The sequence below is a fragment of the Blattabacterium sp. (Cryptocercus punctulatus) str. Cpu genome (genome assembly GCF_000236405.1).
GTDB classification, from domain to species: domain Bacteria; phylum Bacteroidota; class Bacteroidia; order Flavobacteriales; family Blattabacteriaceae; genus Blattabacterium; species Blattabacterium punctulatus.
This window is the reverse complement of sequence record NC_016621.1, coordinates 342,672-400,342: the sequence shown is the minus strand read 5'-3', so window position 1 is coordinate 400,342 and position 57,671 is coordinate 342,672. Positions and strand designations below refer to the sequence as shown.

Below are 57,671 nucleotides of genomic sequence, written 5' to 3'. Positions count from 1 at the left end.
ATGAAGTATTTTTTGATTTAGGATCTGGATATTTTGATAGTTTATCTGGATTTTCCTTTTTTTTACTTATTAGTAAAATATTCCAAATTCATACTCATAATAAAATATTTTCTTTTGAAAAAAGTTATAAATCCTTTTATCCTATTTCAATATCAAAAATTAAAAAAAATAATCAAGAAGAAAATATTTTACTTTTTTCCTTAAAAAAAGGAGATCATATTATAATTAGAAATGAAGAAGTTATTCCTGTAGATTCTATATTAATAAAAGGATCTGCATTATTAGATAATAGTTTTCTTACAGGAGAATCTTATTTAATAAGAAAAAAAATAGGAGAACGAATTTATGCTGGATCTAAACAAAAGGGGGAAGCTATTTATTTAAAAGTAATCAAAAATGTAGATCAAAGCTATCTAAGTTTATTATGGAATAATAAAAAATTTCGTAAAAATAAAAAAAATTTTCATTTAAATTCAATAACTAATCAATTTAGTCAATATTTTACTCCTATTGTTTTAATCATTTCTATAATAACTGGAATATATTGGTATTTTATTAATGTATCAAAAATTTTTCAAACTGTTTTTTCCGTATTAATTATTACTTGTCCTTGTGCAGTAGTACTTGCCACTCCATTTATACTTGGAAATTTCATACGAATATTTTCTAAAAAAGGATTTTATGTAAAAGATATTTCAACTATGGAACGAATTTCCAATATAAGTACTTTAATTTTTGATAAAACAGGAACTATTACAGATCAAAATAAAGAAAAAATTTCTTTTATTGGTCCATATCTTAAATGTAAAGAAAAAAAAATGATTTCCTCTTTATTAAGAAATTCAATTCATCCATTAAGTAAAAAAATTTTTTCAGAATTATCTATCAATCAATTTTATCCTATAAAAAATTTTCGAGAAATAATAGGTTATGGTATAGAAGGAATTATAAATAAAGTTCCAGTTAAAATTGGATCTTCTAAATATATAGGTATTACAATAAATAATTCTAAAGGAACTTCAGTTGCTATTTCTATAAATAAAAAATTCATAGGTTATTTTTTATTTAGAAATTATTATAGAAAAGGAATAGAACAAATATTCCAAAATCTAAAAAAAAAATATAAAATAATTATTCTTTCTGGTGATAATAATAAATTAGAAAAAGAATATTTAGAATCAATTTTACCAAAATCTAGTAAAATTATTTTTAATCAAAGTCCAGAAAAAAAACTAGATTATGTAAAAAAAATACAAAAAAATGGAGAAAAAGTAATGATGATTGGAGATGGTATTAATGATTCTTCTGCATTAAATCAAAGTGAAGTCGGCATTTCAATATCAGAAACTCCAAGTAGTTTTTTTCCTAATTGTGATGCTTTTATTCAATCTAATTATTTGAATAAAATTTTTTTATTTCTAAAAATATCCAGGATATCAATCAAATTGATTATTGTAAATTTTATGATTAGTTTATTTTACAATTGTATAGGAATTATATTTGCTATAACCGGTTTTTTAACTCCTTTTATTGCAGCAATTTTAATGCCTTTAAGTTCTTTATCCGTAATTATTTTTTCTCTATTATCTACTTGGATAGTTTCACGAAGATTTTTATCTTAGATAAATAAAAAATTATTTTTTTATGGATGTATTAATTATAATGATATTATCTAGTATTTTTTTAGGAGCAATTTTTCTTATAATTTTTTTAATCAGTCTTTATTATGGTCAATTTGATAATTATGAATCTCATAAAATTAGAATTTTAATAGATAATCATAAAAAAAAATAATAATTCTATATTTTTATGAAAATAGAAACATACTACTACAATAATCGTATTGTAAAAGCCTTTCTATATGCTACAATATTTTGGGCAATTATTGGATTTTTTGCTGGATTAGTTATTTCTCTCTTATTATTTTATCCTGAATTGCCTGATTTTATATTAGGAAGTAAACTGAAAAATTCCCAAGGAATATTTGGATTTGGGCGTTGGAGAATGTTACATACTAGTACAGTAGTATTTGCTTTTGTTGGAAATATTATTTTCACAGGATCTTACTATTCTTTACAACGATTATTAAAAACTAGAATATTTAGTGATTATCTTAGTTGGATTCACTTTTGGGGATGGCAAATTTTTATCATTTCTACTTGGATTACTTTTTTGTTAGGAATAAATACTAGTAAGGAATATTCGGAACATGAATGGCCTATAGATATAGGAATTTTTTTTATTTGGATGATTTATGGAATTAATATGATAGGAAGCATTTTAAAAAGGAAAATTAAACATTTATATGTCAGTATTTGGTTTTTTTTAGGAACCTGGGTTGCCGTAGCTATGTTACACATTTTTAATAATCTTGAATTACCTATTGATCTTTTTACTTTTAAAAGTTATTCTATATATGCTGGAGTTCAAGATGCTTTAATGCAATGGTGGTATGGACATAATGCAGTAGCATTTATTTTAACTACGCCTATACTTGGATTAATGTATTATTTTGTTCCAAAAGCATCTAATCAACCCATTTTTTCTTATAAACTTTCCATTATTCATTTTTGGTCTTTAATATTTATATATATATGGGCGGGACCACATCATCTTATGTATACATCTCTTCCTAATTGGGCTCAAATTTTAGGTACTATTTTTTCTATTATGTTAATTGCTCCTTCTTGGGGAGGTATGTTAAATGGATTATTGACCTTAAGAGGAGATTGGAATAAAGTAAAAAAGGATCCTATTTTAAAATTTTTTACAGTAGGAATTGTTTGTTATGGAATGGCAACTTTTGAAGGACCTATGTTAGCTACTAAAACACTAAATTCAATTGCTCATTTTACAGATTGGGTAATTGCTCATGTTCACTTAGGAACTTTAGGTTGGAATGGATTCATGGCTTTTGGAATAATCTATTGGTTAACAAAAAAATTATGGAATACTAAATTATATTCTACATTATTAGCAAATATTCACTTTTGGTTTGGAATATTTGGGATAATATTTTATATTTTTCCACTTTATTTCGGATCTTTATTACAATCTGAAATGTGGAAAAAATTTAATCCTGATGGGACTCTAGTATACAAAAATTTTTTGGATACAGTTTTATCTATTATTCCTTTTTATAAAATAAGATTTATTGGTGGAATTATTTATTTTTTAGGTTTTATTATAATGATATATAATATTTTTAAAACCATCCAAAAAGGATATTTTATTAATAATGAAGAATTTAAAGTAATTCCATTGCATGAAAATGAAATAGAAAAAAAGGAAAAATTTCATAATTGGTTAGAAAAAAAACCTATACAATTTGCTATTCTTTCTTTTATTGCTGTAGCTATTGGGGGATTAATAGAAATAATTCCTACTTTAGTGATAAAATCTAATGTTCCCACTATTGATAATGTAAAACCTTATAAGGCACTTGAATTAGAAGGTAGGGATTTATTTGTTAGAGAAGGATGTAATTCCTGTCATAGTGCACAAGTTCGTCCTTTTCGAGATGAAGTAGTCCGTTATGGAGAATATTCTAAAGCAGGAGAATTTATATATGACCATCCATTCCTTTGGGGTTCTAAAAGAACAGGTCCTGATTTAGCTAGAGAAGGGGGTAAAAATCCTAGTTCATGGCATTTTAACCATATGCATAATCCTCGTTCAACCTCTCCTAAATCCATTATGCCAAGATATCCTTGGTTAATTTATAATGAATTGGATAGATCTAATACAGAAAAAAAAATAAAAGCTATGGTAAAATTAGGTGTCCCATATACTTTGGAATATATTAAATATATATCTAAGGATATGGATACTCAAGCAAGTAAAATTGTATCTGATATTTATTTAGAATATCCAAGTTTAAAAAAAGAAATAAATAAACAGAGAAAAATAGAAAAAGAAAAATTTATTCCTTTGGAAAAAAGAGAAATAATAGCTCTAATTTCTTATTTACAACGTTTAGGTACGGATATTAAATCTTAATAAAAAAAAAATTGATGATAAATTTTTTGAAACAAAATTTTATAACAGAAAAATATATAGGAATATTTCAATCTATTATGTTAATTTTATTTTTTATCGCTTTTTTATTCATTTTATTTTTAGTTTTTATAAAATCTGGAAAATATTATAAAGAGGTAAGTATAATTCCTTTAGAAGGAAAAAAATAAAAATATTTATGAGATCAAAAATTCCTTCTTTTATTATTATTCCTTTTTTTTTATCCATTATAATATTCATTTTTTATATTTTTTTAGGAATAGATCATCGTTCGTATATATTTGATCCAATAACTATATTTTTTTTTATTATTATAACAATATTGTTGTTTATTTTAGATACTATTAATAATTTAATCTATCGAAGAAAATTAAAATTTCTTAAAGAAGAAGAAAGACGGAAAATTTTTGAAGAAAATGAAGGAAATTATTTTTATAGACTCTATAAATTTTTATTTAATAATTCCAAAAAAATGAATCAAGGGGTAAAAAAAATAGATCATGGATTTGATGGAATTATAGAATTAGACAATAAGTTACCAATGTGGTGGGTTCATCTTTTTTATACTACAATTATTTTTTCATCAATTTATTTTTTTTCTTATTTATTCATGGATTTTTCTAATCCTTATAAAGAGTATGAAATAGCTTATAAAAATCAGTTAAGAGAAATAGATATTTTTGAGAAAAAAACACCACAAATAACTATAGAAAATGCTTTTTTTAATCCAAAATTGATTGATAGTGGAAAAGATCTTTTTGAAGAAAATTGTTCTACTTGTCATCAATCTGATGGTAGTGGAAATATAGGTCCTAATTTAACAGATGATTATTGGATAAATATAATAGAAAAAGATTTATTTAAGAATATATTTTCCATTATTTGGTATGGAAGTAAAAATAATCCTACTATGCGTGCTTTTGGTCAATCAGGGGAAATTAAAGGAAATGATATTCATAAAATATCTAGTTATGTTTATTTTATAAATAAACAATCAAAAAAACCTATAAAATACAAAGCACCTCAAGGGAAAAAAAATATGGATTGGAATAAAATTTAATTGATTCAATTTTTATTTTTTTAGTACACATATACATTAATTATGAGAATAAAATTTAGTTGGGAAACAAGTATTATATTAGCTTTTTCCTTTTTTATCATTTTTATCATTTATATTGCGTTTTTCTTTCCTCATGTAGGTAGTCAACTTATATCCGATAGGTATTATGAAGAAGAACTAAAATATCAAGAAATTATAAATGAGAAAAAAAATGTATTAAAACTTCCTAATAAAATTAAAATATTCATCTTATCTTCTGGAATTAGAATTATCTTTCCAGAAATTTTAGATAATATTCATGGTTTTTTTACTTTATTAAGATTTTCATCTAAATATTTAGATGTGACTCGTTCTTTTAAAATTTTTAGATTTTCAAGTAAAACATTATTTATTCCTAAAAAAAATTTGAAAAAAGGATGTTATAAACTTATAATTAGATGGCAATCTGATAAAAAAAAATATTTTTTTGAGAAAAATTTATTTTGGTTATCCTGATATTTTTTTTATCTGTTTTCAAAACCATATCAATATTTAGTATAATGAGAAAAGACATAAATAATCTTCGTGAAGAATCTTTAAATTATCATAGTAAATTTCCTTCTGGAAAAATACAAATCTCTCCAACAAAAAAATATAATAGTCAAAAATATTTATCTCTAGCATATTCTCCAGGAGTAGCAGAGCCTTGTAAAGAAATAGCACGTTTTTCTAAGGAAGTATATAAATATACATCTAAAGGGAATCTAGTAGCTGTTATTACTAATGGGACTTCTGTTTTAGGTCTTGGAAATATTGGTGCATTGGCATCTAAACCTGTAATGGAAGGAAAAGCAATTTTATTTAAAATATTTTCTGGTATTGATGTATTTGATATTGAAATTGATGAATCTGATCCAGAAAAATTTATAAAGGTTGTAAAAGCGATTTCTCCAACTTTTGGAGGAATCAATTTAGAAGATATCAAATCCCCAGAAGCATTTGAAATAGAACGAAGACTTAAATCTGAATTAAATATCCCAGTAATGCATGATGACCAACATGGAACGGCTATTATTTCAGGAGCAGCTTTACTTAATTCTATCACTTATGTTGGAAAAAAAATACATAATATAAAAATGGTAATTAATGGAGCAGGATCTGCTGCTATTTCTTGTGCAAGAATTTATAAACATCTTGGGGTAAAATCTAAAAATATCCTGATGTTTGATAGTAAAGGGTTATTACATATTTCACGAAAAGATTTAAATAAAGAAAAAAAAGAATTTGCAGTAAATACTTCCTTTATTAAAAATTTAGAAGAAGCTATTAAAGATTCGGATGTTTTTATAGGTTTATCTATAGGTGGAATATTAACTCCAAATATGTTAAAAAATATGGCAAAGGATCCAATTGTATTTGCTATGGCAAATCCAGATCCTGAAATCGATTATAACTTAGCCATAAAAGTTCGACAAGATGTTATTATAGCTACAGGTAGAAGTGATTATCCTAATCAGGTAAATAATGTATTAGGATTCCCTTATATTTTTAGAGGAGCATTAGATGTTCATGCAAGTATTATCAATGATGAAATGAAATTAGCGGCTGTTCATGCTATTGCAGATTTAGCAAAAGAACCTGTTCCAGAACAAGTTAATATTGTTTATAATCAAAAAAATATTTCTTTTGGAAAAGAATATATTATTCCAAAACCTTTTGATAATCGGTTAATTACTCGTGTAGCACCTGCAGTAGCTAAAGCAGCAATGGATTCTGGAGTCGCAAAAAATCCTATTTTAGATTGGAAACAATATCAAGAAAAACTGCTAGATCGAATGGGATATGAAAATAAAATTCTCAGAATGATTAAAAATAGAGCACGTACAAATCCTAAAAAAATTGTTTTTTGTAATGGAGAAGAATATGAAATCCTTAAATCTATTCAAATTCTTAATGAAGATGGAATTGTTTCTATTCCCATTGTTTTAGGAAATAAAAATCGTATAAAACGTTTAATAGATACAAATAATTTAAATGTAAAATTACAAATTATAGATCCTGAAAAAGAAGATAATATCAAAAAAGTAGAAAATTATGCTCAAATACTTTGGAAAAGAAGGAATAGAAAAGGATTAACTTTATATGAAGCAAAAATACGAATGCGAACAAATGATCATTTTGGAGCAATGATGGTAGACCAAGGAGAAGCAGATGCTGTTATTACAGGGTATTCTAGAAATTTTTCATTAAGTTTACGAACTTTATTAGAGGTTATTGGAAGATCAGATACTATTCATAAAATAGCAGGAATGATGATTTTGTTAACTAAACGTGGTCCATTATTTTTAGCAGATACTTCCGTAATTCCAAATCCAACTAGTGAAGAATTAGCAAGAATTGCTCTTATGGCATCTTATGTAGTTAAAGGTTTTGATATTGAACCTCATATAGCAATGTTATCCTTTCAAAATTTTTCATCAAATTCAAAAATTTCTTCTAAAGTATCTCAAGCAGTAGCATTTTTACATAAAAAATATCCTGATTTAATAGTAGATGGAGAATTACAACCTGATTTTGCATTAAATGAATTTTTATTAGCTAGTAAATTTCCTTTTTCTAAACTTATGAAAAAAAAAGCAAATATTTTTATATTTCCAAATCTTGAATCCGGAAATATGACTTATAAGTTTATTAGAGGATTAGGAAATATGCCAATTATTGGACCTTTAATATTAGGAATGCGTAAACCAGCACATATCATGCAAATGCAATCAAGTATAGAAGAAATTGTCAATCTTGCAACTTTATGCGTAATAGATGCACAATTTAGAAAAAATTAAGAATATGTTTTTTAAATAAAATTTTTTCTCCAAAATGAATTCGAACTTGTTCTTTAAAAAATGGAGAAATTGAACTAGATGTATAAAAAATTGTATTATTCCGTTTTTTTGGATAAATGCATAATAAATTATTTTCAAATAATTTTTTTTGTATTTCCTGAACTACAATTTTTTGTATATCTATTAAACGAACTTTACCATGATAAAAATTATCTATTTTTTTTTTCAAAAATAAATAATGAGTACAAGCTAATAATAGCGTATCTATTGATTTTAGATTATTCAAATAATATTTTATGATAGAATTAATCTTTATTTTTTCCAATCCATTTTCAATTATTGTAGCTAATAAAGGTGTAGATATTTGGGAAATCTCTAAATGAGGAAAACATTTTTTAATTTTTTTATGATAAAAATTGGAATTTATGGTAGCAGGAGTGGCCATTATTCCTATTCTTTTAGAAGAAAGAAATATTTTATTTTTTACTATAGGATCTATAACATTAAATATTAATATTTTTTTATAAAAATTTTTTTTAATCAAATCTAAAGCATTAGAAGTTATAGAATTACAAGCTATTACTATGGCTTTACATTTTTTTTTATAAAGGAAAGAAACAATTTTTATAGAATTATTTCTAATAAAGTCTTTAGACTTATTTCCATAAGGCATATTTTTAGTATCTCCAAAATAAATAATACATTCATTAGGCATATAGGTTTTAATTTCTTTAGCTATAAGAATTCCTCCGATACCAGAATCAAATATTCCTATCGGAGAATAGGGGCTAATTCTCATTTTATTGATTTTGAAGAAAAAATTATACTTTTTCCAAAAAAAATAATAATTATATAAACCTATAAAAATAAATTACCATCATTATTTATGATTTATTTAGGATCAGTTATTGATTAATAATTTTTTTATTAATTTATTTTTTAATCTTGCTGCTTTATTCATATGTATGATATTTTTTTTAGATAATTTATCTATCATAGAAAAAACCTTAGAATACTCTTCCTTTTTTTTTTCGCCTTTTATTAATTTTTTAATAGTAGTTCTTGTACTTTTAAATACATATTTATTACGCAAACGTCTAGTATTATTTTGTCTAATTCTTTTTAATGCCGATGAGTGATTTGCCATAAGAATGATCCAGTATTTTTTGATAGCCCATAGGGGAATCGAACCCCTCTTTCCAGGATGAAAACCTGACGTCCTAACCAATAGACGAATGGGCCAGAATACAAATTTAATTTTTTTAAATTTAATACAAGTATTTTACTTACATTTGAGACTCTATTAATAATAATTTATTGTAATTTTTTTTGAATAATGGAAAAAAATAAAATTATTCCTATTATAAATTCTAAAATTTTTTTATTTTTTGTATTCTATTCTCAGTTTTTTTCTATTCCGTTATTATATGGAGATATGGTATATAAAAAAAAGTATGAAAAAAATTTTTTTCAGAAAAATAAAGATAATCCATATTATAATAAAAAAAACTATTTTCAAATTATTAAAAATAAATTTTTATTAAAAAATAAAATGGATTTTCTTATTGAAGAAGCTAAAAATTATAGGTATACTCCATATAGATATGGTGGAAATACTAAAGATGGAATAGATTGTTCAGCTTTCATAAAAAATATTTTTGCGTCTTATAAAATTTCATTACCACGTAGATCTTACAATCAAGCTAAAAAAGGATTTTTAGTTCATCAAAAATATATAGAAAAAGGAGATCTATTATTTTTTGCTACAGGAAAATCTAGAAAAAAAATTAATCATGTAGGAATGGTGATCCATGTAAATCATAATAATATCTTCTTTATTCACGCATCTACGTCAGGGGTGCTTATTTCTAGATTGTATCAAAAATATTGGAAAAATAAATTTATTACAGCAAGGAGAATTCTTTATCCTTCATAATAATTAATTAAAAAACCTAAATATTGTAAGTCCATCCAAAAATTTGGATATGATTTCTCTACAACTTTTGGTTCCTCTATTTGCAAAGAATAAAATAATCCAAATGAAGAAAAAGCCATAGCCATTCTGTGATCTTGATAAGTTTTTATTCTTATAGAAGAATCCATTTTTTTTGGAAAAAAATCTATTATTTCTAAACAAGAACTTGTAATTTTTATTTTTACACCCAATTTTAATAATTCATTTTTTAAAGCTTTCAAACGATCTGTTTCTTTAATTTTTAAAGTTTCTAACCCTTTTAAATAACACTTTATACCAAGAGAAGAACAAGTTACAACAATAGTTTGTGCAAGATCTGGAGTTTTATTTAAATCTAGATTAATGAATCTAGGTAGAGTAAAATTTAATTTTTTATTTAAAATTATTTTATTTTTTTCAAAAATAGTGTATACTCCAAAATATTTCTCATAGATGGAAGTAATTTCTCTATCTCCTTGTAAACTTTTATTTTGATAATAACTTAAAGTTAGATTACTTGTTTTTACAATACTAGCCATTGAATAATAATAAGAAGCTGAACTCCAATCTGATTCTATAGAAAAATATTTTTTACCTGTTTTTTTACCTGGATAAATATGAATGATTTTTTCTTTCCATGATATTTTTATTCCTGCTCTAGTTAATAAATCAAAAGTCATTTTTATATATGGAATTGATGTAATATCTTCTTTTAAATATATTTTTAATCCAATCTTAAATTTGCTAGCTATTAACATTAAAGAACTAATATACTGGCTACTAATTCTAGCATTAATATCTATTTTTCCTCCTATAATTTTCTTACCAATAATTTTTATTGGTGGATATCCAATTTTTTCTAAATAAATAATTTCCGATCCTAATTTTTTTAAAGCATCTACAAGAATAGATATAGGTCTTTCTTTCATTCTATTGGAACCTGTTAATATGAATTTTTTTCCTTCTTGTATAGATAAATAGGAAGTTAAAAAACGCATAGCAGTTCCTGCATGATGAATGTTTAATATGTTAGAAGTACTATATAAACTTTTTTCTAAAACTTTTGTATCCTCACAGTTAGAAATATTTTCAATATAAATATCATCTTTATAAATAGCTTTTAAAATTAAAAGACGGTTAGATATACTTTTAGATCCTGTTATAGATATAGAACCATATAAACTTTTCCACTTTTTGTTAATTTTAATATAAGAAGGCATATTTTTTATTTTAATTTTTCATTGTTATGATGTCTTTCACCATCTCTTATTTTTTTTTTTTTTAATTTTTTATGAAAAGATTCTTCTAAATCAATTCCAGTTTGATTAGCTAAACAAATTAATACAAACAAAACATCGGATAATTCTTCTCCAAGATTTTCTTTTTCTTTACAATCTTTTTTTAAGGATTGTTCTCCGTAATTTCTAGCAATAATTCTAGAAACTTCACCTACTTCTTCAGATAAAAGTATGGTATTAGTTAATATATTAAAATAACGTATTCCATAATTGATAATCCAATTATGAACTAGTTTTTGTATATTTTTAATTTCCAAATTTTTTTTATTGATTCTTTTTTTTTTCTAGTAAAATTTTGACATGATTTATAATAGAATCACGATCAATTTTATATTTTTTTAATAACTCCATCGGCTTACCACTTTCACCAAAAGTATCATTAACAGCAACTAAACTTTGAAGTATAGAAAGTCTTTTAGTAGTAATTACTCTAGCTATACTCTCTCCTAATCCCCCAAAATAATTATGTTCTTCTGCTGTTACAATACATTTTGTTTTATCAATGGAATTTAATATTAGTTTTTCATCTAATGGTTTTATTGTATGAACATTAATAACTTCACAAGTTATTCCCTCTTTTTCGTATAATATTCTAGATGCTTCTAAAGATTCCCATACTAAATGCCCAGTACTTACAATAGTAATATCTTTACCTTCGGTTAGAATAAGGGCTTTTCCAATTTCAAATATTTGATTTTCATCTGTAAAATTAGCTACAGCAGGCCTTCCAAATCGGAAGTATACTGGACCTAAATAGTTGGCTATAGATAAAGTTGCTGCATAAGTTTGGTTATAATCGCAAGTATTAATTACTGTCATACCAGGAAGCATTTTCATCATTCCAATATCTTCTAAACTTTGATGTGTGGCACCATCTTCACCAAGTGTTAATCCGGAATGAGAAGCACATATTTTCACATTTTTATAAGAATAAGCAATGGATTGACGTATCTGATCATATACACGAGATGTTGCAAAATTTGCAAATGTTCCAGCAAAAGGAATATATTTTCCAATACTTAGTCCCGCAGCTATTCCAATCATATTAGCCTCTGCAATTCCAATTTGAAAAAATCGTTCAGGAAATTCTTTAGAAAAACGAGTCATAAATAAAGAACCGGTAAGATCTGCACATAATGCAACTACTTGATGATTTTTTCGACCTAATAAAGTCAAAGCCTTTCCAAATCCTTCTCTAGTTTCTTTGAATCCTTTATTTTTATATATTTTTATCATAATTTTTTTATATTTTTGGAAAATCCCCTAAAGTTTCAGGAAGTTGGAATAGTGCTTTTTTTAATTCCTCTTCGTTAGGAGATTTTCCATGCCATACATTATTTCCTACCATAAAATCTACACCGTATCCCATTTCGGTGTAGAGAATAATTATGACAGGGCTACCTTTTCCAGTCTCATTTTTTGCTTTTTTTAAAATATTAATAACCTTTTGAATATTATTTCCTTTTAATTCTTCTAAAACTTTCCAATCAAAAGATTCAAATTTTTTTTTTAGATTTCCAAGAGGAAGTACTTCATCGGTATTTCCATCTATTTGTTGTCTATTGTAATCTACAGTAGCTATATAATTATCTATACCTTTAGATCCTGCATATAAAACAGATTCCCATATCTGTCCTTCATTCAATTCTCCATCTCCATGTAAACTATAAATAAGACTATTATTATCTTTACTAAGTTTTTTAGATATAGCTACACCAATTGATACCGACATCCCTTGCCCCAAAGATCCTGAAGAAATTCGTATTCCTGGAAGATTACCATGTACAGAAGGATGTCCTTGTAAACGAGAGTTTAATTTTCTAAAAGAAGATAATTCTTTTATAGAAAAAAAACCAGAACGAGCTAATACACTATAATAAACAGGAGATATATGTCCATTTGATAAAAAAAAATGGTCTTCTGCTTTTCCCTCCATAGAAAATTTTTTTGGATCATAATGCATTATTTCTTGATATAAAGCAACAAAAAATTCAGTACATCCTAAGGACCCACCAGGATGTCCAGAATTTGCGTTATTTACCATACGTAATATATCTCTTCTAACTTGAGTACATAAATTTTTTAAATAACGTATACGTACATTTACATTCATAATTTTAAAAAAATTTATAGAATTTTATTTTTTCACAAAAATAATAATTAATTATGAGTATTCTAAACAGAAAAGCAAGATTTCAATATAATTTTATAGAAGAATATACAGCTGGAATTCAATTATTTGGTACTGAAGTTAAATCTATAAGACAAAATAAAGCTAATATAACGGAAAGTTTTTGTCAGATAAAAAATGGAGAATTATATTCTATTAATATGTACATTTCTGAATATAAATTTGGAACTACTTGGAATCATTCAAGTAGAAGAGAAAGAAAATTATTATTAACTAAAAAAGAACTAATAAAAATAGAAAAAAAGTTAAAAGTACCTGGATTAACTATTATTCCTAATAAATTATTTTTTAGTAAAACAGGATATGTTAAAATCCAAATCTTTTTGGCTAAGGGTAAAAAAATATATGATAAACGTAAATCTATCAAAAATAGAGATATGATTCGTGAAATAAAAAGAATATTTTAAAAGATAATTTTTAAAATCATATATATAATTTATATTTGTTTAAGGTTCAAATTCAAAGAAATTATAGTTCTATGAAAAAAAAATTTAATTTTTTTATTATTACTTTTTTTGTTTTACTTTCATCTGTATTCTCTCAATATTCTCAGAAAAAATGGTCTATTCGAATAGGAGCAAATGATATTAATTATTATCCAAGGAGTTATCCTATTAAATTTTTTTTACACAAAAAAAATAATAGCATCAATCCTATTTTTTCTAATGTAGAATTGGTACATCATATCAATAATAATCTGGGGGTATATTTAGAGGGGGCATTAGGAATGGTTGACAATAATAGATGGAGAATAATAGATGGATTTTTCTTAAAATTTGGTCCTGGAATTAATTTCTATTTGTTACCTAAATATTGGTTTGATCCTTATTTTAGATTAGGAGGTGGGTATCATCAATTTAATTATCAAAATAGAACATTAAGGATTTCAGGATCAAAAACTTATAAATTGAATAAGAAAAATTTTTTTCTATTAGATGGAGGATTAGGTATCAATTTTTGGATTGTATCTAATTTTGGGATTAATATTCAAAGTACCTATAATCATGTATTTGCAAATCATTCAAGAGATTATTTAAATTTTTGTAAACATTCTCTTGGATTTGTATTCCGTTTTGGAGGAGAAAATGAAAATTATTCTGATGATTATGATAATAAAAAACCAAAAAAAATAATAGAAATAAATAAAGAAGATTCTTATTTACCTTCTATAATAGAAAAAAAAGAGGATAAAAATATTATAGAAAATTCGGAATATGAAAATAAAATTTGTTTCGAAAAAGAGGATTTAGATAACGATGGTATTTTAGATAAAGAAGATTTATGTCCTGATCAATTTGGATTAAAAAAATTTAAAGGATGTCCGGATACAGATTCTGATAATATTCCAGATATTGAAGATATTTGTCCCAATAAATATGGAATAAAAGAAAATAAAGGATGTCCAAATAAAATAATTTTTAAACCTATTTTATTTAATCTTGGAAAATATAAATTATCTTCTAATTCATTAAAAATTATTAATCAAATTTCTGAAATTATGATCAAAAAACTTCCTAATTCTAAATTTTATATAAATGGATATACAGATTCTTATGGAAAATATTCTTATAATAAAATATTATCCTTAAAAAGAGCAAATTCTGTATTTGAAGCTTTAGTTACCAAAGGTATAGATCCTTCTAGGATGGAAGTTAAAGGATTAATAAAATCTGCAAAAAAGAAAAGTAAAGGAAGATATGTTGAAATAACAATCAAAAAATAATCATAAAAAACCTCTTAATTTTTAAGGGGTTTTTTATTTTCTTTTAGAAAAAGAAAATGAAATATAGAGACTTAATTGATAAAGAATCAATAGAGGAATTAAAACGATTATCGTACTTAAAATATCTCCAGGAGTAATTGCAGAAGCAATAATTAATATTATCAAAAAAGCATGTTTTCTATATTTTTTCAAAAATGTATAAGTTATTAATTCTATTTTAGTAAGAAAATAGATAAAAATTGGGAATAAAAAAGTTATACCCATAGAAAGTATAGAATGCATCATCAAAGATATATAATCCGATAAATCAAATATATTTTTTGGAATAGAACTAATCCTAAAAGTATAACCAAAATGAATTAAAAATGGACATAATATAAAATATCCAAAAAGAATTCCAAATATAAATAGAAATGTAACTGTTATAATGATTCCCCGAGAATATTTTCTTTCTTCATCAGTAAGAGCAGGTTTTATAAATTTCCAAAATTCATAAAATATATAAGGAAAAGATAAAATAAATCCACCGAGAAAACAAGTCCATATATACATATTAAATTGGCCAAATATTTGTCTATTTTGTATTTCCAAATTTTTTGTAAAAAAAAAAATAGGATTATGATTCATCCCAAAAAAAAGAAATTCTAATTTAGAAAATATTCGGTAAGTAATAAAATCTGTTTTTGCGGGACCGAAAAGAATATAATCAAATATAACATATTTATTATTCATCAAAATAATAGTTGAAATTATAATTGCACATAAACTATGAATCATATGTTTTCTTAAATCTTCAATGTGTTCCCAAAACGGCATTTTCTTTTTTTTCATTTTTCATAATAATATATATAGAAATACGATAAAATACTTCTTTTTTATTTACAATAAATTGTAAATTTCACAGAAAAATATTTTTATCATCAATGAAATGTGGAATTATTGGGTTACCAAATATAGGAAAATCAACATTATTTAATCTTATTTCTAATTCTAAAGCTTTATCAAAAAATTTCCCTTTTTGTACCATAGAACCAAATTATGGAATAACAAAAATTCCAGATAAAAGATTATGTGAATTAAAAACCTTGATTAATCCCAATAAAATAGTTCCATCAAAAATAAAAATAGTAGATATTGCTGGATTAATTAAAGGTTCACATAAAGGAGAAGGATTAGGTAATAAATTTCTATCCCATATTCGTGAAACAAATGTAATAATCCATATGATTCGTTGTTTCAACGATATTAGAGTACTTCATGTAGAAGGGGAAATAAACCCAATTAGGGATAAAGAAATTATTGATATAGAATTACAGTTCAAAGATCTAGAAACGATAGAAAAAAGACTAGAAAAAACTTATAAAAATAAAAAATCTATAAGTACTATATTATTACAAAAAGTTTTTTCTTTTCTAAAAGAAGGAAAAAATATTAGAATATTTCCATTTAAAAATAATGAAAAAAAATACATAGAGGATTTACAGTTACTAACTATTAAACCAGTCCTTTATGTATGTAATATAGATGATAAAAATGATTTTAATATAAAAAAGATAAAAGAAATGGTAAAAAAGGAAAAATCAACTTTAGTCATTTTATCGTTAAAAAAAAAATCATATGATCAGAAAAAAAATTACATTTCCGGAATTAATAAGATTATTAAGGAATCATATAAGTTATTAAACTTACAAAGTTTTTTTACAATAGGAAAAGAAGAAATACGTGCTTGGTCAATTCCAAATCATTATACTGCTTACCAAGCTTCTTCGGTAATACATACAGATTTAAAAAAAGGATTTATTTGTGCAGAAATTATTCATTACAAAGATTTTATCAAATATGGTTCGAAAGAAAAAGCTAAAAAAGCAGGAAAAACATTTTTAGTAGGAAAAAATTATCTTATTAAAGATGGAGATATTATCCATTTTCGATTCAATCAATGAAAAATTTTTTTTTGGAATAGTTAATTCCTTTTAAGGTTTCAAAAATTAACTGTATTGTTTTTTCCACATCTTTTTTATGGACCATTTCTACTGTAGTATGCATATATTTAAGAGGTATGGAAATTAAAGAAGAGAGAACACCCTTATTATAATATGCAAAAGCATCCGTATCGGTCCCCGTATATCTAGATGAAACTAAACGTTGAAAAGAAATTTTTTTATTTTTAGACGTATCAATAATAAATTCTCTAATTTTTTTATGTATTGAAGGAGCATATCCAATCACAGGTCCTAAACCACATTTAATATCCCCCTGTATTTTTTTATCAATCATCGGGGTATAAGTATCATGTGTTACATCAGTAACAATAGCTATATGAGGTTTTATTGCATGAGAAATCATTTTAGCTCCTCTCAATCCTACTTCTTCTTGAACCGAATTCACCACATATAAGCCAAATTGTAAATCAATTCCATGTTCTATTATCATTTTTGCTACTTCTGCAATGATAAATCCTCCTATTTTATTATCCAATGACCTACAAACAAAATAATTATGATTCATAATAAAAAATTCATCAGGATAAGTGATAAAACATCCTACATGAACACCCATTTCTTCTACTTCTTTTTTATCAAAAGCCCCAATATCTATGAAAATATTATCTAAATTAGGTTTTTTTTCTTCTAAAGATTTTCTTGTATGGATAGCTGGCCAACCAAATACCCCATTTACTAATCCTTTTTTTGTATGTATAACTACTTTTTTTGATGGAGCTATTTGATGATCCGATCCTCCATTTCTGGAAACATATATTAATCCATCTTTTGTAATATAATTTACATACCAAGATATTTCATCTGCATGAGCTTCAATTATTAATTTGTAAGGAGAATTATTTGGATTAATAATTCCTACTACGGTTCCATACAAATCAGTTACTATTTTTTCTACATAAGAATTAATATAATCTTTCCATATTTTTTGACCTTCACTTTCGTATCCAGTTGGGGAAAAACTATTTAAATATTTATTAAGAAATCTTATAGATTGATCACTTATTGAATAACGGTTTTTATTATCCATAATTTTTTATCATTAAATATTAATATATCCTTCAAAAATAAATTTTACCGATCCTGTTAAATTTATTTCTTTATAATATTTATCATGTATTTTTTTAAATGAAATCCATAATTTTCCTCCTAAAGTATAGGCTAATACCTTTCCATAAACATTATTATAATAATATGCAAAAACCCCTTTTTCATAAGCTGCAATAGAAGAAGCTGTAACTCCTGTTCCACAGGATAAAGTTTCTTTTTCCACTCCTCTTTCGTAAGTCCGTACTTTTATCATATTATTTCCAATAACTTCTACAAAGTTAACATTGATACCATCTTCTTCATAAGGTTTTTGAAATCTAATTTTTCTACCTTCTTTATTAACATCTATTTTTTGAATATTTTCTACAAAAAGAATATAATGTGGAGATCCAGTATTTAAAATAGTATAATTTGGATAAATTTGGATCATATTTATTTCTATGTCCATGAGATTTATGCATATCAAATTTTTATCCTTTATTATACCATAGTGAATTCCATCTATAGCTCTAAAATAGATTTTATTTTTTTTTTTTATTCCTAATTTTTTCGAAAATAAAATTGCACAACGTGCTCCATTACCACACATTGTACTTTCTTTTCCATCAGAATTATAATATTTCATATAAAAATTGCTTTGAGAATCATTTTTAATTAAAATAATTCCATCAGCTCCAATTCCAAAATTCCTATTACATAATTTTGTAAACAAAGCAGGGAGACATACCGGAATTTTTTTTTTTCTAATATCTAGTATTATAAAATCATTTCCCGTTCCTTGGTATTTAAAAAAATTTAATTTCATAAATAAATATTAAGAAAAAGTTAACATTATTTTTTGAATAAAGTTTACTTTATAAGTATCATATTTATATATTTGTGTAATAAGGATAGTTATCTTATAATAAGAAGAAATAAAAATGAAAAAAATAGTTGTTTATATTGTGATTAGTAGTATCATGAGCTCAGTAATGACTATTGCAGTATACAAAAAATATACTAAAGAAGATTCCCAATTATTTCCATATGGATCTTCGTTGGAAAGAACGATACCCTCAAACTCATCTTCATTAATTAGTTCTGCTGGATTACCTGATTTTACAAGAGTAGTAGAAAAAACAATACATGCGGTAGTAAATGTAAAAAATTATTCTAAAAAATATAGTAATCGATTGAATTTTGATCCATTTGACTTTTTTTTTGGATTTCCTGATGATTTTGGAGGAAGAGGAAAAATACCTCAAAGAAATGAGATACCTGGACTTCATGGATCTGGAGTCATAATATCTCCTGATGGATATATTGTTACAAATAATCATGTCATAAAAGATGCAGATAAAATAGAAATTACTCTTAGTGATCAAAGAACTTATAGAGCAAAATTGATTGGTACAGATACAAGTACGGATATAGCTTTATTAAAAATTAATGAAAAAAAATTACCTTTTATTTATTTTTCGGATTCTAATAAAGTACAAGTAGGAGAATGGGTTTTAGCAATAGGAAATCCTTTTGATTTGAATTCTACTGTTACTGCAGGTATCATAAGTGCTAAAAATAGAAATTTAGGAATATTAAGAGGAGAGACTCAAACAGCTATAGAATCTTTCTTTCAAACAGATGCAGCTGTTAATCCTGGTAATAGTGGAGGAGCATTAGTAAATACTAATGGGGAACTAATTGGAATTAATACGGCAATTTCTTCTAATTCAGGAAATTTTATAGGATATAGTTTTTCCGCTCCTTCAAATTTAGTTGGAAAAGTAATACAGGATATAAAGAAATACGGAACGGTACAACGTGCATATTTAGGAGTTAGAGGAATGGATCTTTCTAAAGCAGAATATTTAAAATCTTATAATAATGAAACACATCAAAATATAAAACCACAACAAGGATTTTTAATTGGAGAAGTATTTGACAAAAGTGGTGCCTATGAAGCAGGTCTTCAAAAAGGAGATATTATAAAAAATATAGACGGAAAACCGATTCAAAATGTAGCAGATTTATCTTTTATAGTTGGAACTAAACATCCAGGAGATAAGGTAAAAGTTAATATTTTACGTAACAAAGAAAAAAAAACTTTTAACGTTACTTTAAAAGATTCACAAGGGAGAACAAAAATTAGAAAAAGAGAAGAAATAACACCATCGGAATTACTAGGTGCTACTTTTGAAATTCTTGGAAAAGATTCCAAAAAAGATTTTGGAATTAATTATGGTATTAGAATTACAGAAATAAGAACCGGTCGTTTAAGTTCTATAGGTTTAGAAGAAGGAGATATTATTTTATCTATTAATGGAGAAAAAATAAGAAAACCTAATGATGTAGATCGTATCTTAAAAAGATACAAAGGAGATGTAACTATAAAATCTATTAAACAAAATGGTCAAGTATATATCGTAGGATTTGAAATGAATTAATTTTTATTTCTATTCCAATAAATGAATAATGTGATTACTCCCATAATTATATTTGGAAGCCAAATAGATAAATAAGAAGGGAAATACTCTTTGGTAGAGTATACTTTTGATATTTCTATAAAAAAAATATAAAAAAAAGCTAATATTAATCCAATAATGAGATTTACTCCTATTCCTCCCTTTTTCATTTTTGATGATATCGATAATCCTAAAATAGTAAATATAAAAGTAGAAAAAGGTAAACTTGTTCTTTGATAATACTCATTCAAATGCCTATTTATGTTATGGCTTCTTTTTTTTTTTTCTATATTAATAAATTTTTTAAGTTCTGAAATGGTCATAGTTTCTGCTATATACTCTTCCGGTAAAAGTTCTTCCGGAGTCATAGAAAAATTTTTTTTTATATAAATTCCTTTGAATAATATATCTTTATTCTTTTTTATATAAGTTTCTATATAATCATGTAGAATATATATACGATATTTTTTGGACCAAAAAATATTTTTAGCTTTTAAAATATATACTAATTTATTCCCATTAAGTTTTTGATAGGTAAATCCATGTCCTATATTTTTTTTTTTTGAAAAATTTCTAATGAATAGATATTCATTATTGGAAATTTGAGTACTTATTGCTTTACTATTTTCGTATTTACTTTTTTGGCTTAAACTTAATAAATATTGATAATGAAATTTATTTTTTATTTTGTTAGCCATGGGTAAAAAAGAATAATTCATGATTAAAGAAAATCCTCCGATTAAAAATGCTGAAATTAAATAAGGAATAGTAATTCTTTTTAAACTAATTCCACTACTTAGAATAGCGGTCATTTCTGAATTTTTAGTTAATCTAGATGTAAAAAAAATAATAGATAAAAAAACGGAAATAGGGGAAAAAGTATTGGCTAACCATATAGACCAAAATGGGTAATAATGAATTAAAGCCTGTTTGATTGATCCTTGATTGTTTTCCAACCTATGCATACGTTGAGAAATATCTATAACTATAGATAGTATCTGTAAAAAAAAAGTAATAAATATATAAGTAATAAGAACATTATAAATAATATAACGATCTATTTTTTTCATTTTATGAATGTTCTTTTCATGAATAAATTATAGATTATTTTCAATAAAAAAAAAGTAATTTTTAAAAAAATTATTTTTAGTTTTTTTTATTAAATTAAAATAATAATAAATAAAGGTTATATAAGGATACATTCATTATCTACCTCCATCATCATATATTCCAACCTATTATAATAAAATAAAATATTTTAACATTATACTTTATTTAATAATTTTATTAAATTTTTTGATAAAATAAATTTTAAAATCTACATTATTTTTTTAAGTATAGATTTTTTTTATAAAAAATCTTATATCCAACATCATATAGTTCATTAGTTTGGAATAGATTTAACACTTTATTTTAAATTTACTAGAATAAAAATAGAAGTTTCTATTTTTACATGATTTTTTTATCTATTATAGAGGATGTTTTTATAATATTTATTAAATTAAATTTTTAATAAAAATTTTACCAAATTATATGTGAAAAATATAAGGATAAAGCATAATTTCGTTTTCAATAGAAAATAAATACCTATTCAAAGAGTAAAAAATGAAATTTCAACATGATTATTACCATAAACCAGTTCTACTCAAAGAAAGTATAGATAATTTAGTTACAGATAAAAATGGAATTTATATAGATGTTACATTTGGTGGAGGAGGACATTCTTATGAAATTTTAAAAAAATTAGATCGAAAAGCTATTTTAATTGCTTTGGATCAAGATGAAGAATCTATAAAAAATAATTTCATCAAGGATAAACGTTTTCATTTATTCCAAAAAAATTTTATACATATAAAAAATGTATTGAAAAAACTTCATATTAAAAAAGTATCAGGATTATTAGCTGATTTAGGGATATCTTCTTTTCAAATGGATAATCCTATAAGAGGATTTTCTCATCAATTAAACTGTCCTTTAGATATGAGAATGAATCAGAATATAAATTCTTATTCTGCTTTACATGTGATCAATAAATATTCAAAAAATGAATTATTTAATATATTTTACAAATATGGAGATTTCAAAAATGCAGTAAAAATTACTGAAAAAATATTAAAAAGACGTTTAAAAAAACCTATTACAACTACCTTAGATTTAAAAAATATTTTTTTTCTTAAAAAATCTTCTTTTAATAAAAGAAAAAAATTTTTTTCTAGACTTTTTCAGTCTATACGAATAGAAGTTAATAATGAAATAAATATTTTAAAAAATTTTTTACTAGAATCTTCGGAAGTTATCCTACCAGGAGGTAGAATTTCCGTGATTTCTTATCATTCAATAGAAGATAGAATTACAAAATATTTTTTTAAAACAGGATTATTTAAACCAAAAAATAGTAGTCAGATCGATATAATTCCATTTAAAATGATTCATAAAAAAGTCATTAAACCTAGTATTCAAGAAATTATTGACAATCCAAGATCTAGAAGTGCTAAGTTAAGAATTGCGGAAAAACTATAAATCAATAATAATTAATGAAGACTAATTTCAAAGATATACTGAAAGGAAAATTTTTAGTGAAGGAAGATGCATATCGTAGTTGGAATTTTATTGTTTTTATTACTATTTTATCTTTAATAAGCATTACTAGTTCTCATATAATGGATCGTAAAATTAGAAAAATTACGAATATAAATGAAGAAATAAAAGAACTTCAATCTGAGTATGCAGATATTCATAGTAAATTTTTGAAAATGAAACTATCTTCCGTTTTAAATAAACTAGTAAAGATTAATGGTTTAAAATATTTAGAGGAGCCACCATACGAATTAATTTTAGTAGATAACAAAGATATGGATCTAAAAAGAAAATGATGAAACAAAAAAGGTATATGTTATTGTATAAATCCTACTTCATTGGTTTTTTATTTCTTTTTATTGCTTCCCTGATTATTTTTAATTTATTCTACATTCAGAATTGTTCATATAAATATAAAAATTCTTTTATAGAAAAAACAATTAGAACTAATTTAATTAAGGCAAAAAGGGGAAATATTTATGCATTAGATAGCAGTATTTTAGCAATGTCTATCATAAAATATGATATTCATATTGATTTTAGATCAATATCAGAAAAATTATTTAAAGAAAATATTTTTTTTTTGTGTAATTCTTTAGAATCTTTATTTAAAAAACCAAGAAATTTTTTTTATAAAAAATTTCAATACGAAAAAAAAAAAGGAAATAGATATTTTTTATTAGTAAAAAATTTAGATTATCCACACTTTAAAAAATTACGAAATTTTCCAATTTTTAATAAAGGAAAAATACGAGGAGGTTTTATTGTAGAAAAAAAAAATTTCAGAGTCCATACATTAGAAAGTATAGGAAAAAGAACTTTAGGATACGATGATCATAGGGGAAAAGTTGGTCTAGAAGGAGCTTTTAGTAAGTATCTTAAAGGAAAAAATGGACAACGATTAGAACAGAGGATTAGTTCTAATATATGGAAACCCTTAAATTCAGGGAATGAAATTGATCCCGAAGATGGAAAAGATGTCTATTCTACTATAGATATATCTTTACAAGATATTGCTTATAATGCTTTACTTCATGAACTAACTATTTCTCATGCAGATCATGGATGTGTTATTCTTATGAAGGTAAAAAGTGGTGAAATTAGTGCTATGATTAATTTAGAAAAAACAAAAAAAAATATTTATGAAGATTTAAGAAATTTTTCTGTATGGGAATGTAGTGAACCTGGATCTACTTTCAAAACTATGGCAATTCTAGCAGCTTTAGAAGATAAAAAAATAGAAATGGACATGATGGTGAATACTAAAGATGGGATTATGAAATTAAGAGGAAAAAAAATCCGAGATAGTCATTACAGTGGATATAGAAAAATGAATTTAAAACAAATTTTGGAACATTCTTCAAATGTAGGAATAGCAAAAATTATTTATAAAAATTACAAAGAAAATCCGAAAAAATTCATAGAACATTTTATAAAATGGAAATTAGATAAAAAAATTGGAATAGATATTCCAGGTGAAAGTTCCCCTTTTATTCCAAAACCTGGTGGAGATAATTGGAGTAGTATTACATTACCATGGATGACTTTCGGATATAATTTGAAACTAACTCCTTTACAAATTCTAACTTTTTATAATTCTATTGCTAATAAAGGAATCATGATCAAACCTATTTTTATTAGAGATATTAAATTTTATGGAAAAAGTATTAAAAAATATCCAATACCTATTGTAATGAATCCTTCTATTGCATCAAAAAAATCTATAAAAAAAATTCAAAATATGCTAGAAGGAGTGGTAAAAAATGGAACAGCTAAAAAATATTATCATCCAGAATATCCTTATGCAGGAAAAACTGGTACAACCCAATTAGATTATTGGATAAAAGGTAAACCTTTGTCTTACAATAGTTCTTTTGTAGGATATTTTCCTGCAAAAAATCCAAAATATTCTTGTATTGTAGTTATTTCAAAACCAGAAAAAGGATATTACGGAATAGAAATTGCTGTACCAGTATTTGATAAAATAGCTAGATCAATTTATCCAAAAATTGGAAAAAAGTATCTTAACAAAAATAATAAAGTAGATATTAATTTTATAAAAAAAATTAAAGAATCAAAAAATTCTTCGTTAATCCATTATTTTGATCAAGGGATTATGCCTAATATAATTTCTTTTCCAGGAAAAGAAATTATACCTCTATTAGAAAATAGAGGTATAAAAATACAATATAAAGGGATAGGAAAAGTTTATTTTCAGTCTATAAAGCCAGGAAATAAATTGAAAAAAAATAAAGTTATTTTTCTGAAATTAGAAGAATGAAAAAACTACTAATGGATATTTTAATAAAAGTGAATATATTAAAAATCATAGGATATTCTAAAAAATGGATAGAAGGGATTTCTATACATTCTAAAATGGTAAAAAAAAATATAATTTTTATAGCTAATCAAGGAATAAATACAGATGGTCATTTGTTTATTATAGAGGCTATCCAAAATGGAGCAAATATCATAGTTTGCGAAAAAAAACCTTCTTTAATACAAAAATCTATAACCTATGTCCTCGTAAAAGATTCAATAGAAGCTTTAGGAACTATTTCTTCTAATTTTTATGATAATCCTACCAAAAAAATAAAATTGGTCGGCATTACGGGTACAAATGGAAAAACATCCATAGCTACAATACTTCACTATTTATTTTATAAAATGGGAGAAAAAAATATACTTATTTCTACTATGGGTATTAAAATTATGTCGAAAAAAATTACTACTTTACATACAACTCCAAATATTATTGAAATAAATAAATATTTAAATATATCGATCCAAAAAGGATGTAAATATGCATTTATGGAAGTAAGTTCACATGGAATTCATCAAAAAAGAATTACAGGATTGTTATTTACAGGAGGAATATTTACTAATATCACACATGATCATTTAGATTACCATAAATCTTTTGATAATTATCTATCAACTAAAAGATTTTTTTTTGAAAATTTTTTACATAAAAATACTTTTGCATTAATTAATGTTGATGACAAAAATTCACATAAAATAATAAAAAATGTTTTGGCTAAAATTTATTTTTACGGAATAAAAAAAAAAGCAGATTTTAAAATTAAAATTTTAAAAGAAAATATCAATGGTAATGAATTAATAATGGATAAAAATAAATTTTTTATCGGTTTAATTGGAAAATTTAATATTTATAATCTATTGGCAAGTTACGCTACAGCTATATTATTGGGTAAAAAAAAATATGAAATATTAAAAAAAATAAAGACTATAAAACCTATAAAAGGGCGTTTTGAACAATTTATATCCTATTCTGGAATTCGTATAATTGTTGATTATGCTCATAATCCAAATGGATTAAAAACGGTTTTAAATACTATTAAAAAAATAAAAAAAAAAGAGGAAAAGTTAATTTGCGTAATAGGTTGTGGAGGAAATAGAGATAAAAAAAAACGTTCATTAATGGGAAAAATTGTTTATGATTTATGTGATAGATCAATTTTTACATCAGATAATCCTAGGGAAGAGGACCCCAAAAAAATATTAATTGATATGAAAAAGTTTAGATCATATTTAAAAAAAAAGGATATTTTGACAATTGTTAATCGAAAAGAAGCTATTAAAAAAGCTATTCAATTAGCAAAAAAGAAAGATATTATTGTTCTAGCAGGAAAAGGACACGAAAATTATCAAGAAATTAAAGGAATACGTTACCCTTTTAACGATATGAAAATTGCTAAAACGTTATTAAAAAATTATAATAGATAAGGATTGATATGTATGATCATTTTTCCTATTTTTAAGTATTTAATTTCAAATTCTATAATCATAAATTCTGTTTTTTATAGATCTGTAATAGCATTTATTTTATCTATTTGTATATCCTTTTTTACCAATAAAAAAATTATTTTATGGAATAAAAAAAAAAGTATAGGAGAACGAGTACGAAATTTGGGTCTAAAGGAACAAAAAGAAAAAGAAGGGACTCCTACAATGGGAGGATTAATTATTATAATTTCTGCATTAATTCCTACCATGGTCTTTTCAAGATTAAATAATTTATATATCCTAATTTTGATAATTACTACATTATGGATGGGAGTACTTGGTTTTATAGATGATTATATAAAAATAAAATATCATAAAAATGGACTTAGTTTCATGGGAAAAATATTAGGTCAAATAATCCTAGGTATTTTTATCGGAGTTTTTATGTCTTTTAATAAAAAAATCACTACTTTTAATCAAAAAATAGATTATTGTTCTAAAAAATATCCATCTTTATTAGTATCTGAAGAACATAATTTTAAAACAAATATTCCTATTTTTTCCCATATAAATGAATTTGACTACGCCAATATTTTTAAAAAAAAATGGAAAAAATATACATGGATTATTTTCGTACCTATCGTTATTATAATTATTACATTTATATCTAATGGGGCTAATATAACCGATGGGATTGATGGATTAACTGCTGGGGTATCTTCGATTATATTTGCAACATTATCCTTATTTTCTTTAATTTCCAGTAGTAAAATTTACTCCTATTTTTTTCATTTTTTGTATATTCCTAATATAGGAGAAATCACAATATTCTCATTTTCTTTTTTAGGATCTTTAATTGGATTTCTTTGGTATAATGCCTATCCAGCACAAATTTTTATGGGAGATTGTGGAAGTTTAACTATAGGAGGTGTCATTGCAGCAATATCCATATTAATTAGAAAAGAATTAATACTTCCTATTTTATGTGGAATTTTTTTTATTGAAAATTTTTCTGTAATAATACAAGTGTTGTATTTTAAATTTTATAAAATAAAATATGGAATAGGAAAAAGAATTTTTCTGATGGCTCCTTTACATCATCATTTTCAAAAACTAGGTTATCATGAAAGTAAAATAGTCTATCGTTTTTTAATCATACAAATGATGCTTTCTATGATAGTAGTTATTTTATTAATAACATAAAAAAAATAATACAATGAAAAAAAAATTCATTGTTGTATTGGGAGGAGGAGAGAGTGGAATTGGGGCAGCTTTATTAGCTAAAAAAAATGGTTTAAAAATATTTTTATCTGATTCTGGAATTATTCTAAATAAATATAAAAAAATTTTAGTAGAAAATCAAATTCCTTTTGAAGAAAAAGGACATACAGAAAATATGATTCTTAAAGCTATCAAAGTGATCAAAAGTCCGGGTATTTCTAGAGAAAATATTTTGATAAAAAAAATTAATTTTTTAGGAATTCCCATTATTTCCGAGTTAGAATTTGGAAAAAGTTATCTTAATTCTTCTTATATTATTAGTATTACAGGAAGTAATGGAAAAACTACAACAAGTTCTATTGTGTACCAAATTCTTAAAAAAGATGGATTTCATGTAGGAATTGCAGGAAATATTGGAAATAGTTTTTCCAAAGAAGTACTAAAAAAAAAAGAATTTTATGTATTAGAAGTGAGTAGTTTTCAACTGGATGATTGTTTTAATTTTCGTTCAAATATTGCAGTATTATTAAATATAACAAGGGATCATTTGAATATATATAAGAATTTTCAAGGATATATATCTTCTAAATTTAGAATTGTTACTAATCAAAATAAGGAAGATATTTTTATTTATAATTATGATGACCCTATTATAAAAAAGGAATTAAAAAAATATAAAATTTTATCTCATTGTATCCCTTTTTCTATAAAAGAAGAATTGAAGGTAGGGGCTTATATCAAATGGAATAATATTTTTTTTCGTAAAAAAAAAAATAAAAAAGAAATATGTCTTCTAAATATAGAAAAAATATCTTTAAAGGGCGATCATAATTTATATAATATATTAGCATCAGTTATTATTTCTAAAATATTGAATGTTAAAAAGAAATCTATTATCCATTCTTTATTGGACTTTTCTCCTATAGAACATAGGATGGAAAAAGTATTAAATATTAATGGAGTACAATTTATTAATGATTCTAAAGCTACTAATGTAAATGCAGTTTTTTATGCATTAAAAAGTATGAATTCTCCTACAATATGGATTGTAGGAGGAAAAGATAAAGGAAATGATTATAGTGAATTATTACCATTGGTTAAAAAAAAAGTAAAATTTATAATTTTTTTAGGAAAAAAAAATAAAAAATTTATAAATTTTTTTCAAGATTTTATTGATATTATTATAATAACAGAATGCCTTAAAAATGCGGTTCGAATAGCTTACATATTATCTATGCCTGGAGATAATATATTATTATCTCCTGCATGTTCTAGTTTGGATATTTTTAAAGATTATAAGGAAAGAGGTCATAAATTTAAACAAGAAGTAAAAAAAATTTTCTATGAAAAAAATAGATATTTTTTTTAATAAATATATAAAAGGAGATAGATATTTATGGGCATTTATTACCTTATTAGCTATATTTTCCTTTTTACCAGTATACTCAGCAAGCACAAATTTGGTTACTATATATGGAGTAGAGTCGAATACTGTATTCCGTTATTTATTAAGACATACCATTTTTTTGTTAGTGGGGTTTGGAATTCTTTTTTTTACTCAATTTATAGACTATAAATATTTTTATCGTTTTTCTATACTTACAATTCCTATAATTTTAATTTTACTTATTTTTACAATTAACCAAGGGAAAGAATTAGATGGGGTAAATGCATCTCGTTGGTTGCATATACCCATTATTAATATATCTTTTCAAACTTCCAATATTGCTGGATTAGTTATTTTTATTTACTGTGCTAGATATTTAGCAAGAAAAAATAAAGAAAAAATTTATTTTATTAATTCCTTTTTTTACTTAATTTTTCCTATTTTTTTTATTCTTGGATTGATATTTCCCGCTAATGGTTCTACTGCTGTAATTGTTTTTATTTCAGTTTTGATTATTCTTTTTATAGGAGGATATCCTTTTACAGGAATTATAGGGATTTTATTTATGGGAATAATCTCAGCAGGAATCTATATTTTTTATGTAATAAAATGGGGGGAAAAAAAACCTATAAATAGAGTTTATACATGGAAAAATCGTATAGAAAATTTTCTTAATAATGAATCTGAAGAAAATTATCAAATAAAACAATCTAAAACAGCCATTATTTTAGGAAATAAATTTGGTCGTGGCCCTGGAAAAAGTGTTTTGAAGGCTTTTCTTCCCCAATCTTCTTCAGATTTTATTTATGCTATTATTATAGAAGAATATGGATCTTTTGGAGGAATTATTCTTCTGTTTATTTATATTCTTATTTTGCTTAGAATTATGGTGATTGCTACGAAAGTACAAAATTATTTTTGTACTTTATTGGTTCTTTCTGTAGGGGTCCCTATTATAAATCAAGCACTCATTAATATGGGAATCTCTGTAGGGTTATTCCCTGTGACAGGACAAACTTTACCACTTATTAGTGCTGGAGGTACTTCTATGTGGATTACCTTTTTTAGTTTTGGTATAATATTGAGTGTAAGTAGAATTATATATGATGATTCTTATTATAAGAACATAGAAAAAAGGAAAAAAAATCATAATGAAAAATACTTTTCCACCTAGAATAATTATTGGAAGTGGAGGAACAGGTGGACATATTTATCCAGGAATAGCTATAGCAGATGAGCTTAAAAAACAGATTCCAGAAGTCAATATTTTATTTATTGGATCTAAGAATAACATGGAAATGCAAGAAATACCTAAATTTGGATATCAAATTGAAGGTATTTGTATTTCAGGTGGGAAAGATAAATTTTTTTCTATATCAGGATTTTTTATTCAATCAATAAAATTAGTGTATAGTTACTTTTTAGCAAAAAAAATTTTAAAAAAATTTTCTCCAGATATAGTTATTGGAACTGGTGGTTACGTTAGTTTTCCAACTTTATATGCTGCAAAAAAAAAGAAAATTCCCATTATTATTCAAGAACAAAATTCATTTCCTGGATTTACCAATAAAATATTTTCTCGTTATGCTCAAAAAGTATGTATTGCTTTTGAAGAATCAAGAAAATATTTCCCTAAGGGAAAAACTATAATTACGGGTAATCCAGTACGATCTGAAATATTGAAAAAATTTTCTAGTAGAAATAAAGCTTGTCATTATTTAGGATTAAAAAAAAATCGACCTATTATTCTATCTATGGGAGGAAGTCAAGGGTCCAATAGTATCAACAATGCTTGGATGAATGGATTAAAAAAACTGATCCATTTTGATATACAACTTATTTTGCAAGTTGGAAAATCTAATATTCATAGAATAAAAAAAAATAATCCTCTTTCTAATCATAAAAATTTTATTGTAATAGAGTTTATTGAAAATATTCCGATATGTTATGCAGCAGCAGATATTATTATATCTAGAGCAGGAGCTTTAACCATATCAGAAATATGTTTAATAGGGAAACCTTATATATTAATTCCTTTTCCATGGTCTTCAGATGATCATCAAAATAAAAATGCTAAAATATTGGAGGAAAAAGAGGCTGCTATAATAATTAAAAATGAAGAAATAGAGAAAAAATTAGTGGATTCAACAATACAAATACTTAACGATTCTGATAAAAAAAAAAAAATGAGTAAAAATATTTTACAATTAGGGAAACCTAAAGCAACAAACGATATTGTTAACGAAATTTTACATATCCTTTTAGGATAAATTTATGAATATAAATCAAATTGATGCTTTTTATTTTTTAGGAATTGGTGGGATAGGAATGAGTTCCTTAGCAAGATATTTTCATTATATGGGTAAAAAAGTTTATGGTTATGATAGATATAAAACCTTTTTAACCAAAAAATTAGAAAAAGAAGGGATATTTATCAATTATCAGGATAATATAGAAATGGTACCTGAATGGATTCATTCTCAACGATGTCTAATTGTATATACACCTGCCATCCCATCTACTCATAAACAATGGATTTTTATAAAAAAATACGGAAAAAATATCAAAAAACGTTCTCAAGTATTAGCTTTAATTACAGAAAATAAAATTTGCATAGCTATAGGAGGAACACATGGAAAAACTACTACTAGTGCTTTACTAGGACATATTTTATATAATTCAGGTAAAAAAGTTACGGCTTTTTTAGGAGGAATTTCTGAAAATTATCAATCTAATCTTATTTTAAATGGAACGGAGATTTTCTTGGTAGAAGCCGACGAATTTGATCACTCTTTTTTATATTTATCTCCTAATATTGCATGTATTACTTCTTTAGATCAAGATCATATAGATACTTATCCTAAAAAAGAATCCTTGATAAAGGCATATATAAAATTTTCCAATAAATTAAAAAATCCATATAAAAAACTCTTTCTTTGTAAAGAAGAATATTTTCCATATTCTAATAAAAATGCTATATATTATTCTGTAGGGGAAATAGGTAATTATTATTCAAATTGTATTTCTATTAAAGGGGATAAATGGTATTTTGATTTTCATACTCCAAAAGAAACCTGGAAATCTCTTTTATTACCTATTCCAGGATTACATAATTTAAAAAATGTAACTGCTGCATTAGCTATATCTGATTATTTGAAAATAGATAGTGAAAATATTAGAAAATCCTTATTTTTATTCAAAGGAATTAAAAGAAGATATTCCATACATTATCAATCTAGAAAAAAAATATATATAGATGATTATGCACATCATCCTACAGAAATTAATGCTTTGATTAGTACTATAAGAAAGTGTTTTCCTCGTAAAAAAATATTAGGAATTTTTCAACCCCATTTATTTAGTAGAACTAAATTTTTTGAAAAAAATTTTGCAAAAAGTTTAGAAAAACTTGACTTTTTAATTTTATTGGATATTTATCCAGCAAGAGAATTCCCCATTAAAGGGATTAGTTCTAATAGTTTATTAGAAAAAATAAAAATGAACTCTAAAAATAAAGAAGTTACTAGCTTATCTAGAGTTTTAGACAAAATTGAAAAAAAAAATTTTGATGTTATACTTACAATAGGTGCTGGTAATATAGATACCTTGATTTTTCCAATAAAAAAATGGTTGTATAACAAATATGGATAGATAAATTAATAATAAATGAGAAAAAATAAAAAAAATTTTATTCCTACTGTATTGTTTTTATATATAATTTTTATGACATTTTTTTTTTACTTTTCTCAAAAAATACATAAAAATAGAAATTTAAAAAAAATAAATATTATTATGGAACCATTATCCAAAAATCATTTTGTGAATGAAAAAATTATTAAAAATTTTTTATTCTCTACAACAGAAAAAATTGAAAAAAAAAATTGGTCAATTATGTATATTAAAAATGGAAAAAAATTAAATAATTACCCTTTTATAAAAAAATCTGAAGTATTTCTTAGTGCAGATGGTACCCTAAATATTAAAATTTGGCAAAAAGAACCCATTTTAAGAATAAAAAATGGTAATAAAGAATATTATCTTACTAAAGAATTGGAAAATTTAGGACTTTCTTCTTTTTATTCTTCAAAAGTTATTTTAGCAAAAGGATCCTTTTCGAAGGAAGAAAAAAAATACTTATCGGATTTAGTAAAAACCATCAATTCTGATGAATTATTGAAAAACCAAATTATTAGTATAAAGAAAACTGTTTCTAACTTATTTATTTTAATTCCAAAAATAGGTAATCATCATATTATATTAGGAAATTTAAAGGATTTTAAAAGTAAATTGAATAAATTAAAAGCTTTTTACAAGCAGTATTTAAATAAAATAGATATTAATCAATATAAAAGCATTGATTTACAATATAAGGACCAAGTAGTAGCAAAAAAAAGATAAGTCTATGGAATATCAAGATATAGCTATAGGTCTTGATGTGGGAACCACAAAGATTGTAGCTATGGTAGGAAGGATAAATGAATATAATAAAATTGAGATTTTAGGCATAGGTAGATCTAAAAGTACAGGAGTACATAGAGGTGTTGTTAATAATATCACTCAAACAATTGAAGCTATTCGTGAAGCTGTAAATGAAGCAGAACATAGTTCTGGATTAAAAATAAAAGAAGTTATTGTTGGTATTGCAGGACAGCATATCAGAAGTTTACAACATAATGATTATATTACAAGATTAGATTTTGAAAATGTTATCAATCAAAAAGATATACAAAAATTAATTAACCAAGTCCATAAACTAGTTATGCTTCCAGGAGAAGAAATAATTCATGTTCTTCCACAAGAATATAAAGTCGATAGTCAATCAGAAATTGGAGAACCTATAGGAATGTATGGAAGTCGTTTAGAGGCTAATTTTCATGTAGTGGTAGGACAAATTTCTTCAATTAGAAATATTGGAAGATGTGTAAAAGCAGCAGGATTAAATTTATCTGGTATGACTTTAGAGCCATTAGCTTCTGCAGAAGCTGTTTTAAATATAGAAGAAAGAGAAGCTGGAGTAGCATTAGTGGATATAGGAGGAGGGACTACGGATGTTGCAATATTTAAAGATAATATTATTCGTCATACTGCCGTCATTCCTTTTGGAGGAAATGTAATTACTGAAAATATTAAAACAGATTGTTTAATTATTGAACGACAAGCAGAATTATTAAAAATAAAATTTGGATCCGCATGGCCTGGAGAAAATAAAGAAACCGAAATTGTTTGCATTCCTGGATTAAGAGGTCGTGATCCTAAGGAAATTACATTAAAACTTCTTTCTCAAATTATTCATACAAGAGTTTGTGAAATTTTAGAGCAAGTTAATATAGAAATAAAAAATTATGGAAATGAAGAGCAGAAAAAAAGACTTATAGCTGGAATAGTGATGACAGGGGGGGGATCTCAACTAAAACATATTAGACCCTTAACAGAATATATTACTGGAATGGATGTACGTATCGGTTATTCTAATGAACATATTTCAGGAGGAGAAAATGGAATGATAAGTGATCCAGAATATGCTACATCGATAGGTTTAGTGATAAAGGGAATTGAAGATAAAAAAAAATATATTTGCACAGAAATGGAGTCTAGATATTATGATGAAACTTCAGAATTTTTTTCTTCAAAATTATATGATAAAAACCGTAGATTCAATAATAAACAGGACACAGAGAATAAAAAAAATAAGAAAAAATCTAAATCTTTTCTTGAAATTTGGGCTGATAAGTTCCGTCAAATACTGAATGATACAGAATAAATAATGAAAAAAGAAAATTTTATACAAAAAAAAGAAAACGTCCCATTTGGATTTTCTAAAAATCGTTCAGCTTCTATTAAAGTTATTGGTGTAGGAGGTGGGGGAAGTAATGCTTTAAGTTATATGTTTGAACAAGGTATTACTGGTGTAGATTTTATAGCATGTAATACGGATGCACAAGCGTTAAATAATAATCCAGTTCCATTAAAAATTCAATTAGGGGCTTCTATTACAGAAGGATTAGGAGCTGGTGCCGATCCAGAAGTAGGAGAAAAAGCGGCCTTAGAAAGTCTAGAAGAAATCAAAAGTATTTTAGATTCTAATACAAAAATGACTTTTATTACAGCAGGAATGGGAGGAGGTACTGGAACTGGGGCTGCTCCAATTATTGCCGGTATTTCTAAAGAAAAAGGAATTCTTACTGTAGGTATTGTAACAATTCCATTTCATTTTGAAGGAAAAATGAGATTACAACAAGCTCAAAAAGGAATAGAAACATTAAGAAAGAATGTTGATTCTCTAATTGTTATTAATAACGATAAATTAAGAGAATTATATGGAAATCTTGGATTTAAAGCAGGATTTTCAAAAGCAGATGAAGTTCTTACTACTGCAGCTAAGGGAATAGCCGAAGTTATAACCCACCATTATAAACAAAACATAGATTTAAGAGATACTAGAACGGTACTTAAAGAAAGTGGGACGGCGGTTATGGGATCATCTATTTCTGTCGGTGAAAATAGAGCAAAAGAAGCCGTTGTACAAGCATTAGATTCTCCATTATTGAATGATAATAAGATAACTGGAGCAAAAAATGTTCTTTTACTTATTGTTTCAGGAAAAATTGAAATTACTATAGATGAAATTGGAATCATTAGTGATTATATACAGGCAGAAGCCGGAAATAATGCTAATATTATTATGGGAATCGGAGAAGACGAAAATTTAGAAGAAAGTATTTCAGTTACTATAGTAGCTACTGGTTTTCCAACAGAAGTACAAAGGGTTATTAATCACGAAGAAAAAAAAATATTTCATAGGTTAGAAGAACCTTATAAACAAAGATTAACAAAAATAGAAGAAATTCCTTCTTATTATAATTCTCAACGAATAGAATCTATTACTTCAAAAAAAGACATTTATAATAAAAGGGATTCATCGATAAATTATAAGGGGGAATTTTCCTTAAATTTAAATCAAAAAAAAAATATGATTAATCATCCTTCCAGTTCTTTAGTAGAAAAAAAATATAAAAGATATATGCTAGAAGATAATTTTAATATTCCTATTTCCTACGAAGAAAAAAATAAAATATTGAAAAATAATAAAATGAAACTTACTAATAAAATTATAATAAAAAAAGAAAATAATAAACATGAATAGATAAAAAATTTTTAGATGAACTATTATATATATCTTTTTTTTGATGGAAAATCCTAGTATTCCAAAAGGAACAAGAGATTTTTCATCTATAGAGATGAATAGAAGAAACTATTTAATTCAAATTATTCGAAATAAATTTGAACTTTTTGGGTACTATCCTATAGAAACTCCTTCTTTTGAAAATATTTCTACTCTTATTGGAAAATATGGACAAGAAGGGGATACCCTTATGTTTAGATTACTTCATTCAGGAAATTTTTTAAAAAAAGGAATTTCAGATTTTTTGATGAAAAATAAAGAAATTAAAGTTGATATTATTAAAAAATTATTGACCGAATATATATCTAATAAAGCACTTAGGTATGATTTAACGGTACCTTTTGTACGTTATGTAGTGATGCATAGAAATGAAATTTTTTTTCCTTTTAAAAGATATCAAATACAACCTGTATGGCGAGCAGATAAACCACAAAAAGGAAGATTTAGAGAGTTTTACCAATGTGATGCCGATTTTATAGGAATCGAATCCTTATCTTTATGGTCAGAAATTGAACTTATTAAACTTTGTGACGAAATTTTTACTAAATTAAATTTTCCTATAATAATTCATATTAATCATAGAGATATCTTAGGAGGATTAGTAGAAATTTCTGGAATAAACAATAATTTATGGAAAGATTTTACTATTTCTTTGGATAAATGGAATAAAATGGGAAAGAATATAGTAAAAAAAGAAATGTTACGTAAAGGTATTTCTTCCGAATCTTTTGAAAAGATCGCATATTTTTTTGATATGAAAGAAAATTTTTACAAAAAAATAGAATCTTTAACTTTTGCTTTAAAAAACTCTAAAAAAGGAAAAAAAGGTATAAAAGATCTTAGCTTTATCTTTAGAAAAATAAAAAATATTTCTTTAAAAAATACAAAATTGGAATGGAATATTTCTTTAGCTAGAGGAATGAATTATTATACAGGAACTATATTTGAAATATTTCCAAAGTATCATCATAAGGAATCTAGTCATTTAAATTCTATTGGAGGAGGAGGAAGATATGATCAATTATCTAGTTTTTTTGGAATGAAACATTTTTCTGGAGTAGGGGTATCTTTAGGTTTAGATAGAATTTATTTATCTATGATAAAAGAAAATTTATTCCAGAATATTTCTAGTGCTCCTTCAAAAATATTGTTTATTAATTTTGGGGATGAAGAGGTTTTATATGCATATAATATGATAAATTTTTTGAGAAAAAAAGGAATATCCACTCAATTATATCCAAATGCTGTTAAAATAAATAAACAATTTAGATATGCGAACGATAATAATATTCCATTTACTATTAGTATAGGAAAAAATGAAATAGAAAAAAATAAAATACGAGTAAAAAATATAAAAAAAAGAGTAGAAATAGAATATGATAATATCAATGATTTTTTTCATCAATTAAGTAAAGATTCCTTTTAAATTAACATATAATAAAATATAAAAATAAACTTTTATTTATTGATTAATAGGCTTTTTTATTCCAAAGTACATAACCTATTATAGATAGTACTGCAAGAAAAATAAATAAAAAACCTGTTAATATAAGACCTTTAAAAAAATAAATGGGGATAGATATTAAATTTCCAACCAGCCAAAATATCCAATTTTCTACTTTTTTCATAGCCATTTGATACATTCCAGAAAAAAAAATACCAGTTGTCAATACATCCATCCAATCGGAATAATTTTTAAGTTTTCCATTAAAAAAATAAACCGTTATACTGAGAATACAAGTTGATAAAAGAAATAAAGCTGTATAGAAGTAATCTTTTAAATTGGAATAAGTTATAGGTATTTTTTGGTTTTTTTTATCCTTTTTGTAGGTCCATAAATACCATCCATAAAAACCCATTCCTGTATAATATATATTGATAATAAAATCTCCATAAAGAGAGAATATAAAAGTTAAATAACTGTATATAACGGTACTAAATATTCCTATTGGATATAACCATATATTATTTTTTTGTGCAAAAATTACACTAAATATACTAAGTATTACAGCTATTAATTCTAAAATGATATTACCCCAACTTTTATTATGATAAGGCGATAAAAATATATTTATCCATTCATTCATCCTAAATTCTATTTTTATTTATCATCTATAATATAAACTAGATAATGGTTATCTATTTTTCTATAAAAAGCAGAGAATCTTTTACTATAGGAATTTTTTATAATCCAACAGGATATGCAAGAATCTTTTTTTATAAAAAAAGGAGAAACTTTATAGTGATTTAAAAAATTGGAGGATTGTCCTCCTTCTAACTTATATAAACTTTCTTTAATACCCCATATAATATGAAGATAATCTTCTTCGTAATTAGGATGAATAAAAACTGATTCATCATTTCTAACAAATTTTTTTTTTATTTTTATTATCTTTTGATCTTTTCTTAATTTTTCTATATCTATACCTATCGGATAGGAACTAATTGCTATAGCAATTAGTTCAAAAGAATGACTTAAAGAAATATACTTTCCTTTAGTAGGAAAAAAAAAAGGCTTTCTTTTTTCATTATACAAAAGATTCATGTTTATACCTATATATCTAAGGGCATAACGGACTCCTAAAAATTCTTTTTTACGTTTTTCTGATAAAGACAAAAAAAACTTTCTTTCTTTATCAGAAAAAATAAATTTTTCTAAAAACATAGTTTTTATATTTTTACATCTAAAAACTATAATTTTAGTGTGAATATGGTTAAATTTATTAAAAATAAACATAGAAACAGAGATACATACTTTTTCTATTAAAAAAAATTATTAAAATTCAGTCTAGCCATTTTTTTTGTACTATTGTTAAAAATATCCATATATGGATTATAATTTTTTTTTGTATGAAAAAAAAAATTTCTAAAGCATTAAAAAATGTTTTTATCCTTGAAAATAAAAAAAATATTATTGAGTCTGGAATAGTAAAAAAAATAGATGTATTTAAAGATGAAATAAGAATACATATAAGTTTATACAATCCGACTATGCATATCAAAAAAAAATTAAAAAAAGATATTTTACAATCTATAAAATATCAAAATTTAGATAAAAAAAAAATTTTTTTAAAAATAGAAATTCAATTAAAAAATACTGATAAAAAAAGATATGGTATAAAAAATATACTAGCAGTAGCTTCTGGAAAAGGAGGAGTTGGAAAATCTACTATTGCAACAAATTTAGCGGTCTCTCTAGTAAAAATGGGATTTCATGTTGGGTTATTAGATGCGGATATTTATGGTCCTTCCATTCCATTAATGTTTAACATAGAAGAAAATAAGATCCAATCTTCTATTATAAAAAAGAAAAATAATTCTTATGTAATGAATCCTATCACTAGTTATGGAGTTAAAATTATATCTTTAGGTTTTTTTTCAAAATCTGGAGAAGCTGTTGTTTGGAGGGGCCCAATGGCTACTAAGGTTTTAAGACAATTTATTCATGATACAGATTGGGGGGACTTAGATTTTTTAATTGTAGATTTACCACCAGGAACAGGAGATATTCATTTATCAATTTTACAAGATATTCCATTAAAAGGAATTATTATCGTTAGTACACCTCAAAAAATTTCTTTATCGGATGTACATAGGTCTGTAGCGATGTTTCGTATTAAATCTATTCAAGTTCCAATACTTGGAATAATAGAAAATATGTCTTTTTTTATTGAAAATAAAACCAAAACAAAACAATATTTTTTTGGTAAAAATGGAGTAAAAAATTTTTCAAAAAAAATGAATATATTTTTTCTAGGAGAGATTCCTATGTTACAAGAAATCAGAGAATATTCTGATTTAGGAGTACCAGTAGTTTTAGAAAATGATCAAATAAGAAAAATTTTTGAAAAAATTACAAAAAATATAATAAATAAATTATCTCAATAATAATTTTTTAAATTAACTAGGAACAAAGTTTGATAAAATCTTTAAAAATTAATATTAGAATAGGTATAGATTTTTCAGTTTCGTAAATAAATGGAGTCATAAAATTTATAGAATTGGAATAAGAATCTTTATTTTCATATAATCCAACTATCATGGATATAAAAAAAACTCGTAGATTCATACATCTAGCTGTTATTATATATGAAATGGTATTCATTCCAATACTATCTCCTCCCATAGATCGTATCATTGCATGTTCTGCATAGGTTTTATAATTTGGATATGGAAATGTTACATATATACCTTTTTGTATAATTATATTATGATTCATTGCAATATTTTCTGCTATTTCAAGCATCTTTTGATCATATAACTCGTTAATACAAAAATACTTATTATTTTTTTCTATAAATTTTATTATTTTAGTATTTTCTGGTAAAAAATTGATATGATCTTTTACCAGCATCAAATCTCCTATTTTATAATTTGGATTTATTCCTCCAGAAATATTAATCAATATTAATTTATCTACTCCGAGATTTTTAAAAATTATAATAGAAAAAGGAATTTTTTCATTTTCATAAAATGGTTCTATTGAAAAAATGACTTTTTTATTTTCTATTTCTCCGAAAATAAATTTTCCATATAAATTTTTTTTATTAAAATTTGGAATTTCTTCGTAAGAAATATATATAGGATTTTTTATTTTTTCTACTAATTTATTAAACTGATTTTCCAATAATATTATTCCAAAATCAGGTTTTTTTTGGATTTTTTTTTGTATATATTTTTTGATTTTTCTTCTAAAATTATTGACATAGATTAAATTTTTTCTCAATTTCTATATTATTTAAATAAAATAGAATTTTTATAATATAAAAAATGATATTCTTGATAGAATATTATTTTTTTTTATTAATAAACTTTATCTATAAAATTTTTTTAATTATTTTTACTGTATAATATTTACTTCTTTTGTTAACACGATACCTAACTTTTTTTTAATTTTTTTAGTTATTTTTTCTGAAAAATAATAAATATCCATACCACTAGCTTTTCCATAATTTACTAAAACTATAGGTTGTTTTTCATAAACCCCAACATCTCCTATTTTTTTTCCTTTCCATCCTATTGTTTCTATCAAGGAACTAGCAGATATTTTTACTTTATCTTTAGAAAAATAATATCCAATAATAGTTGAATATTCATATTGTAATTTTTTTAAATCCAATATTTTTACTATAGGATTTATAAAAAAACTACCAGCATTTCCAATTTTTTTTGGATTAGGGAGTTTTCTATTCCTAATATTAAATATCACCTTTCTTAAATCGTAAGGAGTTGGTTTTTTTACATTCATGTATTTTAATTCTTTTTTAATTTCAATGGAATAAATATTTAATTTTTTATATTTTTTACTTAATAAAAAAGAAACAGATAAAATTAAAAATTTATTTTTAACATGTGGATACTTAAAAAAAGAATTTCGATATTCTAGTTTACATTCTTCTCGGGTAAACTTTCGTATTATACCACTATAGATATCATATACTTGAACTTCTAATAAAGTATCCTTTACTTCTGATCCATATGCTCCAATATTTTGAATTGGGGAAGCTCCAACCGTACCAGGAATAAATGATAAATTTTCTAAACCATTAAATCCTTTTTTTATAGTCCAATCTACAAATTCATTCCAATTTTCTCCAGCAAAAGCTTTAACAATTACTTTAGAATTATTTTCCTTTATTATTTTTTTCCCTTTTATTCCCATTTTTATTACTAATCCTTGATAATAATTTTTTAAAAAAAGAATATTACTTCCATTTCCCAAAAAAAAAATTGGAATATATGGATATCTATCCAAAGTTTTTTGTAGATCTTCTATATTTTTCACATTTATAAAATAACGTGCATAAACATTAATTCCAAATGTATTAAAATTTTTTAGAGAAAAATTTTTTTTAATATCTAACATATAGAAAAATAATTTCATAAATTAATAAATATCATTTTTTACGTAAATATTGTAAATTTATCTATAAATCTAAAATTGTTTTTTTATGAAAAAAGGAGGAAATTTTTTTTTAGGATTGATTCTTGGAACTATCGCAGGGTTAGTAATAGGAATTATTTTATCTACAAAAAAAGAAAATAAAATGAGAAATATACTAGAAAAAAAAACTGAAGAATTAAGAAATAATTTACAAAAAATAGGTAAAAAAATTGGAAAAAAAGTAAATAGAATTAAATCTGACATTGAAGAAAAATGGAAAAAAAATAAAATAGATAAAATTGATAAAGTAGAAGAAGAATTGGGAACTTAATAATTCTTTTTTTTAATGTTCACATTTATCAAAAATTTAATCAATAAAAAATTGAACTTTTTTAAAAATGAAGCAACTAAAATTATAGTATCCATCATGACAGAAATTTTTCTGAATTTTTGTTTACTTATATTTTTTATAATGATTCTTTTTTTAGGAAGTTTTTCTTTATCTTTTTTTCTATCCTATTATTTTGGAAATTATATTTTAGGATTTGGAATTATTACTATTTTATATATTTTTCTTTTATTTTTTATCTTTTTTTTCTGTAAAAATTTTATACGATTTTTTATAAAATATTCATTTTTTAAAATTTTTGATAAAAAAAAATAAAAGGATTATGAGTAAATTAAAAGTTATTTATGGAATACATCCATTAATAGAAGCCATAAAATCCAAAATAACTATTAGAAAGCTATTTTTTCAAATAGGATGGGAAAAAGGAGCTAATATTTATAAAAAAAAATTAATAAATCTTTCCAAAAAAAATAATATCCAAATTCATTCCGTTTCAAAAAAAAAATTTGATCAATGGAAAAATAAAAATCATCAAGGAGTTTTTGCTATTCTTTCACCAATAAAAACTTATCATATAGAAGATTTGCTACCTATTTTTTATGAAAAAAAAAAAAATCCACTTTTGCTCATTTTAGATCGTATTACAGATGTTAGAAATTTTGGATCTATCATTCGTACTGCGGTATGTGCAGGTGTAGATTCTATAATAATTCCTCAAAAAAATATGGCTATGATTGGATCTGATTCAATAAAAACTTCTTCAGGTGCTTTATTTAAAGTTCCGATATGTAAAGAAAAAAATATTGTAAAAACTATTGAATATTTGATAAAATCTGGATTAAAAATCGTTTCAGCTACAGAAAAATCTAATAAATATTGGTATGATATCGATTTTTCATTTCCTACCGCTTTAATACTAGGAAATGAGGAAAATGGAATTTCCCGTAAATATTTAGAACTTTCCTATGAAAAGGCAAAAATACCATTAATAAAAGGAATATCATCTTTAAATGTTTCTGTAGCATGTGGAATCATTTTATATGAAATAGTACGACAAAGAAAAAATATAATAAAATAAATTATTTAAAAATCACTTTTAAATTGTCTTAGAAACCGAATATCATTATCAAAAAAAAGTCGAATATCATTAATTTTATAAATCAATATAGCAATTCTTTCTATGCCGACTCCAAAAGCAAATCCGGAATAAATTTCTGAATCAATATTTACGTTTTTTAATACTTTGGGATCTATCATACCACAGCCCATTATCTCTAACCATCCTCTATTATTCTTATTTTTAAAATAAATATCCACTTCAGCACTAGGTTCTGTAAATGGAAAATAGGAAGGACGAAATCGAATTTTTACTTCTCCAAAAAGAGATTTTATTAAATATTGAATAGTTTTTTTTAGATCTGAAAAAGAGACTTTTCTATCTATAGAAAAACATTCTGCTTGGTGAAACATAAAATGGGATCGGGAAGAAATTGTTTCATTTCGATATACTTTTCCTATAGATAAAATCCGAAAAGGAGGACAATGTTTTTTCATATATCGTATTTGTACAGAAGAAGTATGTGTACGTAATAAAATATCGGGATTCCTATGTAGAAAAAATGTATCCTGCATATCTCTTGATGGATGATCTATAGGAAAATTTAAAGCCGTAAAATTATGCCAATCATTTTCAATTTCAGGTCCCTCTACATAAGAAAACCCTATTTTTCTAAAAATATTGATAATTCTATTCTTTAGAATAGATATAGGATGTATAGATCCTATATCTATAGATTTTCCTGGAACTGTAGAGTCAAAATTTAAGGTATTTTCCTTTTTAATGAAATTTTTGGAATTATTTATTTGAATTTTTTTTTGAACCTTTTTTTTTAAATCATTGATGATTGTACCATATAATTTTCTTTTATAAATAGGTATTGTTTTTAATTCTTTAAATAAAATCGTTAAAATACCTTTTTTTTTACCCAAAAATTTAATTCTAAATTTTTCTAAATCTTCATATTTTTGAGCCTTAAAAATTTTTATTTCTTCTTTAATTTCATCCATTTTTTTATCCATAAAATATGATTATTGATTTTTCTAAATATCATCAAGAATATTTTCTTCAATCATATAACGAATGATTGCTTTTTTAATTAAAAAATATTTTTCTTCTTTTTTTAAAAAGGAGTAATTTTTTTTTAGTAAATAATGTGGCCATCCTTCTCGATCCCTACCAATAAATACATAATAACCAAAAGGTTCTAAAATTCTACATATTGCAATATGCAAAATATTTATTTTATCTTCTTTTTTTAAAAATTTATTTTGACCTTTTCCTAGAACTTGAATTCCTATTAGGTAAATAATTCCAATAGGATTAATTTGTCCTCTTATGTAAAAATTATTTCGTATATATAAAATTACTTTATTCCAATTCAGATGAAATTCTCGTATAAATTTTTTTTTCATGTTATTTTATTAGCTTATTATTAATATTTATAGAAAAAAATAAGAATATTTATGATGATGATCACAGATTTAATTATTCTGATTATAGTTTTATATGGTGGATATCATGGTTATAAAAAAGGGTTATTGTCACAGTTATTTGTATTCATGATATTTTTTATATTGATATATAAAGGGATCGATATATTTTACTTAGTTTCAGAAATATTACCAAAAAAAGTAAATAGTAGGAATAAAGATCCTTTTGCTACTAGTTATTCTATAATAATTTCATTTTTTTTGATAATTGTAATAGCTTTTTTAATTAAAAAAATTCTAGAATTTTTTTTTATAATTACATGGATAAAACCTATTGAAAAATGGTTAGGTGGTATTTTAGGATTAATAAAATATTTTTTTTATTTATCAATATGTATTCTTTTATTTAAAGAAATAAATGAAAAAATAAATTTAATTCCTTATAATTTCTTTCAAAATTCTTTTGAAAAAGAATTTCAATATATCTTTTCGATATATAGGAAAGCACCTCTATTTTTTTTAAAGAAATTGGAAGAATTATATTTACAAATTTCATTAAATATACTTTAAAAATATTATTATCATGGATATAGTCTTAATAAAAAAAAATGGGTTTGTGTAAAAAAAATATTTACTTAAAATATAAAATTACATAATTTTTTTATAAAAAAAATATAAAAAAAATGGTATATTTATATAAGTTATTCTTGGAATGATACGAAACGAAATCTATAAAATAGATCTATTAGATTTAAAAAAATAAATTAATTTATTAAATAGATTATTGATTTATCCAATTATTTTTTACTGAATTATTGGAATAAATAAAGAGAATTTTGAATTTTTAGTTAATAATGGATTTATCAGATATTCGATTATGATCTTCTAAATTTTTATATTTTTTAAAACTAAAATAGAAGAATCTCTATTTGAATAAAAATGGGATAAACAATTTGTATATAATAGGATAAAATCTTCTATATTTTCTGTAATTTTTTTTGATTGTATAAGAATTTCTAACATTAATAATGTATTTTTTGTACTATATTTTTTATGAATAATTCCCTTAACCTGTTGATTGATTTGTTCCTCAATATTTTTTATAATATTAATTTTTATTTTTTTGCTTACATATTTACAATTTCTATTCATAATTATTTTTTTTATAATACTGAAATATTCCATCATAAAATGTTCAAGTGTAAGTAAATTATTTTTTTGATTGTATTTTAAAGGGTTATGGCAATTAATTACATGAAATAAAGTGCAATTGGTAATAATATCTTCGGATTCCAATATTTCTTTAATTTTATTGTATATACGTATATAAATTATTCCAAAAATTGGATCACTATTCTTTGTTTTTTTTATCACTCTAATTAAAGAGTTCTGTATATAATTAAAATTTTCTTTTACTTTTAAAAAGTTTTTTCTACTATCTTTAAGTGGTTTTAAATTTTCTTTAGTAATTCCTTCTATACTATTTTTATAAATAAGTTCTATAGATTTGAGCATTGGCTCTAAAATATCTGAACTTTCGGAAGTTTTGTTTAATGTTATCCATCCTATTATCCCAAATATAGTTTTTTCCTCTTCCACTTTTTGATATTGGATTTTTTGATAATTTTTATAACTTTTATAAAAAACCAATATCATTAAAAAAATAAAAAATATAAGTGCCCATACCTTTATAAAATACAAAAAATAGGCTATAAATCCGGCCATAGTAAAGGCTATAAAACCGGTTAAAAACCATCCCCTTATAACTTTCAAAACTCCTGATATTCGATAAACAGCACTTTCTCTATTCCAAGCTCTATCTGAAAGAGATGTTCCCATAGAAACCATAAAAGTGACAAAAGTAGTAGATAGTGGAATATTTTTAACGGTAGCTATAGAGATCAATATACTAGATATAGTTAAATTAGCAGAAGCTCTAACTAGATCAAAAGCAATATTTTCCTCTTTTTTAATTTTTTGCTTAAAATTTTTTTCTATTTTAACCAGAATTCGTTTCGGAAATAAATTAAAAAATTTATTTCCGAAAAATAAAAAAAATCGAACAATTATTCTTGCAAAAGAATTGGATAAAAATTTTTCATTCCCTTCATTTTGTCGACTTAAATTAATTTCCGTTTTGGTAATTGTTTTTGTTTTTTTAGAAACCCAAAGTGTTAATATCATAATTATACCTGCCAATATCAAAACAAAAGACGGTACCTGGACCCTCCCAGATAAATTTTTCATATTAAATTCTTCTGCTGGAGGACTTCCTGCTTCTTTCCATATGTTATATGATTGTAGACTAGCTATAGGAACTCCTATAAAATTTACTAAATCATTTCCTGAAAAAGCCATAGCTAAAGAAAATGTTCCATATAATACGACAAATTTTAATATATTATATCCTAAAAAAACAAATACCTTCGCTATAAAGATCCAAGTTGTAAATAATAAAATCAAAAAGAAAAAAAAATTATGATGAATCCATTTTATAAAATATTGAATAAATAGAGATAATCCTGATAAATTATCATATATATATCCTTTCTGTAAAAAATTACTGTGAAGGCCTCTTACAATCAAAAAATAGGTCATACTACTCAATGAAATAGCTGCCCATATAACTCCGGCATATTTTAATCTATTTTTATATTCAAAACTTAATAAAATCCGTATAAAATAGTGAATAAAGGCCCCAGAAAAAAAAGAAATTATAATAGATAAAAAAATTCCTATACCAATTGTCAATGTTTTTTCTGCTTTAATGTATTGACTTAAATGATGAAATGGTTCATTACTTAATGGAGAAGCAATTTTTATCATGGAAATACTGAACGCTCCTCCTAATAAACAAAAAACCATTGATACTGTAGTTGAGGTGGGTAATCCTAAAGTATTAAAAATATCCAATAAAATAATATCGGATATCATAACTGCTAAAAAAATAAAAATAATATCAGAAAAATAAAAATAAGAAGGATCAAAAATTCCTTTTCTTGCTATTTCCATCATTCTACTAGATAAAAAAGATCCCAATAGAATACCTAAACTAGCAAAAATCATAATAGTCTTACGAGAAGCGACTTTAGATCCGATAGCGGAATTAAGAAAATTTACGGAATCATTAATAACCCCTACAATAAGATCAAAAATAGATAATATAAAAAGAATAACTATAATTGATGGATAAAAAATTTTCATAATAAAGAGGTAAATATTAATTAATCAATTTCACGAAAAAAACAGAAATATATTATTTTTAGGGTTTGTTTTTTTTTCATCAATTAGAAATTGTAAATAATTATTTACGATATTATAACTTTTTTATAGATTCTTTTATTAAATTTTCTACAGTAAATCTTGGATTTTTTTCTAAAATATCTTCTAAAACTTTTTTAGATTCTTTAGTAGAAAAACCCAATACAATCAAAGCACTTAAAGCTTCTTTTTTTATAATGGATGGTGTATTTTTATCGAATAATGTAACGTTTTTTTCTTTTTTAGAAAAAATTCCTATTTTATCTTTAAGTTCTATTATAATTCTATGAGCCGTTTTTATACCAATCCCCTTTACCCTTTTAAATACTTCTATCTCTTCATTAAAGATAGATTGTTCTATTTCATATGGAGTTAATGAAGATAATAATGTTATAGCAGAATTTGGTCCTATTCCATTTACAGATATCAAATCAGAAAATATTTTTCTTTCTATTCTATCAAAAAAACCATATAAAACATGTTGATGTTCCTTTATAAATAGATAAGTATATATATAGATTTCCTCTCCTTCTTTTTTAGTAGAAAAAGAAGAATAAGTGGACAAGGATATATGAATATAATATCCGATTCCGTTACAATCTATGATTAAATAGGATTGATTTTTTTCGATCAATTTTCCTCTTAAATGTGTTATCACTTTTTTATAAAAACAACTAATAAGTAAGTATATAGATGAATTATGAAAAAATTATTTTTTTCTGAAAAAAATTTGTATAGGAACTCCTATAAAATCGAAATGATAACGAATTTTATTTTCAATAAATCTTTTGTAAGATTCTTTTATATACTGAGGATAATTAGAAAAAAAAATAAATTTGGGTGTATATGTAGGCAATTGAGTACAATATTTTATTGTAATCAATTTTTTATTGATAGAAGGAGGAGGATTTTTTTTAAAAATTGGGAACATAACTCTATTTAATAAATTGGTTTTTAATCTTTTTTTTCTTTTTCTAAAAATATGATAAGCTATGGGTATAATATTATATAGACCATCCTTATTTTTAGCCGATATAAAAAGGATAGGTACATTATCAAATGGAGCAATATTTTTTTTAATAAAAATTTCAAAATTTTTCTTTATAGAACAATTTTTATTATTATGTAATAAATCCCATTTATTAATAAGAATGATTACACCTTTTTGATTTTTTTCAATCAATCTAAAAATATTTCTATCCTGCGATTCCCATCCTCGAACTGCATCCACCATCAAAAAACAAATATCTGTATATTTAATCGTTCTAACCGTTTTCATAGTGGAATAAAATTCAATATTTTCACTTATTTTTGATTTTTTTCTAACTCCAGGTGTATCAAATAAAATACATTTATATCCAAACTTTTTGTAAAAAACATCTATACTATCTCTTGTTGTTCCAGAAATATTCGTGACAATATGACGGTATTTATCTAAAAAAGAGTTAATTAATGTAGATTTTCCTACGTTGGGCCTACCAATTACCGAAAACCGTGGAATATCACCTATTTCCTCTACTTTTTTTTCTACTAATTCTTTCAATATTTCTATTAATCTATCCAACATTTCCCCAGTCCCACTTCCATTTATAGCAGATATACAATAATAATTATTGAATCCTAAACGGAAAAAATCTGTATCATGATATAGATTTTTTCCATTATCTACTTTATTAACTACTAATAATATTGATTTTTTACATTTTCTAAGTATTTTAGATATTTCGATATCTACATCGAGTAGACCTATTTCCATATCCACTAAAAACAAAATTACATCAGATTCTTTTAAAGCTATTAAAATTTGTTTTCTAATTTCTGTATCGATTATATCTATATTATTATTTGGAGGATTATAACCTCCTGTATCTACTATAGAAAACTGGATTCCATTCCATTCAGAATTTCCATATATCCTATCTCTAGTAACCCCACTTTTAACATGAACTATAGCTTTTTTTTTTCCTATGATACGGTTAAATAAAGTTGATTTTCCTACATTAGGACGTCCGACTATAGAAACTAAATAACTCATTATAAAAAATTATTCACAAAGGTAGAATTTTTTCACTATTTTCATTCAGATATTCTTATTCAAAGTGTATATTACTAAAAAAAATGCGTATAGATATTGTTAGCGTAATTCCGGAAATACTAAAAAGCCCATTTTCTAATTCTATGATTCAAAGAGCTATAAATAAAAAAATCCTAGAAATTTATATTCATGATTTACGAAAATATGGTTTAGGAAAACGGAACAAAGTAGATGATTATCCTTATGGAGGAGAATCTGGGATGGTGATTCGAATAGAACCTGTATATCGATGTTTTCAGAAACTTTTTTCAAAAAGAGATTACGATGAAAAAATTTTTATGACTCCTGATGGAAATATTTTTTCACAAAAATATGCTTATGAATTTTCTTGTAAGAAAAATATTATTATTTTGTGTGGTCGTTACAAAGGTATTGATCAAAGAATCAGAGATCACTTAATTTCCAAAGAAATATCAATTGGTCCTTATGTTTTATCTGGAGGAGAATTAGCAGCAGCGGTAGTAGTAGAGGCTGTAACTAGATTATTACCTGGAGTTCTAAATAATCCAGATTCTATGATTACAGATTCATTTCAAATAAAATCTATAAATTCTCCCCCTCTTTACACTCGTCCAATCCTTTATAAAGGATTATCTGTCCCAAAAATACTTGTATCTGGGCATCATAAAAAAATAAAAGATTGGTTATATAAAAAATCTATACTGAAAAAAAAAATTGAATTATTAAATTATAATTTTAACATTCTATAAATATTTTAATTTTTTTTTTATAGATAAAAACAATACTTTATAGCATATTATTTACATGATCTATCATTCCAATGATATAATCATAATATCATATTGAGTTAAAAATAGATTCCATTTTCAATATTTATATGAGATAAAATTTTCTATTTATCTATTATTTTTTTTTCCAAATTTTTATATGATAACATTTTTTATATTTTTTCTATCTTTATTAAATAGATCAATCAAATATAAAACTATAAATTTTTTAGAAAAAATTTCTAATAAAATTCATATTATGAGTAAAAAAATAGATTATACTGCAGATAGTATACAATCTTTAGAAGGAATTGAACATATCAGAATGAGACCTTCCATGTATATTGGAGACGTAGGTATTAGAGGATTACATCATTTGGTATACGAAGTTATAGATAATTCTGTAGATGAAGCCTTAGCAGGTTTTTGTAATAGGATATTCGTTACAATTCATAAAAATGGATTTATTACAGTTATTGATAATGGTCGTGGAATTCCAATAGAAATTCATAAAAAAGAAGGAAAATCAGCTCTTGAAGTGGTAATGACTAAAATTGGAGCAGGTGGAAAATTTGACAAAAATTCCTATAAAGTTTCTGGAGGATTACATGGTGTAGGAATATCCTGTGTAAATGCTTTATCTAGGACACTTATTGTTACAATTTATCGTAACGGAAAAATTTACCAACAAGAATATTTTAAAGGAAAAACTCTTTATAATGTAAAGTGTTTAGGAAAAACTAATAGAAAAGGGACTAAAATTTATTATCTTGCTGATCAGTCCATTTTTAGTTCTATCACATATGATTATAACATATTAGTAAAACGTTTACAAGAATTATCTTTTCTAAATAAAGGACTACATTTATTTTTAAAAGACGAAAGAACTAACATAGAAAACCAAAAAAAAGAATACTTCTTCTCAAAAAATGGATTAAATGAATATCTTACTATTCTAGATAAAAATAAAGAATCCTTAACAAAAAATATTATTTTTTTCGAAGGGGAAAAAGACAGTACCATTATAGAATTAGCTATGCAATATAATACTTCTTTCAAAGAAGAAATTTATTCTTATGTTAATAATATTCATACTTCTGATGGAGGAACTCATCTTACTGGATTTCGAAGAGCCTTAACTCGAACGTTAAAAAAATACACTGATGGATATATCTTTTCATCCAATAAAGATAAAATAGAATTTACGGGAGATGATTTTCGAGAAGGAATTACAGCTATTCTTTCTATAAGAGTGATGGACCCAAAATTTGAAGGACAAACTAAAACAAAATTAAGCAATCATGAAGTAGGAGGAATTGTAGAAAAATTTGTTGGGGAAAGGTTAAATAGTTATTTAGAAGAAAACCCTAATGATAGAAAAAAAATTATTGATAAAGTAATTTTAGCTGCTAAAGCTCGTCAAGCATCTAAAAAAGCGCGAGAATTGATACAAAAAAAAAATCCAATTTACAATAATATTTTACCAGGAAAATTAGCAGACTGCTCATTTAATGATCCAGAAAATTGCGAAATTTATTTGGTAGAAGGAGATTCTGCAGGTGGTACCGCTAAACAAGGTAGAGATAGAAAATTTCAAGCTATATTACCTTTACGAGGAAAAATCCTAAATGTAGAAAAAGCAATGGAATATAAAATATTTGAAAATGAGGAAATAATAAATATATTTACCTCTTTAGGAGTTTCTATTGATGATAAAGAAGAAAATACAAAAAATTTAAATATTCAAAAACTTAGATATAATAAAATTATTATTATGACAGATGCGGATATAGATGGAAGTCATATTTCTACTTTAATTTTAACCTTATTTTTTCGTTATATGAAACCATTAATAGAAAAAGGACATATTTATATTGCTACGCCTCCACTTTATTTAATACGAAAAGGTAATCGTTCTCAATATGCTTGGAGTGATCAAGAAAGAGAAAGTATTATTCATCAATTAGGAGGAAGGAAAAATAATATAAATATACAACGTTACAAAGGATTAGGAGAAATGAATGCTGAACAACTTTGGGAAACTACTATGAATCCAAAAAAAAGAACCTTACGAAAAATTAATATAGAAAATATTTTTGAAGCAGATAAAATATTCTCTATCCTTATGGGTGATGAAGTTCCACCACGTAGAAATTTTATAGAAAAAAATGCGATACATGCAAAAATTGATGTTTAGTTATATATAAATAATAGAATAGACTATATAATCATATTTTTTTATTATATATAAATTAATTAATTTATGATATGAATTATATCCAATCAATCCTATTAGGAATTATTGAAGGAATTACAGAGTTTTTTCCTATTTCTTCTACAGGACATATGATACTTTTAGCTTCCTTAATGGGTATTTTAGAGAAAAAAATAACAAAATTATTTTTAATATCTGTTCAACTTGGAGCTGTTTTTTCATTAGTTTTTTTATACAGAAAAAAATTTTTTTTTCAAAAATTTGATTTTTATTTAAAAATTTTTATAGCTAGTTTACCCATATTAATTGTTGGTTTTTTATTAAAAAATAAAATAAATTTTTTTTTTAGTAAAAATCCACTTATGGTAGCTATTTTTCTTTTTATAGGAGGAATAATTATTTTGATAGTGGAAAATTTATATGAAAAAAAAAATTATAAAAATAAAGACTATAGAATAACTTATTTTAAAGCATTTATTATTGGATTAGGACAATGTTTTTCAATTATTCCAGGAGTATCTAGAAGCGCTACTACTATAGTATCCGGTATGTTACAAAATATTGAAAGAAGAAAGGCAATTGAATTTTCTTTTTTTTTATCTTTTCCTGTTATTTTTATTGCTACATGTAAAAAATTATTTGATCATTACTTTCAATTCCAGTATTTTATTTTTTCATTGAATGTTCGTAGATTTTTTATTTTTCCAATAATAGATAAAAAATTTTTTTTACAAGAAAATATAAAATTATTATTAGTTGGAAATATAGTTTCTTTTATTACAGGAATTTTATCTATAAAATGTTTTATGTCCTATCTAAAAAAAAATAATTTTAAAATATTTGGATATTATAGAATTATTTTTGGAATTATATTCATTATTATACATTATTTTATTAAACCAATTGAAAATTTTTGATAAAAAATTGTTCAGAATTTGAAAAAGGGAAGCTATTATTAATAGATAAACCGTGGGGGTGGACTTCATTTGAAGTGGTGAAAAGGATTAAACAAAAAATAATTTGTTTTTCTAAAAGAATAAAAATAGGACATGCTGGAACCCTAGATCCTCTTGCAACAGGACTTTTAATAATTCTTACAGGAAAATATACGAAAAAAGTAGATTCTATTCAAAATTATAAAAAAACTTATACAGGTATTATAAAAATGGGATGTGTAACTCCATCTTTTGATTCAGAAACTAAAGAATATAATTTTTCTTCTACCTCCCACATAACTCCTGAACTTATTCAAAAAATATCTAAAAAATTTATTGGTGAAATAAATCAATACCCCCCCTGTTTTTCGGCATTAAAAATAGAAGGCAAGCGATTTTATGAATATGCTAGAAAAGGGAAAAAAATAAAAAATATGAAACCTAGACGAGTAAGAATTTATCAATTTCATATTCTAAAAATTGGAATACCTTATATAAAATTTTTGATAGAATGTGGAAAAGGAACTTATATTCGATCTATAGCCCAAGATTTCGGAATAAAGATAAAAAGTGGTGCCTATCTTCTTTCTTTAAGAAGAGAACGTATAGGCCCATTTTCTATAAAAAATTCTTCTAAGGAGTTATAACTATTTTATACATGTTTACTTTCCCTACATGTTTACTTTCCCTACTATATGCTCTATGATAAATTTTTATTTTTCCAAAAATTAAATTTTTTCTGAACTTCTTCATCACTTAATCCTCCTCTTTTAACTCCTTCTAATAAATGTTTTTTTAATAATACTCCATTTTTAGAAAAAATAGATCTTACAGTATCAGTAGGTTGTGCTCCTTTTATTAACCATGATACAGCAATATTCATTTTTAATACTGTTGAAGGTGGATTCGTATTAGGATTATAACTTCCTATTTTTTCAATAAATTTTCCATTTCGTGGGGAACGAGAATCGGCTACAACTATATGATAAATAGGCTTATGTTTTTTTCCAATTCTTTTTAAACGTATTTTTACAGACATAATTTGATGAATTTTGGTAATGATAAAAAAAAATTTTTTTTATCTATTCAACATCTCGTTTTTTTCTTTCTAATATACTAATTAATTTTTTTTCCTATTTCATATGGGGTACTATTCGGACAATTTTCTATTGTAGATCGATCCTATCATCTAAAAAATATCCTTATCCATAATTGTAATGTTTTTGAAAAAAAATGGTATATATTTACATTTTTTATAGACCCGTTGTGTAACGGTAGCACAGCAGATTTTGGTTCTGTTAGTTGGGGTTCGAGTCCCTACGGGTCTGTTAACGATTATCCTTTTATAAATGTTGAATTTCACAAAATGAGTATTGGAATGAAAGTAAAAAAAGAAAAAATTTTACTAATAGCATTTTTAAGTTTTTTCGCATATGTGTTTATTCACTTATCAAAAAATTTTTTTGGATTAGATAAATTTCCTCTTTTACTGTTTAGATATTTCGTTATCTCTATTTTCATTTTTTATGCTTTTTTGAAAAAAAACCTAACTACTTGGATCTTATTATCCATAATCATAGGAATAGAATTCGGTATAGATCATCCTAAAATTGCTGTAGAACTTAGATTTTTATCTCAAATATTTTTAAGGCTTATAAAAACTATTATAGCTCCAATATTATTTTCCACTTTAGTAGTTGGTATAGCAAGTCATTCTAATATTAAACAATTAGGGAATATGGGATGGAAATCCTTATTATATTTCGAAATAGTTACTACTTTAGCATTGTTCATTGGTCTTATTGCTATTAATATTTCTCAAGCTGGAGTAGGAATTGTTATGCCTTCAGGAATAACGGTGCATCAATTGCCAAAAGTAGAAAGTAAAACTTGGCAAGAGACTATCATTCATGTATTTCCAGAAAATTTCATTAAATCTATATATCATGGAGATGTATTACCTATTGTTGTATTTTCCGTCATTTTCGGGATATCTATGGTTTTTTTAGATGAAAAAAAACGTAGTCCTATATTATCATTTACAGAGAGTATTTCAGAGATTATGTTTAAATTTACTAAGATTATCATGTATTTTGCTCCTATAGGAGTAGGTTCAGCTATAGCTTATACAGTAGGACATATGGGGTTAGATATATTATATAATCTTTTTCAGTTATTATTGACGCTTTATATTGCTTTATTTATATTTTTGATAATGGTGTTATTTCCTATTATTTTATGGATTAAAGTTCCTTTAAGAGGATTTATAAAAGCTTTAATGGAACCTGTCTCATTAGCGTTTGCAACTACAAGTTCCGAATCTGCTTTACCTCTACTTATGGAGAATTTAGAAAAATTAGGTGTTCCAAGAAAAATTATTGCTTTTGTGATTCCTACAGGTTATAGCTTTAACTTAGATGGAACTACTCTTTACTTATCTTTAGCTACTGTTTTTGTAGCGCAAGCTTCTGGAATTCCTCTAAGTTTTAGTAAGCAAATATTTATAGGTTTAACTTTAATTTTAACTAGTAAAGGTGTAGCTGGAGTACCTAGAGCCTCTTTAGTCATTCTTTTAGCTACTGTTTCTTCTTTTGGTCTACCAAATTGGCCTATATTAGCGATTATCGGAATAGATGAATTAATGGATATGGCTCGTACTACCGTAAATGTTATAGGTAATGGATTAGCTAGTTGCGTTATTGCTCGTTCCGAAGGAGAATTAGATGATGAAAAAATGTTAGATTATATAAAAAAAAAACGTGATAACGGTTGATAAATTTAATCGTATTTTTTTACAGAACTTTTGAAAAGTAATTGTTTCTTTTATAAGAAAAAAAACTATTCTATAGTTTCAAATGGAGTAGTTACCAAAAAGAGCTATTCTAATATAGCTCTAATAAAATATTGGGGAAAACGAAAGAATAAAATTCAAATACCGATGAATTCTTCTATTAGTTATTCCTTAGAAAAGGTTTATACGGTAACAAAACTAATTTATTATCTTAGAGATAGAAAAAAAAAAAGATCTATAAAAATTTTTTTTTCT

At 24.2% G+C, this 57,671-nt stretch carries 54 protein-coding genes, 2 tRNA genes and 1 pseudogene (2 of these 57 cut by a window edge); 36 read left to right on the top strand and 21 right to left on the bottom strand.

Annotated features, from left to right (window positions below; all coding sequences use genetic code 11):
- The 7 genes in view from BLBCPU_RS01960 to BLBCPU_RS01930 are tightly spaced (at most 44 nt apart) and all read left to right on the top strand, a layout consistent with a single transcriptional unit that may run on beyond the window.
- Positions 1-1,622, top strand: partial view of a cation-translocating P-type ATPase gene (locus BLBCPU_RS01960; protein ID WP_014246324.1) — the 3' portion only. Its footprint begins 604 nt before the window's first position; 1,622 of the gene's 2,226 nt are visible here — the last part of the coding sequence; its start codon lies beyond the left edge, outside the window; its stop codon occupies positions 1,620-1,622.
- Positions 1,623-1,644: 22 nt separating this feature from the next.
- The gene (gene ccoS / locus BLBCPU_RS01955) at positions 1,645-1,794 is read left to right on the top strand and encodes a cbb3-type cytochrome oxidase assembly protein CcoS (protein WP_014246323.1); all 150 of its coding nucleotides are present in this window, start codon (positions 1,645-1,647) and stop codon (positions 1,792-1,794) included.
- 15 nt (positions 1,795-1,809) lie between these two features.
- Positions 1,810-3,999, top strand: coding sequence for a cytochrome-c oxidase, cbb3-type subunit I (gene ccoN, locus BLBCPU_RS01950; protein ID WP_014246322.1), 2,190 nt, complete (start codon positions 1,810-1,812; stop codon positions 3,997-3,999).
- Between the two features lie 26 nt (positions 4,000-4,025).
- Positions 4,026-4,187 carry a cytochrome oxidase gene (locus tag BLBCPU_RS01945; RefSeq protein WP_254044394.1) on the top strand — a complete coding sequence of 54 codons (162 nt, stop codon included), beginning with the start codon at positions 4,026-4,028 and terminating at the stop codon, positions 4,185-4,187.
- A gap of 8 nt (positions 4,188-4,195) precedes the next feature.
- Positions 4,196-5,077 (top strand): cbb3-type cytochrome c oxidase N-terminal domain-containing protein, encoded by an 882-nt coding sequence (locus tag BLBCPU_RS01940; protein WP_014246320.1) that lies wholly within the window; start codon positions 4,196-4,198, stop codon positions 5,075-5,077.
- 42 nt (positions 5,078-5,119) lie between these two features.
- Positions 5,120-5,572 carry a FixH family protein gene (locus BLBCPU_RS01935; RefSeq protein ID WP_014246319.1) on the top strand — a complete coding sequence of 151 codons (453 nt, stop codon included), beginning with the start codon at positions 5,120-5,122 and terminating at the stop codon, positions 5,570-5,572.
- Between the two features lie 44 nt (positions 5,573-5,616).
- A complete protein-coding gene (locus BLBCPU_RS01930) occupies positions 5,617-7,896 on the top strand; it encodes an NADP-dependent malic enzyme (protein ID WP_014246318.1) in 2,280 nt (759 codons plus the stop codon).
- Here BLBCPU_RS01930 and murI read toward each other — a convergent pair.
- The 3 genes from murI to BLBCPU_RS01915 form a co-directional block, all read right to left on the bottom strand.
- Positions 7,883-8,695, bottom strand: coding sequence for a glutamate racemase (murI, locus tag BLBCPU_RS01925; protein WP_014246317.1), 813 nt, complete (start codon positions 8,693-8,695; stop codon positions 7,883-7,885). The genes BLBCPU_RS01930 and murI overlap by 14 nt on opposite strands.
- Before the next feature lie 102 nt (positions 8,696-8,797).
- A complete protein-coding gene (gene rpsT, locus BLBCPU_RS01920) occupies positions 8,798-9,043 on the bottom strand; it encodes a 30S ribosomal protein S20 (protein ID WP_014246316.1) in 246 nt (81 codons plus the stop codon).
- Positions 9,044-9,066: 23 nt separating this feature from the next.
- Positions 9,067-9,138: transfer RNA gene (locus BLBCPU_RS01915), tRNA-Glu, on the bottom strand.
- 94 nt (positions 9,139-9,232) lie between these two features.
- On the opposite strand from BLBCPU_RS01915, the gene BLBCPU_RS01910 reads away from it, so the two are divergent.
- The gene (locus BLBCPU_RS01910; protein WP_014246315.1) at positions 9,233-9,832 is read left to right on the top strand and encodes a C40 family peptidase; all 600 of its coding nucleotides are present in this window, start codon (positions 9,233-9,235) and stop codon (positions 9,830-9,832) included.
- Here the strand turns inward: BLBCPU_RS01910 and BLBCPU_RS01905 are convergent.
- The 4 genes from BLBCPU_RS01905 to BLBCPU_RS01890 are packed head-to-tail and all read right to left on the bottom strand — an operon-like array spanning position 9,820 to position 13,261.
- Positions 9,820-11,070: a 3-phosphoshikimate 1-carboxyvinyltransferase gene (locus BLBCPU_RS01905; RefSeq protein ID WP_014246314.1), complete on the bottom strand. Its 1,251-nt coding sequence runs from the start codon at positions 11,068-11,070 to the stop codon at positions 9,820-9,822. The genes BLBCPU_RS01910 and BLBCPU_RS01905 overlap by 13 nt on opposite strands.
- 5 nt (positions 11,071-11,075) lie before the next feature.
- Positions 11,076-11,405 (bottom strand): nucleotide pyrophosphohydrolase, encoded by a 330-nt coding sequence (locus BLBCPU_RS01900; RefSeq protein ID WP_014246313.1) that lies wholly within the window; start codon positions 11,403-11,405, stop codon positions 11,076-11,078.
- Positions 11,406-11,412: 7 nt separating this feature from the next.
- Positions 11,413-12,384: a transketolase family protein gene (locus tag BLBCPU_RS01895; protein WP_014246312.1), complete on the bottom strand. Its 972-nt coding sequence runs from the start codon at positions 12,382-12,384 to the stop codon at positions 11,413-11,415.
- Between the two features lie 7 nt (positions 12,385-12,391).
- Positions 12,392-13,261 carry a transketolase gene (locus BLBCPU_RS01890; protein ID WP_014246311.1) on the bottom strand — a complete coding sequence of 290 codons (870 nt, stop codon included), beginning with the start codon at positions 13,259-13,261 and terminating at the stop codon, positions 12,392-12,394.
- A gap of 53 nt (positions 13,262-13,314) precedes the next feature.
- On the opposite strand from BLBCPU_RS01890, the gene smpB reads away from it, so the two are divergent.
- Positions 13,315-13,746, top strand: a complete 432-nt coding sequence (smpB, locus tag BLBCPU_RS01885) for an SsrA-binding protein SmpB (RefSeq protein ID WP_014246310.1) — start codon at positions 13,315-13,317, stop codon at positions 13,744-13,746.
- Between the two features lie 71 nt (positions 13,747-13,817).
- Positions 13,818-15,062, top strand: coding sequence for an OmpA family protein (locus tag BLBCPU_RS01880; RefSeq protein WP_014246309.1), 1,245 nt, complete (start codon positions 13,818-13,820; stop codon positions 15,060-15,062).
- A gap of 33 nt (positions 15,063-15,095) precedes the next feature.
- On the opposite strand, the pseudogene tatC reads toward BLBCPU_RS01880, so the two are convergent.
- Positions 15,096-15,900, bottom strand: a pseudogene (gene tatC, locus BLBCPU_RS01875) (twin-arginine translocase subunit TatC).
- 85 nt (positions 15,901-15,985) lie between these two features.
- On the opposite strand from tatC, the gene ychF reads away from it, so the two are divergent.
- A complete protein-coding gene (gene ychF / locus BLBCPU_RS01870; RefSeq protein WP_014246307.1) occupies positions 15,986-17,005 on the top strand; it encodes a redox-regulated ATPase YchF in 1,020 nt (339 codons plus the stop codon).
- Here the strand turns inward: ychF and BLBCPU_RS01865 are convergent.
- Together BLBCPU_RS01865 and dapF are read right to left on the bottom strand one after the other, a co-directional pair.
- Positions 16,995-18,092: a M42 family metallopeptidase gene (locus tag BLBCPU_RS01865; protein ID WP_014246306.1), complete on the bottom strand. Its 1,098-nt coding sequence runs from the start codon at positions 18,090-18,092 to the stop codon at positions 16,995-16,997. The genes ychF and BLBCPU_RS01865 overlap by 11 nt on opposite strands.
- 12 nt (positions 18,093-18,104) lie before the next feature.
- Complete coding sequence (gene dapF, locus BLBCPU_RS01860; protein ID WP_014246305.1) at positions 18,105-18,917, bottom strand: diaminopimelate epimerase; 813 nt, start codon at positions 18,915-18,917, stop codon at positions 18,105-18,107.
- 115 nt (positions 18,918-19,032) lie between these two features.
- Between dapF and BLBCPU_RS01855 the strand changes: the two genes are divergently transcribed.
- Entirely contained in the window at positions 19,033-20,535 is a 1,503-nt protein-coding gene (locus BLBCPU_RS01855; RefSeq protein WP_014246304.1) for a Do family serine endopeptidase, read from the top strand.
- On the opposite strand, the gene BLBCPU_RS01850 is transcribed toward BLBCPU_RS01855, so the two are convergent.
- Entirely contained in the window at positions 20,532-21,623 is a 1,092-nt protein-coding gene (locus BLBCPU_RS01850; protein ID WP_014246303.1) for an LptF/LptG family permease, read from the bottom strand. The two genes, BLBCPU_RS01855 and BLBCPU_RS01850, sit on opposite strands and share 4 nt — an antisense overlap.
- 535 nt (positions 21,624-22,158) lie before the next feature.
- Here BLBCPU_RS01850 and rsmH point away from each other — a divergent pair.
- From rsmH to hisS, 13 genes are read left to right on the top strand one after another with little or no spacing between them, the layout of a single operon-like run.
- Positions 22,159-23,073: a 16S rRNA (cytosine(1402)-N(4))-methyltransferase RsmH gene (rsmH, locus tag BLBCPU_RS01845; protein ID WP_014246302.1), complete on the top strand. Its 915-nt coding sequence runs from the start codon at positions 22,159-22,161 to the stop codon at positions 23,071-23,073.
- A 14-nt stretch (positions 23,074-23,087) separates the two neighbouring features.
- The gene (locus tag BLBCPU_RS01840; protein WP_014246301.1) at positions 23,088-23,426 is read left to right on the top strand and encodes an FtsL-like putative cell division protein; all 339 of its coding nucleotides are present in this window, start codon (positions 23,088-23,090) and stop codon (positions 23,424-23,426) included.
- The gene (locus tag BLBCPU_RS01835) at positions 23,423-25,411 is read left to right on the top strand and encodes a penicillin-binding protein (protein ID WP_014246300.1); all 1,989 of its coding nucleotides are present in this window, start codon (positions 23,423-23,425) and stop codon (positions 25,409-25,411) included. The genes BLBCPU_RS01840 and BLBCPU_RS01835 overlap by 4 nt, the downstream gene beginning before the upstream one ends.
- The gene (locus BLBCPU_RS01830; RefSeq protein WP_014246299.1) at positions 25,408-26,877 is read left to right on the top strand and encodes a UDP-N-acetylmuramoyl-L-alanyl-D-glutamate--2,6-diaminopimelate ligase; all 1,470 of its coding nucleotides are present in this window, start codon (positions 25,408-25,410) and stop codon (positions 26,875-26,877) included. The genes BLBCPU_RS01835 and BLBCPU_RS01830 overlap by 4 nt, the downstream gene beginning before the upstream one ends.
- A 12-nt stretch (positions 26,878-26,889) precedes the next feature.
- Positions 26,890-28,080, top strand: a complete 1,191-nt coding sequence (gene mraY, locus BLBCPU_RS01825) for a phospho-N-acetylmuramoyl-pentapeptide-transferase (protein WP_014246298.1) — start codon at positions 26,890-26,892, stop codon at positions 28,078-28,080.
- A gap of 13 nt (positions 28,081-28,093) precedes the next feature.
- On the top strand, positions 28,094-29,467 hold the full coding sequence (gene murD / locus BLBCPU_RS01820; protein ID WP_014246297.1) for a UDP-N-acetylmuramoyl-L-alanine--D-glutamate ligase: 1,374 nt from the start codon (positions 28,094-28,096) through the stop codon (positions 29,465-29,467).
- Positions 29,442-30,659, top strand: coding sequence for an FtsW/RodA/SpoVE family cell cycle protein (locus BLBCPU_RS01815; protein WP_014246296.1), 1,218 nt, complete (start codon positions 29,442-29,444; stop codon positions 30,657-30,659). Before murD ends, BLBCPU_RS01815 begins: the two co-directional genes overlap by 26 nt.
- A complete protein-coding gene (gene murG, locus BLBCPU_RS01810) occupies positions 30,637-31,755 on the top strand; it encodes an undecaprenyldiphospho-muramoylpentapeptide beta-N-acetylglucosaminyltransferase (RefSeq protein WP_014246295.1) in 1,119 nt (372 codons plus the stop codon). Before BLBCPU_RS01815 ends, murG begins: the two co-directional genes overlap by 23 nt.
- A 4-nt stretch (positions 31,756-31,759) precedes the next feature.
- Positions 31,760-33,136, top strand: coding sequence for a UDP-N-acetylmuramate--L-alanine ligase (murC, locus tag BLBCPU_RS01805; RefSeq protein WP_014246294.1), 1,377 nt, complete (start codon positions 31,760-31,762; stop codon positions 33,134-33,136).
- 15 nt (positions 33,137-33,151) lie between these two features.
- Complete coding sequence (locus BLBCPU_RS01800; protein ID WP_014246293.1) at positions 33,152-33,883, top strand: cell division protein FtsQ/DivIB; 732 nt, start codon at positions 33,152-33,154, stop codon at positions 33,881-33,883.
- Positions 33,884-33,887: 4 nt separating this feature from the next.
- Positions 33,888-35,246 (top strand): cell division protein FtsA, encoded by a 1,359-nt coding sequence (ftsA, locus tag BLBCPU_RS01795; RefSeq protein WP_014246292.1) that lies wholly within the window; start codon positions 33,888-33,890, stop codon positions 35,244-35,246.
- A 3-nt stretch (positions 35,247-35,249) separates the two neighbouring features.
- The gene (gene ftsZ, locus BLBCPU_RS01790; protein WP_014246291.1) at positions 35,250-36,629 is read left to right on the top strand and encodes a cell division protein FtsZ; all 1,380 of its coding nucleotides are present in this window, start codon (positions 35,250-35,252) and stop codon (positions 36,627-36,629) included.
- 43 nt (positions 36,630-36,672) lie between these two features.
- Positions 36,673-38,094, top strand: a complete 1,422-nt coding sequence (hisS, locus tag BLBCPU_RS01785) for a histidine--tRNA ligase (RefSeq protein ID WP_014246290.1) — start codon at positions 36,673-36,675, stop codon at positions 38,092-38,094.
- A 43-nt stretch (positions 38,095-38,137) separates the two neighbouring features.
- Here hisS and pnuC read toward each other — a convergent pair whose 3' ends face one another.
- Both pnuC and BLBCPU_RS01775 read right to left on the bottom strand, forming a co-directional pair.
- A complete protein-coding gene (pnuC, locus tag BLBCPU_RS01780) occupies positions 38,138-38,755 on the bottom strand; it encodes a nicotinamide riboside transporter PnuC (protein ID WP_014246289.1) in 618 nt (205 codons plus the stop codon).
- A gap of 14 nt (positions 38,756-38,769) precedes the next feature.
- The gene (locus BLBCPU_RS01775) at positions 38,770-39,405 is read right to left on the bottom strand and encodes a 4'-phosphopantetheinyl transferase superfamily protein (protein WP_014246288.1); all 636 of its coding nucleotides are present in this window, start codon (positions 39,403-39,405) and stop codon (positions 38,770-38,772) included.
- 113 nt (positions 39,406-39,518) lie between these two features.
- Between BLBCPU_RS01775 and BLBCPU_RS01770 the strand changes: the two genes are divergently transcribed.
- Positions 39,519-40,556 carry an Mrp/NBP35 family ATP-binding protein gene (locus tag BLBCPU_RS01770; RefSeq protein WP_014246287.1) on the top strand — a complete coding sequence of 346 codons (1,038 nt, stop codon included), beginning with the start codon at positions 39,519-39,521 and terminating at the stop codon, positions 40,554-40,556.
- Between the two features lie 16 nt (positions 40,557-40,572).
- On the opposite strand, the gene BLBCPU_RS01765 is transcribed toward BLBCPU_RS01770, so the two are convergent.
- Together BLBCPU_RS01765 and murB are read right to left on the bottom strand one after the other, a co-directional pair.
- The gene (locus BLBCPU_RS01765; RefSeq protein ID WP_014246286.1) at positions 40,573-41,394 is read right to left on the bottom strand and encodes a purine-nucleoside phosphorylase; all 822 of its coding nucleotides are present in this window, start codon (positions 41,392-41,394) and stop codon (positions 40,573-40,575) included.
- Positions 41,395-41,508: 114 nt separating this feature from the next.
- Positions 41,509-42,534, bottom strand: a complete 1,026-nt coding sequence (gene murB, locus BLBCPU_RS01760; RefSeq protein WP_014246285.1) for a UDP-N-acetylmuramate dehydrogenase — start codon at positions 42,532-42,534, stop codon at positions 41,509-41,511.
- Between the two features lie 85 nt (positions 42,535-42,619).
- Between murB and BLBCPU_RS01755 the strand changes: the two genes are divergently transcribed.
- A complete protein-coding gene (locus BLBCPU_RS01755) occupies positions 42,620-42,883 on the top strand; it encodes a YtxH domain-containing protein (RefSeq protein ID WP_014246284.1) in 264 nt (87 codons plus the stop codon).
- A gap of 340 nt (positions 42,884-43,223) precedes the next feature.
- Complete coding sequence (gene rlmB / locus BLBCPU_RS01745) at positions 43,224-43,979, top strand: 23S rRNA (guanosine(2251)-2'-O)-methyltransferase RlmB (protein WP_014246282.1); 756 nt, start codon at positions 43,224-43,226, stop codon at positions 43,977-43,979.
- A gap of 5 nt (positions 43,980-43,984) precedes the next feature.
- On the opposite strand, the gene BLBCPU_RS01740 is transcribed toward rlmB, so the two are convergent.
- Both BLBCPU_RS01740 and BLBCPU_RS01735 read right to left on the bottom strand, forming a co-directional pair.
- Positions 43,985-44,980 (bottom strand): phenylalanine--tRNA ligase subunit alpha, encoded by a 996-nt coding sequence (locus tag BLBCPU_RS01740; protein WP_014246281.1) that lies wholly within the window; start codon positions 44,978-44,980, stop codon positions 43,985-43,987.
- 21 nt (positions 44,981-45,001) lie between these two features.
- Positions 45,002-45,373: a hypothetical protein gene (locus BLBCPU_RS01735; RefSeq protein ID WP_014246280.1), complete on the bottom strand. Its 372-nt coding sequence runs from the start codon at positions 45,371-45,373 to the stop codon at positions 45,002-45,004.
- Between the two features lie 57 nt (positions 45,374-45,430).
- Here BLBCPU_RS01735 and BLBCPU_RS01730 point away from each other — a divergent pair, with 57 nt between their 5' ends.
- Entirely contained in the window at positions 45,431-45,961 is a 531-nt protein-coding gene (locus BLBCPU_RS01730; RefSeq protein ID WP_254044391.1) for a CvpA family protein, read from the top strand.
- A 315-nt stretch (positions 45,962-46,276) separates the two neighbouring features.
- Here the strand turns inward: BLBCPU_RS01730 and BLBCPU_RS01725 are convergent, their stop codons facing one another.
- From BLBCPU_RS01725 to der, 3 genes are all read right to left on the bottom strand, one after another.
- A complete protein-coding gene (locus BLBCPU_RS01725; RefSeq protein WP_014246278.1) occupies positions 46,277-48,595 on the bottom strand; it encodes an inorganic phosphate transporter in 2,319 nt (772 codons plus the stop codon).
- 112 nt (positions 48,596-48,707) lie between these two features.
- A complete protein-coding gene (ruvA, locus tag BLBCPU_RS01720) occupies positions 48,708-49,310 on the bottom strand; it encodes a Holliday junction branch migration protein RuvA (protein ID WP_014246277.1) in 603 nt (200 codons plus the stop codon).
- A gap of 51 nt (positions 49,311-49,361) precedes the next feature.
- The gene (gene der / locus BLBCPU_RS01715; protein ID WP_014246276.1) at positions 49,362-50,687 is read right to left on the bottom strand and encodes a ribosome biogenesis GTPase Der; all 1,326 of its coding nucleotides are present in this window, start codon (positions 50,685-50,687) and stop codon (positions 49,362-49,364) included.
- A gap of 83 nt (positions 50,688-50,770) precedes the next feature.
- On the opposite strand from der, the gene trmD reads away from it, so the two are divergent.
- From trmD to truB, 4 genes are all read left to right on the top strand, one after another.
- Positions 50,771-51,457, top strand: a complete 687-nt coding sequence (trmD, locus tag BLBCPU_RS01710; RefSeq protein WP_014246275.1) for a tRNA (guanosine(37)-N1)-methyltransferase TrmD — start codon at positions 50,771-50,773, stop codon at positions 51,455-51,457.
- 277 nt (positions 51,458-51,734) lie between these two features.
- On the top strand, positions 51,735-53,672 hold the full coding sequence (gyrB, locus tag BLBCPU_RS01705; RefSeq protein WP_014246274.1) for a DNA topoisomerase (ATP-hydrolyzing) subunit B: 1,938 nt from the start codon (positions 51,735-51,737) through the stop codon (positions 53,670-53,672).
- Positions 53,673-53,743: 71 nt separating this feature from the next.
- Positions 53,744-54,607: an undecaprenyl-diphosphate phosphatase gene (locus tag BLBCPU_RS01700; protein WP_014246273.1), complete on the top strand. Its 864-nt coding sequence runs from the start codon at positions 53,744-53,746 to the stop codon at positions 54,605-54,607.
- Positions 54,604-55,272, top strand: coding sequence for a tRNA pseudouridine(55) synthase TruB (gene truB / locus BLBCPU_RS01695; protein WP_014246272.1), 669 nt, complete (start codon positions 54,604-54,606; stop codon positions 55,270-55,272). Before BLBCPU_RS01700 ends, truB begins: the two co-directional genes overlap by 4 nt.
- A gap of 53 nt (positions 55,273-55,325) precedes the next feature.
- Here the strand turns inward: truB and rpsP are convergent, their stop codons facing one another.
- Complete coding sequence (gene rpsP, locus BLBCPU_RS01690) at positions 55,326-55,664, bottom strand: 30S ribosomal protein S16 (RefSeq protein ID WP_014246271.1); 339 nt, start codon at positions 55,662-55,664, stop codon at positions 55,326-55,328.
- A gap of 218 nt (positions 55,665-55,882) precedes the next feature.
- Here rpsP and BLBCPU_RS01685 point away from each other — a divergent pair.
- The 3 genes from BLBCPU_RS01685 to BLBCPU_RS01675 form a co-directional block, all read left to right on the top strand.
- Positions 55,883-55,953: transfer RNA gene (locus BLBCPU_RS01685), tRNA-Gln, on the top strand.
- Positions 55,954-55,991: 38 nt separating this feature from the next.
- Complete coding sequence (locus tag BLBCPU_RS01680) at positions 55,992-57,398, top strand: dicarboxylate/amino acid:cation symporter (protein WP_014246270.1); 1,407 nt, start codon at positions 55,992-55,994, stop codon at positions 57,396-57,398.
- A 30-nt stretch (positions 57,399-57,428) separates the two neighbouring features.
- Positions 57,429-57,671 carry the 5' end (the start) of a diphosphomevalonate/mevalonate 3,5-bisphosphate decarboxylase family protein gene (locus BLBCPU_RS01675; RefSeq protein WP_014246269.1) on the top strand. The gene runs 822 nt beyond the window's last position, so 243 of the gene's 1,065 nt are visible here — the first part of the coding sequence; the start codon lies at positions 57,429-57,431; its stop codon lies off the right edge, out of view.

Coding starts and splice junctions, on each gene's coding strand:
- ccoS (WP_014246323.1), top strand. CDS start 1,645: ATGGATGTATTAATTATAATGATATTATCTAGTATTTTTTTAGGAGCA.
- ccoN (WP_014246322.1), top strand. CDS start 1,810: ATGAAAATAGAAACATACTACTACAATAATCGTATTGTAAAAGCCTTT.
- BLBCPU_RS01940 (WP_014246320.1), top strand. CDS start 4,196: ATGAGATCAAAAATTCCTTCTTTTATTATTATTCCTTTTTTTTTATCC.
- BLBCPU_RS01935 (WP_014246319.1), top strand. CDS start 5,120: ATGAGAATAAAATTTAGTTGGGAAACAAGTATTATATTAGCTTTTTCC.
- BLBCPU_RS01930 (WP_014246318.1), top strand. CDS start 5,617: ATGAGAAAAGACATAAATAATCTTCGTGAAGAATCTTTAAATTATCAT.
- murI (WP_014246317.1), bottom strand. CDS start 8,695: ATGAGAATTAGCCCCTATTCTCCGATAGGAATATTTGATTCTGGTATC.
- rpsT (WP_014246316.1), bottom strand. CDS start 9,043: ATGGCAAATCACTCATCGGCATTAAAAAGAATTAGACAAAATAATACT.
- BLBCPU_RS01910 (WP_014246315.1), top strand. CDS start 9,233: ATGGAAAAAAATAAAATTATTCCTATTATAAATTCTAAAATTTTTTTA.
- BLBCPU_RS01905 (WP_014246314.1), bottom strand. CDS start 11,070: ATGCCTTCTTATATTAAAATTAACAAAAAGTGGAAAAGTTTATATGGT.
- BLBCPU_RS01895 (WP_014246312.1), bottom strand. CDS start 12,384: ATGATAAAAATATATAAAAATAAAGGATTCAAAGAAACTAGAGAAGGA.
- BLBCPU_RS01890 (WP_014246311.1), bottom strand. CDS start 13,261: ATGAATGTAAATGTACGTATACGTTATTTAAAAAATTTATGTACTCAA.
- smpB (WP_014246310.1), top strand. CDS start 13,315: ATGAGTATTCTAAACAGAAAAGCAAGATTTCAATATAATTTTATAGAA.
- BLBCPU_RS01880 (WP_014246309.1), top strand. CDS start 13,818: ATGAAAAAAAAATTTAATTTTTTTATTATTACTTTTTTTGTTTTACTT.
- ychF (WP_014246307.1), top strand. CDS start 15,986: ATGAAATGTGGAATTATTGGGTTACCAAATATAGGAAAATCAACATTA.
- BLBCPU_RS01865 (WP_014246306.1), bottom strand. CDS start 18,092: ATGGATAATAAAAACCGTTATTCAATAAGTGATCAATCTATAAGATTT.
- dapF (WP_014246305.1), bottom strand. CDS start 18,917: ATGAAATTAAATTTTTTTAAATACCAAGGAACGGGAAATGATTTTATA.
- BLBCPU_RS01855 (WP_014246304.1), top strand. CDS start 19,033: ATGAAAAAAATAGTTGTTTATATTGTGATTAGTAGTATCATGAGCTCA.
- BLBCPU_RS01850 (WP_014246303.1), bottom strand. CDS start 21,623: ATGAAAAAAATAGATCGTTATATTATTTATAATGTTCTTATTACTTAT.
- rsmH (WP_014246302.1), top strand. CDS start 22,159: ATGAAATTTCAACATGATTATTACCATAAACCAGTTCTACTCAAAGAA.
- BLBCPU_RS01840 (WP_014246301.1), top strand. CDS start 23,088: ATGAAGACTAATTTCAAAGATATACTGAAAGGAAAATTTTTAGTGAAG.
- BLBCPU_RS01835 (WP_014246300.1), top strand. CDS start 23,423: ATGATGAAACAAAAAAGGTATATGTTATTGTATAAATCCTACTTCATT.
- BLBCPU_RS01830 (WP_014246299.1), top strand. CDS start 25,408: ATGAAAAAACTACTAATGGATATTTTAATAAAAGTGAATATATTAAAA.
- mraY (WP_014246298.1), top strand. CDS start 26,890: ATGATCATTTTTCCTATTTTTAAGTATTTAATTTCAAATTCTATAATC.
- murD (WP_014246297.1), top strand. CDS start 28,094: ATGAAAAAAAAATTCATTGTTGTATTGGGAGGAGGAGAGAGTGGAATT.
- BLBCPU_RS01815 (WP_014246296.1), top strand. CDS start 29,442: ATGAAAAAAATAGATATTTTTTTTAATAAATATATAAAAGGAGATAGA.
- murG (WP_014246295.1), top strand. CDS start 30,637: ATGAAAAATACTTTTCCACCTAGAATAATTATTGGAAGTGGAGGAACA.
- murC (WP_014246294.1), top strand. CDS start 31,760: ATGAATATAAATCAAATTGATGCTTTTTATTTTTTAGGAATTGGTGGG.
- BLBCPU_RS01800 (WP_014246293.1), top strand. CDS start 33,152: ATGAGAAAAAATAAAAAAAATTTTATTCCTACTGTATTGTTTTTATAT.
- ftsA (WP_014246292.1), top strand. CDS start 33,888: ATGGAATATCAAGATATAGCTATAGGTCTTGATGTGGGAACCACAAAG.
- ftsZ (WP_014246291.1), top strand. CDS start 35,250: ATGAAAAAAGAAAATTTTATACAAAAAAAAGAAAACGTCCCATTTGGA.
- hisS (WP_014246290.1), top strand. CDS start 36,673: ATGGAAAATCCTAGTATTCCAAAAGGAACAAGAGATTTTTCATCTATA.
- pnuC (WP_014246289.1), bottom strand. CDS start 38,755: ATGAATGAATGGATAAATATATTTTTATCGCCTTATCATAATAAAAGT.
- BLBCPU_RS01775 (WP_014246288.1), bottom strand. CDS start 39,405: ATGTTTATTTTTAATAAATTTAACCATATTCACACTAAAATTATAGTT.
- BLBCPU_RS01770 (WP_014246287.1), top strand. CDS start 39,519: ATGAAAAAAAAAATTTCTAAAGCATTAAAAAATGTTTTTATCCTTGAA.
- murB (WP_014246285.1), bottom strand. CDS start 42,534: ATGTTAGATATTAAAAAAAATTTTTCTCTAAAAAATTTTAATACATTT.
- BLBCPU_RS01755 (WP_014246284.1), top strand. CDS start 42,620: ATGAAAAAAGGAGGAAATTTTTTTTTAGGATTGATTCTTGGAACTATC.
- rlmB (WP_014246282.1), top strand. CDS start 43,224: ATGAGTAAATTAAAAGTTATTTATGGAATACATCCATTAATAGAAGCC.
- BLBCPU_RS01740 (WP_014246281.1), bottom strand. CDS start 44,980: ATGGATAAAAAAATGGATGAAATTAAAGAAGAAATAAAAATTTTTAAG.
- BLBCPU_RS01735 (WP_014246280.1), bottom strand. CDS start 45,373: ATGAAAAAAAAATTTATACGAGAATTTCATCTGAATTGGAATAAAGTA.
- BLBCPU_RS01730 (WP_254044391.1), top strand. CDS start 45,431: ATGATCACAGATTTAATTATTCTGATTATAGTTTTATATGGTGGATAT.
- BLBCPU_RS01725 (WP_014246278.1), bottom strand. CDS start 48,595: ATGAAAATTTTTTATCCATCAATTATAGTTATTCTTTTTATATTATCT.
- der (WP_014246276.1), bottom strand. CDS start 50,687: ATGAGTTATTTAGTTTCTATAGTCGGACGTCCTAATGTAGGAAAATCA.
- trmD (WP_014246275.1), top strand. CDS start 50,771: ATGCGTATAGATATTGTTAGCGTAATTCCGGAAATACTAAAAAGCCCA.
- gyrB (WP_014246274.1), top strand. CDS start 51,735: ATGAGTAAAAAAATAGATTATACTGCAGATAGTATACAATCTTTAGAA.
- BLBCPU_RS01700 (WP_014246273.1), top strand. CDS start 53,744: ATGAATTATATCCAATCAATCCTATTAGGAATTATTGAAGGAATTACA.
- rpsP (WP_014246271.1), bottom strand. CDS start 55,664: ATGTCTGTAAAAATACGTTTAAAAAGAATTGGAAAAAAACATAAGCCT.
- BLBCPU_RS01680 (WP_014246270.1), top strand. CDS start 55,992: ATGAGTATTGGAATGAAAGTAAAAAAAGAAAAAATTTTACTAATAGCA.